Origin of the sequence: Salmonella sp. 741265116_PST, assembly GCF_046567715.1 — a bacterium.
GTDB classification, from domain to species: Bacteria; Pseudomonadota; Gammaproteobacteria; order Enterobacterales; family Enterobacteriaceae; genus Salmonella; species Salmonella enterica.
Genome location: NZ_JBKFPH010000015.1, coordinates 1 through 56,317, shown reverse-complemented (window position 1 = coordinate 56,317; position 56,317 = coordinate 1). Strand labels below are relative to the sequence as shown.

General features: G+C 52.4%; 62 protein-coding genes. 24 read left to right on the top strand and 38 right to left on the bottom strand.

Translation table 11 applies throughout. The features are described 5' to 3' along the window. The first annotated feature begins 14 nt into the window (after positions 1-14). Positions 15-539, top strand: coding sequence for a fimbrial protein (locus ACLD11_RS12510; RefSeq protein ID WP_411011651.1), 525 nt, complete (start codon positions 15-17; stop codon positions 537-539). Between the two features lie 70 nt (positions 540-609). Here the strand turns inward: ACLD11_RS12510 and fabF are convergent, their stop codons facing one another. From fabF to yceD, 8 genes are all read right to left on the bottom strand, one after another. Beyond that, complete coding sequence (gene fabF / locus ACLD11_RS12505; protein WP_411014965.1) at positions 610-1,851, bottom strand: beta-ketoacyl-ACP synthase II; 1,242 nt, start codon at positions 1,849-1,851, stop codon at positions 610-612. Between the two features lie 85 nt (positions 1,852-1,936). Continuing rightward, positions 1,937-2,173, bottom strand: coding sequence for an acyl carrier protein (acpP, locus tag ACLD11_RS12500; RefSeq protein ID WP_000103754.1), 237 nt, complete (start codon positions 2,171-2,173; stop codon positions 1,937-1,939). A 155-nt stretch (positions 2,174-2,328) separates the two neighbouring features. Further along, positions 2,329-3,063 carry a 3-oxoacyl-ACP reductase FabG gene (gene fabG, locus ACLD11_RS12495; RefSeq protein WP_224229057.1) on the bottom strand — a complete coding sequence of 245 codons (735 nt, stop codon included), beginning with the start codon at positions 3,061-3,063 and terminating at the stop codon, positions 2,329-2,331. 12 nt (positions 3,064-3,075) lie between these two features. Then, positions 3,076-4,005, bottom strand: coding sequence for an ACP S-malonyltransferase (gene fabD / locus ACLD11_RS12490; protein WP_000191343.1), 930 nt, complete (start codon positions 4,003-4,005; stop codon positions 3,076-3,078). A 15-nt stretch (positions 4,006-4,020) separates the two neighbouring features. Continuing rightward, positions 4,021-4,974: a beta-ketoacyl-ACP synthase III gene (fabH, locus tag ACLD11_RS12485; RefSeq protein ID WP_085335253.1), complete on the bottom strand. Its 954-nt coding sequence runs from the start codon at positions 4,972-4,974 to the stop codon at positions 4,021-4,023. A 79-nt stretch (positions 4,975-5,053) separates the two neighbouring features. Continuing rightward, positions 5,054-6,133 carry a phosphate acyltransferase PlsX gene (gene plsX / locus ACLD11_RS12480; RefSeq protein WP_001518286.1) on the bottom strand — a complete coding sequence of 360 codons (1,080 nt, stop codon included), beginning with the start codon at positions 6,131-6,133 and terminating at the stop codon, positions 5,054-5,056. Between the two features lie 133 nt (positions 6,134-6,266). After that, entirely contained in the window at positions 6,267-6,440 is a 174-nt protein-coding gene (gene rpmF, locus ACLD11_RS12475; RefSeq protein WP_000290727.1) for a 50S ribosomal protein L32, read from the bottom strand. Positions 6,441-6,491: 51 nt separating this feature from the next. Then, positions 6,492-7,013 (bottom strand): 23S rRNA accumulation protein YceD, encoded by a 522-nt coding sequence (gene yceD, locus ACLD11_RS12470; protein WP_001174492.1) that lies wholly within the window; start codon positions 7,011-7,013, stop codon positions 6,492-6,494. 197 nt (positions 7,014-7,210) lie between these two features. On the opposite strand from yceD, the gene ACLD11_RS12465 reads away from it, so the two are divergent. After that, positions 7,211-7,795 carry a Maf family protein gene (locus ACLD11_RS12465; RefSeq protein ID WP_001137603.1) on the top strand — a complete coding sequence of 195 codons (585 nt, stop codon included), beginning with the start codon at positions 7,211-7,213 and terminating at the stop codon, positions 7,793-7,795. Positions 7,796-7,877: 82 nt separating this feature from the next. Here ACLD11_RS12465 and rluC read toward each other — a convergent pair whose 3' ends face one another. Then, positions 7,878-8,831: a 23S rRNA pseudouridine(955/2504/2580) synthase RluC gene (gene rluC, locus ACLD11_RS12460; RefSeq protein WP_000846310.1), complete on the bottom strand. Its 954-nt coding sequence runs from the start codon at positions 8,829-8,831 to the stop codon at positions 7,878-7,880. Between the two features lie 573 nt (positions 8,832-9,404). Here rluC and rne point away from each other — a divergent pair. Then, a complete protein-coding gene (gene rne, locus ACLD11_RS12455; RefSeq protein WP_411014964.1) occupies positions 9,405-12,611 on the top strand; it encodes a ribonuclease E in 3,207 nt (1,068 codons plus the stop codon). Positions 12,612-12,862: 251 nt separating this feature from the next. Here the strand turns inward: rne and flgL are convergent, their stop codons facing one another. From flgL to flgB, 11 genes are all read right to left on the bottom strand, one after another. Beyond that, complete coding sequence (gene flgL, locus ACLD11_RS12450; protein ID WP_058331241.1) at positions 12,863-13,816, bottom strand: flagellar hook-associated protein FlgL; 954 nt, start codon at positions 13,814-13,816, stop codon at positions 12,863-12,865. Positions 13,817-13,830: 14 nt separating this feature from the next. Then, on the bottom strand, positions 13,831-15,492 hold the full coding sequence (flgK, locus tag ACLD11_RS12445; RefSeq protein WP_000096425.1) for a flagellar hook-associated protein FlgK: 1,662 nt from the start codon (positions 15,490-15,492) through the stop codon (positions 13,831-13,833). Positions 15,493-15,556: 64 nt separating this feature from the next. Continuing rightward, complete coding sequence (gene flgJ, locus ACLD11_RS12440; protein ID WP_000578685.1) at positions 15,557-16,507, bottom strand: flagellar assembly peptidoglycan hydrolase FlgJ; 951 nt, start codon at positions 16,505-16,507, stop codon at positions 15,557-15,559. Then, positions 16,507-17,604, bottom strand: a complete 1,098-nt coding sequence (locus ACLD11_RS12435) for a flagellar basal body P-ring protein FlgI (RefSeq protein ID WP_001518955.1) — start codon at positions 17,602-17,604, stop codon at positions 16,507-16,509. The genes flgJ and ACLD11_RS12435 overlap by 1 nt, the downstream gene beginning before the upstream one ends. Positions 17,605-17,615: 11 nt before the next feature. After that, positions 17,616-18,314 carry a flagellar basal body L-ring protein FlgH gene (gene flgH / locus ACLD11_RS12430; RefSeq protein ID WP_001174897.1) on the bottom strand — a complete coding sequence of 233 codons (699 nt, stop codon included), beginning with the start codon at positions 18,312-18,314 and terminating at the stop codon, positions 17,616-17,618. Between the two features lie 54 nt (positions 18,315-18,368). Then, positions 18,369-19,151, bottom strand: a complete 783-nt coding sequence (flgG, locus tag ACLD11_RS12425; RefSeq protein ID WP_000625851.1) for a flagellar basal-body rod protein FlgG — start codon at positions 19,149-19,151, stop codon at positions 18,369-18,371. A gap of 13 nt (positions 19,152-19,164) precedes the next feature. Next, positions 19,165-19,920 (bottom strand): flagellar basal body rod protein FlgF, encoded by a 756-nt coding sequence (locus ACLD11_RS12420; protein ID WP_000349278.1) that lies wholly within the window; start codon positions 19,918-19,920, stop codon positions 19,165-19,167. Between the two features lie 20 nt (positions 19,921-19,940). Beyond that, positions 19,941-21,152, bottom strand: coding sequence for a flagellar hook protein FlgE (flgE, locus tag ACLD11_RS12415; RefSeq protein WP_079981453.1), 1,212 nt, complete (start codon positions 21,150-21,152; stop codon positions 19,941-19,943). Between the two features lie 26 nt (positions 21,153-21,178). Further along, positions 21,179-21,877, bottom strand: coding sequence for a flagellar hook assembly protein FlgD (gene flgD, locus ACLD11_RS12410; protein WP_000020450.1), 699 nt, complete (start codon positions 21,875-21,877; stop codon positions 21,179-21,181). 11 nt (positions 21,878-21,888) lie between these two features. Further along, on the bottom strand, positions 21,889-22,293 hold the full coding sequence (flgC, locus tag ACLD11_RS12405; protein ID WP_411014963.1) for a flagellar basal body rod protein FlgC: 405 nt from the start codon (positions 22,291-22,293) through the stop codon (positions 21,889-21,891). 3 nt (positions 22,294-22,296) lie between these two features. Next, positions 22,297-22,713, bottom strand: a complete 417-nt coding sequence (flgB, locus tag ACLD11_RS12400; protein ID WP_000887042.1) for a flagellar basal body rod protein FlgB — start codon at positions 22,711-22,713, stop codon at positions 22,297-22,299. 156 nt (positions 22,714-22,869) lie between these two features. On the opposite strand from flgB, the gene flgA reads away from it, so the two are divergent. The 3 genes from flgA to flgN all read left to right on the top strand — a co-directional run bounded on the left by flgA (position 22,870) and on the right by flgN (position 24,341). After that, positions 22,870-23,529: a flagellar basal body P-ring formation chaperone FlgA gene (flgA, locus tag ACLD11_RS12395; protein WP_001194076.1), complete on the top strand. Its 660-nt coding sequence runs from the start codon at positions 22,870-22,872 to the stop codon at positions 23,527-23,529. Positions 23,530-23,620: 91 nt separating this feature from the next. After that, a complete protein-coding gene (flgM, locus tag ACLD11_RS12390; protein WP_000020893.1) occupies positions 23,621-23,914 on the top strand; it encodes a flagellar biosynthesis anti-sigma factor FlgM in 294 nt (97 codons plus the stop codon). A 4-nt stretch (positions 23,915-23,918) separates the two neighbouring features. Next, complete coding sequence (gene flgN, locus ACLD11_RS12385) at positions 23,919-24,341, top strand: flagella biosynthesis chaperone FlgN (RefSeq protein ID WP_000197547.1); 423 nt, start codon at positions 23,919-23,921, stop codon at positions 24,339-24,341. Between the two features lie 81 nt (positions 24,342-24,422). On the opposite strand, the gene murJ is transcribed toward flgN, so the two are convergent. The 4 genes from murJ to rimJ form a co-directional block, all read right to left on the bottom strand. Continuing rightward, entirely contained in the window at positions 24,423-25,958 is a 1,536-nt protein-coding gene (murJ, locus tag ACLD11_RS12380) for a murein biosynthesis integral membrane protein MurJ (RefSeq protein WP_001537775.1), read from the bottom strand. Positions 25,959-26,261: 303 nt separating this feature from the next. Then, the gene (locus ACLD11_RS12375) at positions 26,262-27,185 is read right to left on the bottom strand and encodes a Gfo/Idh/MocA family protein (RefSeq protein ID WP_411014962.1); all 924 of its coding nucleotides are present in this window, start codon (positions 27,183-27,185) and stop codon (positions 26,262-26,264) included. Position 27,186: 1 nt separating this feature from the next. Beyond that, positions 27,187-27,834, bottom strand: coding sequence for a YceH family protein (locus tag ACLD11_RS12370; RefSeq protein WP_183060571.1), 648 nt, complete (start codon positions 27,832-27,834; stop codon positions 27,187-27,189). 35 nt (positions 27,835-27,869) lie between these two features. After that, positions 27,870-28,454 (bottom strand): ribosomal protein S5-alanine N-acetyltransferase, encoded by a 585-nt coding sequence (gene rimJ, locus ACLD11_RS12365; protein ID WP_000468204.1) that lies wholly within the window; start codon positions 28,452-28,454, stop codon positions 27,870-27,872. Between the two features lie 236 nt (positions 28,455-28,690). Between rimJ and mdtH the strand changes: the two genes are divergently transcribed. The 10 genes from mdtH to ACLD11_RS12315 all read left to right on the top strand — a co-directional run bounded on the left by mdtH (position 28,691) and on the right by ACLD11_RS12315 (position 36,100). Then, positions 28,691-29,899, top strand: a complete 1,209-nt coding sequence (gene mdtH, locus ACLD11_RS12360; protein WP_411010632.1) for a multidrug efflux MFS transporter MdtH — start codon at positions 28,691-28,693, stop codon at positions 29,897-29,899. Positions 29,900-29,962: 63 nt separating this feature from the next. Then, on the top strand, positions 29,963-30,610 hold the full coding sequence (gene grxB, locus ACLD11_RS12355; protein ID WP_151353746.1) for a glutaredoxin 2: 648 nt from the start codon (positions 29,963-29,965) through the stop codon (positions 30,608-30,610). Positions 30,611-30,734: 124 nt separating this feature from the next. Further along, the gene (locus tag ACLD11_RS12350; RefSeq protein WP_000713054.1) at positions 30,735-31,295 is read left to right on the top strand and encodes a lipoprotein; all 561 of its coding nucleotides are present in this window, start codon (positions 30,735-30,737) and stop codon (positions 31,293-31,295) included. 103 nt (positions 31,296-31,398) lie between these two features. Beyond that, positions 31,399-32,445 carry a dihydroorotase gene (gene pyrC / locus ACLD11_RS12345; RefSeq protein WP_411011644.1) on the top strand — a complete coding sequence of 349 codons (1,047 nt, stop codon included), beginning with the start codon at positions 31,399-31,401 and terminating at the stop codon, positions 32,443-32,445. Positions 32,446-32,518: 73 nt separating this feature from the next. After that, on the top strand, positions 32,519-32,764 hold the full coding sequence (gene dinI / locus ACLD11_RS12340; protein WP_411011643.1) for a DNA damage-inducible protein I: 246 nt from the start codon (positions 32,519-32,521) through the stop codon (positions 32,762-32,764). A gap of 289 nt (positions 32,765-33,053) precedes the next feature. Further along, positions 33,054-33,308 carry a biofilm formation regulator BssS gene (bssS, locus tag ACLD11_RS12335; RefSeq protein WP_000414441.1) on the top strand — a complete coding sequence of 85 codons (255 nt, stop codon included), beginning with the start codon at positions 33,054-33,056 and terminating at the stop codon, positions 33,306-33,308. Between the two features lie 112 nt (positions 33,309-33,420). Further along, positions 33,421-34,539, top strand: coding sequence for an N-methyl-L-tryptophan oxidase (solA, locus tag ACLD11_RS12330; protein WP_411011642.1), 1,119 nt, complete (start codon positions 33,421-33,423; stop codon positions 34,537-34,539). A gap of 40 nt (positions 34,540-34,579) precedes the next feature. Continuing rightward, positions 34,580-34,693, top strand: a complete 114-nt coding sequence (locus tag ACLD11_RS12325; protein ID WP_001253282.1) for a YceO family protein — start codon at positions 34,580-34,582, stop codon at positions 34,691-34,693. A gap of 262 nt (positions 34,694-34,955) precedes the next feature. After that, complete coding sequence (locus tag ACLD11_RS12320; RefSeq protein WP_202099002.1) at positions 34,956-35,528, top strand: cytochrome b; 573 nt, start codon at positions 34,956-34,958, stop codon at positions 35,526-35,528. After that, positions 35,525-36,100: a YceI family protein gene (locus ACLD11_RS12315; RefSeq protein ID WP_000739886.1), complete on the top strand. Its 576-nt coding sequence runs from the start codon at positions 35,525-35,527 to the stop codon at positions 36,098-36,100. The genes ACLD11_RS12320 and ACLD11_RS12315 overlap by 4 nt, the downstream gene beginning before the upstream one ends. A 51-nt stretch (positions 36,101-36,151) precedes the next feature. Here the strand turns inward: ACLD11_RS12315 and ACLD11_RS12310 are convergent, their stop codons facing one another. Continuing rightward, positions 36,152-37,204: a rhodanese-related sulfurtransferase gene (locus tag ACLD11_RS12310; protein WP_411014961.1), complete on the bottom strand. Its 1,053-nt coding sequence runs from the start codon at positions 37,202-37,204 to the stop codon at positions 36,152-36,154. A 219-nt stretch (positions 37,205-37,423) separates the two neighbouring features. Between ACLD11_RS12310 and ACLD11_RS12305 the strand changes: the two genes are divergently transcribed. The 3 genes from ACLD11_RS12305 to ACLD11_RS12295 all read left to right on the top strand — a co-directional run bounded on the left by ACLD11_RS12305 (position 37,424) and on the right by ACLD11_RS12295 (position 40,169). Further along, positions 37,424-38,344 (top strand): Kdo(2)-lipid IV(A) acyltransferase, encoded by a 921-nt coding sequence (locus ACLD11_RS12305; protein WP_183060583.1) that lies wholly within the window; start codon positions 37,424-37,426, stop codon positions 38,342-38,344. Between the two features lie 154 nt (positions 38,345-38,498). Continuing rightward, the gene (gene mdtG / locus ACLD11_RS12300; RefSeq protein ID WP_000075053.1) at positions 38,499-39,713 is read left to right on the top strand and encodes a multidrug efflux MFS transporter MdtG; all 1,215 of its coding nucleotides are present in this window, start codon (positions 38,499-38,501) and stop codon (positions 39,711-39,713) included. An 81-nt stretch (positions 39,714-39,794) separates the two neighbouring features. Further along, positions 39,795-40,169 (top strand): MysB family protein, encoded by a 375-nt coding sequence (locus ACLD11_RS12295; protein ID WP_000180050.1) that lies wholly within the window; start codon positions 39,795-39,797, stop codon positions 40,167-40,169. Here ACLD11_RS12295 and ACLD11_RS12290 read toward each other — a convergent pair whose 3' ends face one another. The 3 genes from ACLD11_RS12290 to mdoG all read right to left on the bottom strand — a co-directional run bounded on the left by ACLD11_RS12290 (position 40,170) and on the right by mdoG (position 44,542). Beyond that, entirely contained in the window at positions 40,170-40,397 is a 228-nt protein-coding gene (locus ACLD11_RS12290; protein WP_001217832.1) for a YceK/YidQ family lipoprotein, read from the bottom strand. 73 nt (positions 40,398-40,470) lie between these two features. Next, positions 40,471-43,014 (bottom strand): glucans biosynthesis glucosyltransferase MdoH, encoded by a 2,544-nt coding sequence (gene mdoH, locus ACLD11_RS12285; protein WP_023246043.1) that lies wholly within the window; start codon positions 43,012-43,014, stop codon positions 40,471-40,473. Next, positions 43,007-44,542: a glucans biosynthesis protein MdoG gene (gene mdoG, locus ACLD11_RS12280; RefSeq protein ID WP_127175740.1), complete on the bottom strand. Its 1,536-nt coding sequence runs from the start codon at positions 44,540-44,542 to the stop codon at positions 43,007-43,009. The genes mdoH and mdoG overlap by 8 nt, the downstream gene beginning before the upstream one ends. Before the next feature lie 271 nt (positions 44,543-44,813). Here mdoG and mdoC point away from each other — a divergent pair, with 271 nt between their 5' ends. Beyond that, on the top strand, positions 44,814-45,968 hold the full coding sequence (mdoC, locus tag ACLD11_RS12275) for a glucans biosynthesis protein MdoC (RefSeq protein WP_411014960.1): 1,155 nt from the start codon (positions 44,814-44,816) through the stop codon (positions 45,966-45,968). Between the two features lie 16 nt (positions 45,969-45,984). On the opposite strand, the gene ACLD11_RS12270 is transcribed toward mdoC, so the two are convergent. From ACLD11_RS12270 to csgB, 6 genes are all read right to left on the bottom strand, one after another. After that, on the bottom strand, positions 45,985-47,472 hold the full coding sequence (locus ACLD11_RS12270) for a phospholipase D family protein (protein WP_220659764.1): 1,488 nt from the start codon (positions 47,470-47,472) through the stop codon (positions 45,985-45,987). Then, positions 47,408-47,947, bottom strand: a complete 540-nt coding sequence (ymdB, locus tag ACLD11_RS12265; protein WP_411014959.1) for an O-acetyl-ADP-ribose deacetylase — start codon at positions 47,945-47,947, stop codon at positions 47,408-47,410. The genes ACLD11_RS12270 and ymdB overlap by 65 nt, the downstream gene beginning before the upstream one ends. A gap of 86 nt (positions 47,948-48,033) precedes the next feature. After that, complete coding sequence (locus ACLD11_RS12260) at positions 48,034-48,354, bottom strand: type 1 fimbrial protein (protein WP_023219176.1); 321 nt, start codon at positions 48,352-48,354, stop codon at positions 48,034-48,036. Between the two features lie 131 nt (positions 48,355-48,485). After that, on the bottom strand, positions 48,486-48,812 hold the full coding sequence (gene csgC, locus ACLD11_RS12255) for a curli assembly chaperone CsgC (protein ID WP_000557256.1): 327 nt from the start codon (positions 48,810-48,812) through the stop codon (positions 48,486-48,488). A 61-nt stretch (positions 48,813-48,873) separates the two neighbouring features. Then, positions 48,874-49,329: a curli major subunit CsgA gene (gene csgA, locus ACLD11_RS12250; protein WP_000771416.1), complete on the bottom strand. Its 456-nt coding sequence runs from the start codon at positions 49,327-49,329 to the stop codon at positions 48,874-48,876. Between the two features lie 41 nt (positions 49,330-49,370). Continuing rightward, positions 49,371-49,826 carry a curli minor subunit CsgB gene (gene csgB / locus ACLD11_RS12245; protein ID WP_000791655.1) on the bottom strand — a complete coding sequence of 152 codons (456 nt, stop codon included), beginning with the start codon at positions 49,824-49,826 and terminating at the stop codon, positions 49,371-49,373. Between the two features lie 880 nt (positions 49,827-50,706). On the opposite strand from csgB, the gene csgD reads away from it, so the two are divergent. Genes csgD through csgG form a run of 4 tightly spaced genes read left to right on the top strand, consistent with a single transcriptional unit; the run spans position 50,707 to position 53,060 of the window. Continuing rightward, on the top strand, positions 50,707-51,357 hold the full coding sequence (gene csgD / locus ACLD11_RS12240) for a biofilm master transcriptional regulator CsgD (RefSeq protein ID WP_000481517.1): 651 nt from the start codon (positions 50,707-50,709) through the stop codon (positions 51,355-51,357). A gap of 4 nt (positions 51,358-51,361) precedes the next feature. Further along, a complete protein-coding gene (gene csgE / locus ACLD11_RS12235; protein ID WP_000833307.1) occupies positions 51,362-51,757 on the top strand; it encodes a curli production assembly/transport protein CsgE in 396 nt (131 codons plus the stop codon). A 26-nt stretch (positions 51,758-51,783) separates the two neighbouring features. Further along, entirely contained in the window at positions 51,784-52,200 is a 417-nt protein-coding gene (csgF, locus tag ACLD11_RS12230; protein WP_001264073.1) for a curli production assembly/transport protein CsgF, read from the top strand. A gap of 26 nt (positions 52,201-52,226) precedes the next feature. Beyond that, positions 52,227-53,060, top strand: a complete 834-nt coding sequence (gene csgG / locus ACLD11_RS12225) for a curli production assembly/transport protein CsgG (protein ID WP_001137620.1) — start codon at positions 52,227-52,229, stop codon at positions 53,058-53,060. 38 nt (positions 53,061-53,098) lie between these two features. Here the strand turns inward: csgG and ACLD11_RS12220 are convergent, their stop codons facing one another. From ACLD11_RS12220 to ghrA, 4 genes are all read right to left on the bottom strand, one after another. After that, positions 53,099-53,581: a DUF1097 domain-containing protein gene (locus tag ACLD11_RS12220; RefSeq protein ID WP_001546652.1), complete on the bottom strand. Its 483-nt coding sequence runs from the start codon at positions 53,579-53,581 to the stop codon at positions 53,099-53,101. A 100-nt stretch (positions 53,582-53,681) separates the two neighbouring features. Further along, positions 53,682-54,236: a molecular chaperone gene (locus ACLD11_RS12215; RefSeq protein ID WP_411011636.1), complete on the bottom strand. Its 555-nt coding sequence runs from the start codon at positions 54,234-54,236 to the stop codon at positions 53,682-53,684. Between the two features lie 23 nt (positions 54,237-54,259). Continuing rightward, positions 54,260-54,997 (bottom strand): phosphatase, encoded by a 738-nt coding sequence (locus tag ACLD11_RS12210; RefSeq protein WP_000283643.1) that lies wholly within the window; start codon positions 54,995-54,997, stop codon positions 54,260-54,262. Between the two features lie 84 nt (positions 54,998-55,081). Further along, positions 55,082-56,020 (bottom strand): glyoxylate/hydroxypyruvate reductase GhrA, encoded by a 939-nt coding sequence (ghrA, locus tag ACLD11_RS12205; protein WP_042949838.1) that lies wholly within the window; start codon positions 56,018-56,020, stop codon positions 55,082-55,084. Positions 56,021-56,317 lie beyond the last annotated feature (297 nt).

Here is a 56,317-nt window from a genome sequence, read left to right as displayed (position 1 = left end):
CCCAGGACGGGACAATGGCGCAACAGATAAATAAACTGCTCCCCGCGTTGGCCTGTCTATGGGCGGCAAGCAGTATTTATTCCGTGCAGGCAACCGATATTAACCTGAGCGGTACAGTAATTGCTTCTGCCTGCATCGTGGATACGGGCACAAAGGAACAGACGGTCACGTTCCAGCAGGCTCGCGCCGTTGATTACCTTAAGGTGGGCGATACCAGTGAGTGGCAGGATTTTGAACTGACCCTCTCCTCCTGCCCGCCATCAACCACTCAGGTGACTGCCCTGTTCAGCGGTGATGCCGACACTGACAATACCACCAAATTCGCTAACAGCCAGGGCAGCGCTACCGGTATGGCACTGGAAATTATGACCCGCGATCACCGGACGGAAATCTCACCGGCGGATGCGCTGACCGTGAATGTGAACGACAATGACCACCGGGCCGTTTTCCCACTCTCTGCGCGCATGTACACACCGACGGGTCGCGTAACGTCAGGGGAATTCAAGACTGTCGTCCAACTAACCTTTACGTACCAGTAGCCTTCAGATCAAGAATACGTAAAAAAGCGGAGCGCCTGACGCTCCGCTTTTTTATTCATAACAGTACTGACTAGATACGTTTGAAAATCAACGAACCGTTAGTACCGCCAAAGCCAAAGGAGTTACACAGAGCGTACTCCAGTTCGCTTACCTGGCGCGCTTCATGCGGCACGAAGTCCAGATCGCAACATTCATCCGGGTTATCCAGATTAATGGTTGGCGGAATGGCCCGATCGCGCAGCGCCAGAATAGAGAAAATAGACTCTACTGCGCCTGCGGCGCCCAACAGATGGCCGGTCATCGATTTGGTCGAGCTCACCATCACTCGGTTTGCGGCATCGCCAAAGACTGACTTAACCGCCTGCGTCTCAGCTTTGTCGCCAGCAGGCGTCGACGTGCCGTGCGCGTTAACGTAGCCAATCTGAGCAGGCTCAATCGCGGCATCACGCAACGCGTTAACCATCGCCAGCGCAGCGCCTGCGCCATTTTCCGGCGGCGACGTCATATGGTAAGCATCGCTGCTCATACCAAAGCCGACGATTTCAGCATAGATTTTCGCACCACGCGCTTTTGCATGTTCGTACTCTTCAAGCACCAACATACCGGCACCGTCGCCCAGTACAAAACCATCGCGTTCTTTATCCCACGGACGGCTCGCCGCCTGTGGGTTATCGTTGCGGGTCGACAGCGCGCGCGCTGCGCCAAAACCACCTACGCCCAGCGGCGTACTGGCTTTTTCTGCGCCACCTGCCACCATCGCGTCCGCATCACCATAGGCGATGATACGCGCGGCATGGCCGATGTTATGCACGCCTGAAGTACAGGCAGTCGCAATAGAGATGCTTGGCCCACGCAGACCATACATGATAGTCAGATGGCCTGCTACCATGTTAACAATCGTCGACGGGACGAAGAACGGGCTAATCTTACGCGGTCCGCCTTTTACCAGCGAACTGTGGTTTTCTTCGATCAGACCGAGACCACCGATACCGGAGCCGATAGCGGCGCCAATACGGCTTGCGTTCTCTTCCGTCACTTCAAGGCCAGAATCCTGCATGGCCTGTACGCCAGCGACAATTCCATATTGAATGAAGGCATCCATCTTGCGCTGTTCTTTGCGCGAGATAATGTCATCACAGTTAAAATCCTTTACTAAGCCAGCAAATTTCGTTGCATAGGCGCTAGTATCGAAATGGTCGATCAGGCTGATGCCACTCTGACCGGCAAGGAGAGCTTTCCAGGTAGACTCTACGGTATTGCCGACAGGAGACAACATGCCCAGTCCGGTCACAACTACACGACGCTTAGACACGGTTGTCCTCCAGGGAGGGAAAATGATTCTAGTGGGACAAAAAGATAAAACTCAGGCGGTCGAACGACCGCCTGGAGATGTTCACTTACGCCTGGTGGCCGTTGATGTAATCAATGGCAGCCTGAACGGTGGTGATTTTCTCAGCTTCTTCGTCCGGAATCTCAGTATCAAACTCTTCTTCCAGAGCCATTACCAGCTCAACGGTGTCAAGAGAATCTGCGCCCAGGTCTTCAACGAAAGAAGCATTGTTGGTTACTTCTTCCTGCTTAACGCCCAGCTGTTCGCCGATAATTTTCTTAACGCGTTCTTCGATAGTGCTCATACTCTTAAATTTCCTATCAAAACTCGCTTTCGCGATGGTTTTCGTAGTGTATAAAATGTTGAAAAATTTGCAACTAAATCCCGGCAGGTCTTACCACGATTTTACGTTATTTTGCGACCTTTCGCCCTAATAACGCAAATATTTTTCAATCGTGATTAAACCATGTACATTCCGCCGTTGACGTGCAGAGTCTCACCAGTGATGTAACTCGCTTCGTCAGAGGCTAAAAATACAACCGCACTGGCGATTTCCTGAGCGCCGCCGAGGCGACCCGCAGGCACCTGTGCCAGGATACCCGCACGCTGATCGTCAGACAGCGCACGCGTCATGTCCGTTTCAATAAAACCCGGAGCCACAACATTAACAGTAATACCACGGGACGCAACTTCACGCGCCAGTGATTTACTGAAACCGATCAGGCCCGCTTTCGCCGCAGCGTAGTTTGCCTGACCTGCATTTCCCATGGTACCAACCACAGAACCAATAGTGATAATGCGACCACAACGCTTTTTCATCATAGCGCGCATTACCGCTTTTGACAGGCGGAAAACGGATGATAAATTGGTTTCGATAATATCGTTCCACTCATCATCTTTCATTCGCATCAACAGATTATCACGAGTGATACCGGCATTATTAACCAGGATATCCACTTCACCAAATTCTGCACGAATATTTTCCAGAACAGATTCAATAGATGCAGGATCGGTCACATTCAACATCAAACCTTTCCCGTTAGCACCTAAATAGTCGCTAATGTTCTTCGCACCATTTTCACTGGTCGCAGTCCCGATAACTTTCGCGCCGCGGGCAACGAGAGTCTCTGCAATTGCGCGGCCTATGCCACGGCTTGCACCAGTCACCAGCGCAATCTTTCCTTCAAAGCTCATGGTTTTCCTCTTTTATTGCGTAAGTGCCGCAGACAGCGCCGCCGGCTCGTTCAGCGCCGACGCTGTCAGGGTGTCGACAATACGTTTCGTCAGACCAGTGAGGACTTTACCTGGACCCACTTCATAAAGATGTTCAACGCCCTGCGCCGCGATAAATTCCACGCTCTTCGTCCACTGTACCGGATTGTACAATTGACGAACCAGCGCATCGCGGATAGCGGCGGCATCGGTTTCACATTTCACGTCAACGTTGTTCACTACCGGCACCGTTGGCGCGCTAAAGGTAATTTTGGCTAATTCAACCGCCAGCTTATCTGCCGCTGGTTTCATCAGCGCGCAGTGCGACGGTACGCTCACCGGCAGCGGCAGCGCGCGTTTCGCGCCAGCGGCTTTACAGGCTGCGCCCGCGCGTTCTACCGCCTCTTTATGCCCAGCGATGACCACCTGTCCCGGCGAGTTAAAGTTAACCGGAGAAACAACCTGCCCTTCAGCAGATTCTTCACAGGCTTTAGCAATAGAGGCATCATCCAGCCCGATGATCGCAGACATGCCGCCAGTACCTTCCGGAACCGCTTCCTGCATGAATTTACCGCGCATTTCCACCAGACGAACGGCATCAGCAAAGTTGATGACGCCGGCGCAAACCAGCGCGGAATATTCGCCCAGGCTGTGACCTGCCATTAACGCAGGCATTTTACCGCCCTGCTGCTGCCAAACGCGCCAAAGCGCGACGGAAGCGGTTAATAACGCTGGCTGCGTCTGCCAGGTTTTATTCAGCTCTTCCGCTGGACCTTGCTGGGTGAGCGCCCACAGATCATATCCCAGAGCCGCAGAAGCTTCAGCAAACGTTTCTTCTACGATAGGGTAATTTGCCGCCATCTCGGCCAACATCCCAACGCTCTGAGAACCCTGACCGGGGAACACAAATGCAAATTGCGTCATGTTTAAATCCTTATACTAGAAACGAATCAGCGCGGAGCCCCAGGTGAATCCACCCCCGAAGGCTTCAAGCAATACCAGTTGACCGGCTTTAATTCGCCCGTCACGCACGGCTTCATCCAGCGCACACGGCACAGAAGCTGCGGAGGTATTGCCGTGCCTGTCCAGCGTGACGACGACATTGTCCATCGACATGCCGAGTTTTTTCGCTGTCGCGCTAATGATACGCAGGTTAGCCTGATGCGGCACCAGCCAATCGAGTTCTGAGCGATTCAGGTTATTAGCCGCCAGCGTCTCATCGACAATATGCGCCAGTTCAGTGACCGCCACTTTAAAGACTTCATTGCCCGCCATCGTCAGGTAAATCGGGTTATCCGGATTTACGCGATCGGCATTCGGCAGGGTCAGTAATTCACCGTAACGGCCATCGGCATGAAGATGAGTGGAGATAATACCCGGTTCTTCAGAAGCGCTCAGTACCGCCGCGCCTGCGCCATCGCCGAAAATAATGATCGTTCCGCGATCGCCAGGATCGCAAGTGCGGGCTAATACATCGGAACCGACCACCAGCGCGTGTTTAACCGCGCCGGATTTAACGTACTGGTCGGCGATGCTTAACGCGTAGGTGAAACCTGCGCACGCTGCCGCGACATCAAACGCCGGGCAACCTTTAATACCGAGCATACTTTGAATCTGACATGCCGCGCTTGGAAATGCATGCGTTGCTGATGTGGTAGCGACCACAATCAAGCCAATTTGGTCTTTATCGATCCCCGCCATCTCAATCGCGCGATTCGCAGCGGTAAAGCCCATCGTCGCGACAGTTTCATTCGGCGCCGCGATATGGCGTTCACGAATACCTGTACGAGTGACAATCCACTCGTCAGAGGTTTCAACCATTTTTTCCAGATCGGCGTTAGTCCGCACTTGTTCGGGCAGATAGCTGCCAGTACCAATAATCTTCGTATACATGTACGCTCAGTCACTTTTCGGTTATATACCGTTACCTGTAAACGTCTGGCACGCTGGCGGCGCCGGGGAGACAGCGATATTATCTGTGCGCCCGCAGGTTTACGCCTTTGCCATCGTCCAGCGGTTCAAATCCGGCTGGGTATACAGATTCCAGGCGAGCGGCAATTCGCTGAGGAACTTGTCGCTGCACCGCCTGCACTGCCTGTTCAATCGCGACTGCAAATGCTCGCTGATTGGCCGCACCATGACTTTTTATCACCGTGCCGCGCAATCCTAACAGACAGGCGCCATTATACTGGTCGGGGTTGAGGTGACTGAATCGCCTCGTCAGGCTTTTTTGTAACCAACGTTTTAATAACAGCAGCCACCACGACCGTTTTTTCCCCTCGCCCTGTGATTTCAGCAGTGAAAGGAACATCCTGACAACCCCCTCCATCGTTTTAAGTGTGACATTGCCTGTAAAGCCGTCACACACCAGTACATCGGTTTTTCCCGTCAGTAACTCATTCGCCTCAAGGTAGCCGATGTAATTGATGGTTGGGACTGTTTTTAACATTAAAGAGGCTTCGCGAATACTGTCGAGGCCTTTGGTTTCTTCTTCCCCGATATTGAGTAGCGCCACGCGGGGATTTTTGATCCCGACGACCTCTTCCGCCAAAACGGCGCCCATCACGGCAAACTGCACCAGCATGGTACTGTCGCAGTCGACGTTGGCCCCCAAATCAAGCACTACCGTTTTGCCCTTTTGCTGGTGCGGTAATACCGTCACCAACGCCGGACGCTCAATCCCCTCAAGAGGCTTGAGCAATAATTTCGCCAGCCCCATCAGCGCCCCGGTATTACCAGCGCTAACGCAAGCTTCGGCTCGGCCTTCTTTCACAAGCTCCAGGGCCACACGCATGGATGTCCCGCGACTGGCGCGGATCGCCTGCGAAGGCCGGGCATCACTGGCAATAACTGACTGTGCAGGGATAATCTGCAGACGCGAACGTTGTTCAAAGTCAGCTTTGGCAAGTAATGGCGTGATAATATCGGGATTCCCGACTAAAAGAAGAGTGAGCTGCGAATTAGCGTTCAGTGCCTGCAATGCTGCAGGCACCGTCACGGAAGGACCAAAATCGCCCCCCATGACATCTAACGCCAGGGTTAGACGTGTCAAGGTATCGTCGCTGCCTGGTTCGGTGTTCTCCGCTTACGCGGAGAAATCCTCACTAAGCTTTATCACGCTTGTACTCTTCGGCTTTTACACCACAGGCACGCCTGTGATGCAAAAGGCATCGAGTATCGCGCGATTACTTAGCGATGACCTTACGGCCGCGGTAGTAACCGTCGGCAGTGATGTGGTGACGCAGGTGTTTTTCACCAGAAGTTTTGTCTACAGACAGGCTGGTGACTGCGGTCAGAGCGTCATGGGAACGACGCATGCCACGTTTGGAACGGGTTGGTTTATTCTGTTGTACGGCCATGGACCTTACTCCTCAATTACGGTTTATCCCTGCGTCCGCGGGGAAGACCTATTACTTACGCTTTAAGCTGGCTAATACGGCAAATGGGTTTGGCTTTTGCGCTTCATCAGGCAGTTCGCCAAAGACCATGTCCGCCTCGGACACTTCACAGTGTTCAGAATCATGCACCGGAACTACCGGCAAGGCGAGGATGATTTCATCTTCAACCGTCGCCAGCAGATCGATTTCGCCGAATTCGTTTACCTCAATCGGCTCATACGCTTCCGGCAGTGCTTCAGCCTGCTCGTCGGAACGGACAGGGCTAAAACAATACGTTGTGTGAACCTGATGGGTAAACGGTTTCCCGCAACGCTGGCATTCGAGCGACACCGTAACGACCGCATCGCCGGTTAAAACGGCGAGACGCTGGTTATCGATAGCGAACGACATGGAGCATTCCACATCACTGTCCACACTGACTACAGATTCGGCGACGCGCTCAACCTGATCGGGGGTATAGATACCCTGGTAATCAAGGCGTTTTTGAGCGGTACGAACCGGATCAAGAGTCAGGGGTAATTTTACCTTTTGCATAGGGCGCGCATATTAACTTCGTAACGTCATATAGTCAAAGAAAAAGGCAGCCTGCGGTTGCCTTTTGCCAATAATTCGCACACATTGCGGGTTACAGACTTATTTTCGCTCAAGACGAGTCAGTATGACAGGCTTGAAGACCGAAGAGCATAGTTTAAGATGGCTCTCATCATTACGCTATATCTGAGGGAAAAAATATGCCCCGTCTCATTCTTGCGTCTACCTCTCCCTGGCGTCGCGCGCTGCTGGAAAAGCTGACGATTCCTTTCGAATGCGCCGCGCCGGATGTTGATGAAACCCCCATGCCGGGCGAAGCGCCGCGTCAGTTGGTGCTGCGGCTGGCGCAGGCGAAGGCGCAATCGCTCGCCGCGCGTTTCCCGAATCATTTGATTATTGGCTCCGACCAAATTTGTGTTCTGGACGGTGAAATCACCGGCAAACCGCTGACGGAAGAAAAAGCGCGTCAGCAATTAGCCAAAGCCAGCGGAAATATTGTGACGTTTTATACCGGACTGGCATTGTATAACTCCGCCTCCGGGCACTTACAAACCGAAGTGGAGCCTTTTGACGTTCATTTTCGCCATTTAAGCGAAGCGGAAATAGACGACTATGTCCGCAAAGAGCATCCGCTGCACTGCGCGGGAAGTTTTAAAAGCGAAGGTTTAGGCATTGCATTATTTGAGCGCCTGGAGGGTCGTGACCCAAATACCTTGATCGGTTTGCCGCTGATCGCGTTGTGTCAAATGCTGCGGCGGGAAGAGATGAACCCACTGAATGCCTGATTAATCTGCCTGATGGCGACGCGATGCGTCTTATCAGGCCTACGGTGCATCACACGATTGTAGGCCTGATAAGCAACGCGCATCAGGCTTTACTACGCAATACTTCAAGGCAGCGCTTCAATTGCTTATCCATCGGCGCTTCAATACGCATCACTTCACCCGTTCCCGGATGGGTAAATTTCAACGCTGCTGCATGCAGGAAAAGTCGGTTCAACCCCGTATCCGCCAGTTGCTTATCAAACTCACGGTCGCCGTAGCGATCGTCGAACGCAATTGGATGGCCGGCATACTGGGTATGCACACGAATCTGATGCGTACGTCCGGTCACCGGGCTACAGCGCACCAGCGTGGCGAAGGCATAGCGCTCTTCCACCTTGAAGCGCGTTTCTGACGGCTTACCTTCCTGGCTCACGCGAACAATGCGTTCGCCGCTTTGCAGAATGTTCTTTAATAATGGCGCCTGTACGGTTTTAACGTGCGATTGCCACTGGCCGCGCACCAGCGCCAGATAATCTTTCTGCATTCCCTTTTCGCGCAGTTGCTCATGCAGCGAACGCAGCGCGGAGCGTTTTTTCGCCACCAACAGCACGCCGGAGGTATCGCGGTCAAGACGATGCACCAGTTCCAGGAATCGCGCTTCCGGACGCAACGCCCGCAGCCCTTCGATGACGCCAAAACTTAACCCGCTCCCACCGTGTACGGCGGTGCCGGAAGGTTTATTCAGCACCAGAATATGGTCGTCTTCATACAAAATGACGTCCGCCAACGCCGCCACTTTTTGCAAATGCGGCGACACGGCCTCTTCTTCGCGTTCAGCAACGCGAACCGGCGGAATGCGGACTTCATCGCCCGCTTCCAGTTTGTATTCCGGTTTGATGCGTTTTTTATTCACCCGCACCTCGCCTTTACGCAAGATGCGATAAATCATACTTTTTGGTACCCCTTTCAGTTGGGTGCGCAAAAAGTTATCAATGCGTTGCCCCGCTTCGTCAGCGGCGATGGCAACAATTTTTACGGATGGCGTTTCTGTTTTCATGGGGGGCGATTCTAAATAGCCTGTGAGATTCGCGCCACACATTTTTCTATGCTTATAGAGACGTCTATGCCAGTGGATGAACATTTTTCACTGCGGTTTTGCTGGTTATTAAAGCGATCGGCTCATGCTGGTGAAAAAACTGTGAGTAAGCGGGTGATAAATGGTAAAAGTCATCTTGCTATAACAAGGTTAGCAGTGGAATAATGATGCGGTTTCCGCACCGAAACTTGTTAAAACAAAAAGTTTAGCGGAATAACCCATTTTGTCTGACCGATCATCAACGCAGCAATGGCGTAAGACGTATTGATTTTTCAGACAGTTAGCGGGCTGCGGGTTGCAGTCCTTACCGGTAGATAGGATCTTCTCTGGAGAGTAATGCCCAGGCTGCTTCCCTGATAATTGCGCTGTGTTTCCGTATGAAATACAGGCAACCGACACTCTGCGCCTCTTTGAGCTGACGATAACCGTGAGGTTGGCGACGCGAAATAGTCACGAGGCCATCGGTTCATGCCCGGTAAGGCGTCACCATGCCCGCAGCTTAGTCGTCAACGTAAGAATAATGAGTAAGTTACGATGAAAAGAATGTTAATCAACGCAACTCAGCAGGAAGAGTTGCGCGTCGCCCTTGTAGATGGGCAGCGTCTGTACGATCTGGATATAGAAAGCCCCGGACACGAGCAGAAAAAAGCGAACATCTATAAAGGCAAAATTACCCGTATTGAACCGAGCCTGGAAGCGGCTTTTGTTGATTACGGCGCAGAACGCCACGGTTTCCTCCCGTTAAAAGAAATTGCCCGCGAATATTTCCCCGCTAACTACAGCGCTCATGGTCGCCCGAACATTAAAGACGTGTTACGTGAAGGCCAGGAAGTCATTGTTCAAATCGATAAAGAAGAGCGCGGCAACAAAGGCGCGGCGTTAACCACCTTTATCAGTCTGGCGGGCAGCTACCTGGTACTGATGCCGAATAACCCGCGCGCGGGTGGTATTTCCCGTCGCATTGAAGGCGACGATCGTACCGAGTTAAAAGAAGCGTTGGCCAGCCTGGAACTTCCTGAAGGGATGGGGCTTATCGTGCGTACCGCGGGCGTGGGTAAATCCGCCGAAGCGTTGCAGTGGGATTTAAGCTTCCGCCTGAAACACTGGGAAGCCATTCAGAAAGCCGCTGAAAGCCGTCCCGCGCCGTTCCTGATCCATCAGGAAAGCAACGTCATCGTACGCGCGTTTCGCGACTATCTGCGTCAGGATATCGGTGAAATCCTGATCGACAATCCAAAAGTGATGGAAATGGCGCGTCAGCATATCGCCGCGTTGGGCCGTCCGGATTTCAGCAGCAAAATCAAACTGTACACCGGTGAAATTCCGCTGTTCAGCCACTACCAGATTGAATCGCAGATCGAGTCAGCGTTCCAGCGTGAAGTGCGCCTGCCCTCCGGTGGTTCTATCGTTATCGACAGCACCGAAGCGCTGACCGCCATCGACATCAACTCCGCGCGTGCAACCCGCGGCGGCGACATCGAAGAGACCGCGTTCAACACCAACCTTGAAGCGGCCGATGAGATTGCCCGCCAGTTGCGTCTGCGCGACCTGGGCGGCCTGATCGTTATCGACTTTATCGATATGACGCCGGTACGTCACCAGCGCGCGGTAGAAAACCGCCTGCGTGAAGCGGTGCGTCAGGACCGGGCGCGTATTCAGATTAGCCATATTTCCCGCTTCGGCCTGCTCGAAATGTCGCGTCAGCGTCTGAGCCCGTCGCTGGGCGAATCCAGCCATCACGTGTGTCCGCGCTGTAGCGGTACCGGCACCGTGCGCGATAACGAATCTCTGTCGCTGTCCATTCTGCGCCTGATTGAAGAAGAAGCGCTGAAAGAGAATACGCAGGAAGTCCATGCCATTGTTCCGGTGCCGATCGCCTCTTATCTGCTTAACGAAAAACGGACGGCAGTTAACGCTATTGAGACGCGTCAGGATGGCGTCCGCTGTGTCATCGTCCCGAACGATCAGATGGAAACGCCGCACTATTCCGTGCTGCGCGTACGCAAAGGGGAAGAAACGTCGACCCTGAGCTACATGCTGCCGAAGCTGCACGAAGAAGCAATGGCGCTGCCTTCTGAAGAAGAGTACGCCGAGCGTAAACGCCCGGAACAGCCTGCGCTGGCGACATTCGCTATGCCAGATGTGCCTCCGGCGCCGACGCCTGTCGAACCGGCGGTTAGCGTCGCCACGGCGAAAAAGGATAATGTTGCCGCCGCGCAGCCTGCCCAGCCGGGTCTGTTTAGCCGCTTCCTTAACGCGCTGAAACAACTGTTCAGCGGTGATGAAGAAACGAAAACCGTCGAAACAGCCGCGCCGAAAGCGGAAGAAAAAGCGGAACGTCAGCAGGATCGTCGTAAGCCACGGCAGAACAACCGTCGCGATCGTAACGAACGCCGCGACACCCGTGATAACCGTGCCGGACGTGACGGCGGCGAGAGCCGCGACGATAATCGTCGTAACCGTCGCCAGGCGCAGCAGCAAAATGCGGAAGCGCGCGATACCCGCCAGCAGGAAACGGCGGAAAAAGTGAAAACCGGCGATGAGCAGCAACAGACGCCGCGTCGCGAACGCAGCCGCCGCCGCAATGATGACAAACGCCAGGCGCAGCAGGAAGTAAAAGCGCTTAACCGCGAAGAACAGCCTGTCCAGGAGACCGAGCAGGAAGAACGCGTTCAGCAGGTTCAGCCGCGCCGCAAGCAGCGTCAGCTTAATCAGAAAGTCCGCTTTACCAACAGCGCAGTGGTTGAAACGGTTGACACGCCGGTCGTCGTCGACGAACCACGCCCGGTTGAAAACGTTGAACAGCCCGTTCCAGCACCGCGTACCGAGCTGGCGAAAGTTGATTTACCTGTCGTTGCCGATATTACGCCGGAGCAGGATGATAGCGTAGAACCTCGCGATAATACCGGTATGCCGCGTCGCTCCCGCCGTTCTCCGCGCCACCTGCGCGTAAGCGGTCAGCGTCGCCGTCGCTATCGTGACGAGCGCTACCCGACACAATCGCCGATGCCGTTAACCGTCGCCTGCGCGTCGCCAGAAATGGCGTCCGGTAAAGTCTGGATCCGCTACCCGATTGTCCGTCCTCAGGAAACGCAGGTTGTTGAAGAGCAGCGTGAAGCAGATCTGGCGCTGCCACAACCGGTTGTCGCTGAACCGCAGGTTATCGCTGCGACCGTAGCGTTAGAACCACAAGCGTCGGTACAGGCGGTAGAAAACGTTGCCGTTGAGCCGCAGACTGTCGCCGAACCACAGGCGCCGGAAGTCGTCGAGGTCGAGACAACGCATCCGGAAGTGATTGCCGCGCCAGTTGATGAACAGCCGCAACTGATTGCCGAAAGCGATACGCCGGTGGCGCAAGAGGTTATTGCTGACGCCGAACCGGTAGCAGAAACCGCCGACGCGTCCATTACGGTGGCTGAAAACGTAGCTGATGTTGTCGTTGTCGAGCCAGAAGAAGAGACAAAAGCGGAAGCGGCTGTTGTGGAGCACACGGCAGAAGAAACCGTTATCGCACCGGCCCAGGTGGTGGAAAAGCCGCAGGACGTTGTCTGCGTTGACGATCATAACCACGCCAGCGCGCCGATGACGCGTGCGCCAGCGCCAGAATATGTGCCGGAAACCCCGCACCATAGCGACTGGCAGCGCCCTTCCTTCCACTTTGAAGGTAAAGGCGCAGCAGGCGGACACAGCGCCACACGTCACGCCAGCGCCCCGGCGACACGCCCACAGCCGGTAGAATGATGTAAATGCTGATACAAAGCCGACCGCCAGGTCGGCTTTTTTATGCCCCTTACAGGGCGATGCCTCACCCCATGGCGTCTTTTAGTCACTCCAGGCGTTTATGAGATCGGGCGGGATAATGCGTATGGATGGCGTCGCTACGGGCGCGACAATATGACCACTCAATGACGACTAAAAAAATGCCCGCGCCGGGGTGGATGGCGCGGGCAGACAAAACATATCCAGTTTCGTGATATGTTTCAAAAGAGGTGTTACCGGTTCAACTGGAAAAGCGACATTCCCTGCATGTCGGTAAACGTTTTATAGGACGCCTGTAATGCCGCCTGTTGCATGACGTAGGAGGAGATGACCGAGTTCCAGTCCACATCTACCAGGTTGCTCATCTGCAGCTTCTGTCCCAGCGCACGGTCGCTTCCCAGTGAATCCAGCGTACTGAGTTCGCTCAGTTGCGTTCCCAGTTCCGCACGAACGGTCAGGACGTTATTAAGCGAATTTTTTAAGCCGCGATTGGTTTTATCAATGGCGGCAGCGGCCTTTTCTTTTTCCACGTCATTGCCTTCCACCGGGGTATTGAGCGCGGCAATTGCCGTATCGAGCATGACAAACAGATTCTTTTCGGAGTCCGAGCCATCCGGTTCCGGCACCGCATTGCTGGTGATGCTATTAAAAATTTGCGCTCCCGTATGGCCAATTACCATCGTGCGTGCGGAATCCACCTGCTGGGTAACACTTTTCTCGCCACCATGATAACCACCTGTCGCCTGGTCGAATGGCGCCGCTTCCGTTTTATATCCGGCAAAGATATAGCGACCATTGCCGTCAGTGCTGTTTGCCAGGTTCATCAGCTGATCGCGGATCCCCTGTAAATCCGTCGCCAGTGACGCGCGGTCATCGTCGCTTAATGTGCCGTTTCCGGCATAGACGATTTTTTCCTGCGCGGTTTGAATCGCCGTCGTCACCTGACTGAGTACGCTTTCTTCCAGCGACACTTTTTGGGTGGCAAACGTACGCGCCAGGGCGTACTGGCTATTCTGCGCCTGCGCCTGAGAGAGTACTACAGCCTGCGACGCGGCGATCGGATCGTCAGATGGGTTGGTAACGCGCTTACCGGTAGACATCTGCTCGCCCAGCTTCATCCATTCGGCCTGAGAATTAGTGATGCCGCTCATATTTTGTTCGTACATCATCTGGGTACTGATACGCATGTCATCCTTCTCCTTTAGCGAATATTCAGTAACGCATCAAACAGCGCATTCGCGGTCTGCAATACTTGCGCATTCGCCAGATAATACTGCTGATAACGCTGCAAATTGCCGTACTCTTCGTCGAGGTTAACGCCGGAAACCGACTGTTGCTGTTTATAAAGCTGTTTAACCACATTCGCCTGCGTGGTGCTGCTGGTTTTCAGCGTTGACGTTTTGTTACCCACATCGCTGACCAACGTGGCATAAGCATCGTTAAAGGTTTTGTTGCCGCCCACGACATTGCTGTTTTGTAAGTCCAGCAATGCCTGACCATTGCGGTTATCGCTGTCGCCGGTATCCACATCAGGATCGAGTTTTGACTCAGACGCCATCGCAATCTCGGCTTCATTTGTCACTTTAACGTTCATGTCGACGATAGCATTGCTGACCGGCTTGAGAAGAAAACTGTCGTTTTTCTGTGCGCCGGTTCCTACCGTCACTTTAAGACCGTCAATCTCCAGTTTTCCGTCAGCATCTTTTGTCGCCGTGAAGGTGGTGTTATCCGCAGTGCGAGTAACCTGCCAGTCTGTACCGTCAAAAACAATCTTATAATCCGTCGCCTGAACCTTCGTGCTGTCGACCACCTTAGCGGTTAGCGATACCGTTTTATCGGCATTATTACTGTTGCTATATACCACCGGCGAGCCAATGCTAAAGAAGTCTTTCCCTTTATTGCCGTCGGCGTCATAACCTTTGGTATGCTGCGCGTTAAACGCATCGGCAAACGCCAATGCCAACTGGCCCAGCGTATTACGAGTCTGATCCAGATCCTGAGAACGGAACGTCAGTAATCCGCCGAGCGAACCGGTGTTCAGCAACTTTTCCGGAATTTCGATGTTACCGGCGGCCTCATCGACATAAGCGACAGTCGTTCGCGTCGGGTCGGCACTGGAGGGAACCGCCGCCAACTGACGCGCCGTCGACCCCTGCACCAGCGTATAGCCATTAGCCATCGTCAGGTTATAGGTGCCGCCGTCCTGTACACTCACCTCGACGCCAACGATCTTGTTAAGCTCGCTGACCAACTGATCACGCTGATCGAGCAGGTCGTTCGGCGATGCGCCCGCGCCTACGCCCGTCATACGGGAGATTTGATCGTTCAGGTTAGCTATCTGCTTCGCGTAATTGTTGATTTGCGCCACGCTGGAGCCAATCGCGATATTGACCTGTTTATCCTGATCGCGCAGATACTGATCGGTGGTTTTGAACTGGTTTACCAGCCCTTCCGCTTTACCAATCAGCGCCTGACGCGCCGCAGGATCTTCCGCATTACTGACTAACGTTTGCAGGCTGGTAAAAAAACTCTGCAACGAACCAGACAGTGAGCTGGATTTATCGGCCAGCAGGTTATCGATTTTCGACATCTGTTCATAGCGCGTGGTCAAGCCGCTGCTCTGGTTTTGCGCGCCGCGTAGCTGATTAGTGATAAACGCATCATATTCGCGCTGTACGCCTGAAACGTAAACGCCATTACCTATCCAGCCGCCAGCCCCTAACGTACTGTTTGCCTGCGCCAGAATAGTTGTCTGCCGGGTATAACCCGCAACGTTATAATTGTTGATGTTATTACTGACCGTATTTAACGCGGCCTGCGCGGCGTTAAGTCCGCTCATGGCGTGATTAATCAAGCTGGACATGATGGTTCCTTTTAATCCTTCAATACTCGTTGTTATCGGCAGCGACTACGTGGACTTGAGCAATTTAAAAGAGATTGTCGAGATTCGCGCTGTAGGTTTTGCTGACCTTTTCACTCATCGCTTTCAACTGCTGAATCATGCTGGTCAATTTACGCGCGTAATTCGGGTCAGTGGCGTATCCGGCGTTTTGCAGGGCCACTGCGCCTTGCTCTGCCGTGGCGGCAGTGGTCACGGCAGCGTAGCGTGGGTTACGCGTTAACAGCGCGACATAATCCGATAACGCCTCCAGATACGAGCTATAGACGCGGAATTTCGCTTTCACTTTTTTCGCTTCGCCATTTTCGTATTCAGTGGTGGTGATTTCCGTCACCGGCCCTTTCCAACTGGCGGTCGCTTTCACGCCAAAAACGTTATAGCTGGGTTCGCCATTCTCCCGCAGGATTTGCCGCTGCCCCCAGCCGGACTCCAGCGCCGCCTGCGCCAGAATCAGATGATGCGGCACCCCGCTTTGTTCGCTGGCCAGTCTCGCCGGGAGCGAAAGCCGGGCCAGAAAGTCTTTACTGTCGCCGGAGAGCGGCGCATCGCTGCTGTCCGGCGTTTTCGGGATGGCTTTGCGCACCAGTTGGGTCAGCGCCTGATTTTGATAGCTGTTTACCGTCTCCAGGGAGAATTTAAGCGGTACTTGCGGCGCGTCATCCGCAGGCATCGTCTGCCCGCCCGTCATCTGTTTAACCATCATATCCGCCAGCCCCAGTCCCTTACCGGCGGTCATCTGCTGGGCGATCTGCTGGTCATACATGCTGGTATACAGACGCGTCTGATCGCTGCTGAATAAACCATCTTTGGGTAAAGCCTCGCGCATACTTTTCAGCATCATCTGCACAAACATCCCTTCCACCTGACGGGCCACAGGACGGATATTCGCCGCCGGGTCCTGGCCCGCTTTCGCTTTCAGTTCGTTCAGAGATTGCGCATCCCAGGCCGCGCTGGCCAGCAATTTACCGTCTCCGATCATCAGATGATTTCCAGTTTGGCGCGTAGACAGCCCGCGCTCTGCATGGACTGCAAAATCGACATCAGGTCCATCGGCGTCGCGCCAAGCGCATTCAGCGCGCGCACTACGCTGTTCAGATTGGCGCTGGAACGCACGCTCTGTAGCGATCCGCCGCTCTGACGCAAATCTATTTGAGTCTGTGGCGTCACCACGGTCTGCCCGCCGCCAAATGGCGTATTCGGCTGGTTGACGTTGAGCTGGCGATTGACTGTCACTGACAAATTGCCCTGCGCCACAGCGCAGCTATCCAGCGTGACTTCCCGATTCATGACCACCGAACCGGTACGCGAGTTGATCACGACTTTTGCATCCTGCGGCGTCACGTTGACTTCCATATTTTGAATGTCCGCCAGAAAACGCACCTGCGAGCTGTTGCCGCTGGGCACGCGTACCTGTACCGTTCGCGCATCAAGCGCAGTGGCGCTGCCGTAACCGCGGGCGCGGTTGATGGCGTCGGTAATTTGCTGCGCCATCGTAAAATCTTCGTCGTTCAATTGCAGATTAATGGTGTTGCCAGCGCCGAACTGAGTCGGCAACTCGCGTTCGATAATCGCGCCATTAGTGATGCGCCCGCCATTAAGCTGGTTAACCTGCACGCTACTGCCGCCTGCGGAAGCGCCCGCGCCGCCGACCAGAATATTGCCCTGCGCCAGAGCATACACCTGGCTGTCCACCCCTTTTAACGGCGTCATTAATAACGTCCCGCCACGCAGACTTTTAGCGTTCCCCATTGAGGAAACGACGACATCGATCGTTTGTCCCTGTCGCGCAAAAGGCGGATACGACGCCGTCACCATCACCGCCGCCACGTTTTTCAACTGCATGTTGGTGCCGGTGGGGACCGTAATCCCCAGTTGTGACAGCATGTTATTCAGCGTCTGGGTGGTAAATGGCGTCTGGGTCGTCTGGTCGCCCGTACCGTCCAGCCCGACCACCAGCCCGTAGCCGATCAGCGAGTTTTCCCGTACTCCCTGGACACTGGTCAGATCCCGGATACGCTCGGCGTGCGCCAAAGTGGCAACCAGTGCCAGAACGATTCCTGCAAGAGCTTTAAACACATACACCTCGCTTACATCGGCGACAAATTAAGGAAGAAACGTTGCAGCCAGCCCATATTTTGCGCTTCGTTAATATAGCCGTTCCCGACATATTCAATCCGCGCATCCGCCACCTGTGTCGAGGGAACGGAGTTGCTGCCGCTGATGGTGCGTGGATTTACCACGCCGGAGAAGCGGATGAATTCCGTTCCCTGATTAATCGCGATCTGTTTTTCCCCCACGACGTGTAAATTGCCATTGGCCAGAACCTGATCGACGGTCACGGTCAGCGTGCCGCTAAAGGTATTGCTGGCATTCGCGCCGCCTTTACCGTTAAAAGAGTTGCCGCCGGAGGCCTCCATATCCGCGCGGGAATTACCGAATAATCCCTGCAGATAACGCGGTACCGTATCAAAACCAAAGCTGGTTTTGCCGTCGCGACTGGCATTTGCCGACGAGCTTTTACTGGCGCTGACGTTTTCCTGTAACACAATCGTGAGCGTATCGCCGATATTACGCGGTCGACGATCTTCAAAAAGCGGCTGATAGCCATAATTAATCGGCTGCGCAGACTGAAATATGGAGCCATTCGCCACCGGTACCGGGCCAGGTATCGGCTGCGCCGTGGTCGCCCCCTGCACGAGCGGTTTAGCGGGTATCCAGGCGCATCCTGTCAGCGTCGCGACCATCAGGGCCATAACTGGGTAAGCGTGAAGCGCGTATTTTTGCATTACCTTCATCTTCAAAATCAGGGAGCCGGTGGCGTATCCCCCACCGGCGGCCCCTTAGAGTTGCGTCAGTTTCTGCAGCATCTGATCGGTCGTCGATACTGCTTTACTGTTAATTTCATAGGCGCGTTGAACCTGAATCATGTTCACCAGCTCTTCCGCCACGTTAACGTTCGACGTTTCGACATACCCTTGATACAACAACCCCGCGCCGTTGAGCCCCGGCGTGCTTTCGTTCGGCGCGCCGGACGATTGCGTTTCGATATAGAGGTTCTCGCCGATGCTTTCCAGCCCGGTGTCGTTCATAAAGGTGGTCAGGTTAAGCTGCCCGACCTGAACCGGCGCGGCCTGCCCCTGCTGGGTAACGCTGACCACGCCGTCGCGGCCAATCGTGATGCTTAACGCGTTGGCCGGAATGGTGATTGCCGGCTGCACCTGAAAACCGCCCGCCGTCACCAGTTGACCATTCTGATCCACCTGGAAAGAGCCGTCGCGGGTATAGGCAGACGTACCGTCCGGCAGCATGACCTGGAAAAAGCCCTGCCCTTTAATCGCCACATCTTTACTGTTGTTGGTCTGCGACAGGTTCCCCTGACTGTGCAGACGCTCCGTGGCGACCGGACGCACGCCGGTACCGATTTGCAGCCCTGAAGGCAGCGTCGTCTGCTCGGACGACTGCGCGCCCGGCTGGCGGATGGTCTGATACAACAGATCTTCAAATACCGCGCGCTGACGCTTAAAACCATTGGTGCTGACGTTTGCCAGGTTATTGGCAATCACATCCATATTGGTTTGCTGCGCGTCCAGACCGGTTTTGGCGATCCATAATGAACTGATCATAAAATGTCCTGTATTAACTCATCGACAGCAGTTGGTTAGCTCGCCCTTCGTTCTCATCTACGCTGGTGATAACCTTCATCTGCATTTCAAAACGACGTGCGTTGGCGATCATGTCGGTCATGGCCTCAACCGGCTTGACGTTACTGCCCTCCAGCACGCCCGACATAATGCGAATTGACGGGTCGGCGGCCAGTACCGCCCCGCGTTCAGCCTGTGCCTCGGCGGTAAGGCGGAATAAACCGTCATCGCTCCGCTGCACCTCATTGCCTTCCGCTTTGACCAGCTTCAGTCGCCCAACGGGCGCCACCGTGTTTGGCGGGTCGCCGGGATTGAGCGCGGAGATCGTGCCGTCTGCCGCAATGGTGATTTCCGACCCTTCAGGAACGGTAATCGGGCCGCCTTCGCCGATAACCGGATGTCCCTGAATGGTTAACTGCCCGGTCGGCCCCACCTGGATATTCCCGTTACGGGTATATCCTTCAGCGCCATCCGCCGCTTGCACCACCAGCCAGCCGTCCTGCTGCAACGCAACATCCAGCGGGCGGGACGTGTAGTCCAACTGACCCGGGGTCATATCCGCCCCGGGCGTCGACGCCGTAACCAGCGTGCGCGTTGCTAAAGAGAGGCCATCAACGGGCACCGCGCGTAGCGCGTTAAGCTGCGCGCGAAAGCCCGGCGTTGAGGCATTAGCCAGGTTGCTGGCCGTTACCGCCTGCTGGTTAAGCGTCTGGCTGGCCGCCCCCATGGCGGTATAAATTGCGTGATCCATTAAGCTATCCCGTCAGGCGCTTAGCGCAGGTTAACCAGCGTATTGAGGATCTGGTCCTGGGTTTTGATGGTCTGCGCATTTGACTGGTAGTTACGCTGCGCGACGATCATATTCACCAGCTCTTTACTCAAATCCACGTTAGAGGCTTCCAGCGCGCCGTTCGTCAGCTTACCGAAGTTGCCGGAACCGGCAGTCCCCAGCAGCGCAACCCCGGAGGCCTGCGTCGCCGCCCAGACGTTATCGCCCTGGGATGCCAGACCTTCGTTGTTGGCGAAGTTAGCCAGCACAATCTGCCCCAGCACCTGCTCCTGCTCGTTGGAGTAGTTGCCAACCACGGTGCCGTCGTTGTTAATCTGGTAGCTCACCAGGTCGCCTGGCTTATAGCCGTTCTGATTGGTGGCGACGATGTTGTTAGCCCCGGTGTTCTGCTGCATAGAGTTAAGGAAACTGAGGGAGAAGGTGGCCTTAGTCGCGCCATTAATTTCACCAGTTTCGACGTCAACCGTACCACCAGACTCCAGAATCCCGTTTTCATTGAATTTCAGCGTAGTGGACGCCGTCGTTGGCGCTGTGGCTGTAGGATCGCTGCTGTCATGGGTGTACACGGCCCATTCATTATCTTTGGTTTTCACAAAATAGACGTTCATGTCATGGGCATTACCCTGGCTGTCATAAACGGTGACGGTGCCTTTTTTGTTATACGAATCCGCATCACTCACGCTAAAGGGCGTTTTAGACGGTAAAGGATCCGTCGAGTTCAGGTTGATCTGCATTGACGCGGTGGTGGTCGATTTCGCCGCCATCAGCGTGTTCGGAATGGTGATCGGCGCAGGATTCGCCCCCTGCTGAATGGTCGGCGGCGTACCGGTGGCCGGATAGCCGGTCAACTGCATCCCCTGCATATTGACCAGGTTACGGTTCTCGTCCAGTTTGAACTGGCCGTTGCGGCTATAGAACACGGAACCGTTGCTGTCTACCAGGCGGAAAAAACCGTTCTGGCTAATCGCAACATCCAGCCCGCGCCCGGTGTTCGTTGTCGTACCGTCGGTAAAATCCTGGGTAATCCCCGCCACTTTTACGCCCAGCCCCACTTTAGAACCGGCGAACATATCGGCAAATGATGCCGTACCGGACTTAAAGCCATAGGTGGCGGAGTTGGCGATGTTATTACCGATAACATCAAGGTTGGTGGCCGCAGCGTTCAGGCCGCTAACCGCTTGAGAAAAAGACATGACTGACTCCTGATAAGTGTAAGGGCTTAGATTATTTGCCGAACTTCGTCGAGTGTGGTGGTGCCGTAGGTACCCAGATCCAACAGGTTGCCGTTACTGCCCTTCGTCACGCCCTGTACCAGAGCGAATTGCAGCGGCTGCGCCACCAGTTGCGTCCCGCCATTGCTGGCGGTAATCGCAATGTTGTAAGAACCATTCGGTACCGTTGTTCCGTCCGTTTGCTTACCATCCCAGGTAAAGGTGTGTACCCCGGCTCGCAACTCACCGATCTCCAGCGTCCGTACCACCCGGCCATCTTTATCGGTAATGGTTGCCGTCACTTTGTCCGCAGGCTGTTGCAATTCCACGCCAAACGGCGTCGTGGACGTCACGGCCCCTTCTTCCGCACCTTTACCCGCCAGAATTGTGGTGCCAGGCACCATAACGCCATGTCCAATCAGCGTGGTCGCCTGTAGGGACTGACTATTATCGATTTGCCCGGAAATAGCCCCCAGCGTCGTATTCAGTTTTTCAATGCCGCTCACGGTACTGATTTGCGCCAACTGTGTCGTTAACTCATTATTTTGTAATGGGTTAGTCGGGTCCTGGTTCTTCAATTGCGCGACCAGTAAGGTCAGGAAACTGCTTTGCAGATCGGCAGCGTTGCTTCCGGTCATCGACCCGCTGCCGGTCGTCGTTTTGACGCCCGTGTTGGTCGGGTCATTCATATTTACGGCAATAGACATACGCGCCTCCTTTACTGGCCTAATGTCAGCGTTTTAAGCATCATGCTTTTTACGGTATTCAGGACTTCGATATTTGCCTGATAGCTGCGCGAGGCTGACATCGTGTTGACCATTTCGCCGACCACATCGACGTTGGGCATTTTGACGTAACCATTAGCGTCCGCCAGCGGATTGCCTGGCTCATAAACCAGCTTTTCCGGTGCCTGACTTTCAATCACGCTGGCGACCTTTACCCCGCCAGTGGCTTGCCCCGGCGCGGCGTCCACCTGAAAAACCACCTGTTTGGCGCGATAAGGCTGTCCGTCCGGGCCGGTGACGCTATCCGCATTCGCCAGGTTACTGGCCGCAACGTTCAACCGCTTGGACTGTGCGGCAAGCGCCGATCCGACAATATCAAAAATGTTTAACAGCGCCACGAATTAGTTTCCTCCCTGTAGCACATTCATCATGCCTTTGAGTTGGCTACCCAGAACGGTAAGCCCCATCTGATATTTGAGACTGTTATCCGCAAACTGCGTACGTTCCCTGTCCATATCTACGGTGTTACCATCCAAAGAAGGCTGATCGGGTACGCGGTAAAGCAGATCCACTGCGGGAGAAGAGACCGCCTGGGCGGGAATATGGCGAGAGGAAGTCAACGACAACGCGACGCCGCCGGTTTCTTCCCGCCCGCGCACCATCACTTTTTTTAACTCACTGGCAAAATCAATATCGCGCGCCTGATACCCCGGCGTATCGGCATTGGCGATATTCGCCGCTAATATTTCCTGACGTTGCGCGCGCAGATTTAGCGCTTCCTGCTGAAATCGTAAGGCGGCATCGAGCCTGTCGAGCATATCTCCTCCGCAAATGGCAAAATTCAGCCGACAGCTTAAATGCCTTCACGCGCGCGTTATCGCCGGAATAAACGCAAAATGCGTCGCTATTTATTGCGTTGATGCTTGCTTCACACGGGTAGAATCCTGTCATGACATCAACCAGGGGGAAGTACCATGCAAACGTTAAAACGAGGATTCGCCGTGGCGGCTTTGCTGTTCAGCCCCCTGACAATGGCGCAGGACATCAACGCCCAACTGACCACGTGGTTTTCCCAGCGTCTGGCTGGCTTCAGCGATGAGGTGGTTGTCACGCTCCGCTCACCGCCCAATCTGCTGCCGAGCTGCGAGCAGCCAGCCTTCAGCATGACGGGCAGCGCGAAGCTGTGGGGCAACGTCAATGTGGTGGCGCGCTGCGCCAATGAAAAACGTTATTTGCAGGTGAATGTGCAAGCGACCGGCAATTATGTCGCCGTTGCCGCGCCCGTCGCGCGCGGCGGAAAATTGACGCCAGCCAACGTCACGCTAAAACGTGGCAGGCTGGATCAGTTACCGCCGCGGACGGTACTGGATATCCGTCAGATTCAGGATGCCGTCAGTTTGCGCGATCTCGCTCCCGGGCAGCCGGTACAGCTTACGATGATACGTCAGGCCTGGCGCGTCAAAGCGGGGCAACGAGTACAGGTCATCGCCAATGGCGAGGGGTTTAGCGTCAATGCGGAAGGTCAGGCGATGAATAATGCCGCCGTCGCGCAAAATGCGCGCGTGCGCATGACATCGGGTCAAATCGTGAGTGGAACCGTCGATTCTGATGGGAATATTCTTATTAACCTATAATTGTGTAAAGATTTTGTCGCGGCTGCCGATGAGATATTCAACCATGATGGTAGCTGGCCGCTACAACGTAACCCTCGATGAGGATAAATAAATGAGCATTGACCGTACCTCACCTTTGAAACCCGTTAGCACTGTCCAGACGCGCGAAACCAGCGACACGCCGGTACAAAAAACGCGTCAGGAAAAAACGTCCGCCGCGACGAGCGCCAGCGTAACGTTAAGCGACGCGCAAGCGAAGCTCATGCAGCCAGGCGTCAGCGACATTAATATGGAACGCGTCGAAGCATTAAAAACGGCTATCCGTAACGGTGAGTTAAAAATGGATACGGGAAAAATAGCAGACTCGCTCATTCGCGAGGCGCAGAGCTACTTACAGAGTAAATAAGCGTATGACTCGTTTGTCAGAAATACTTGACCAGATGACCACCGTCCTGAATGACCTGAAGACGGTGATGGACGCCGAGCAACAACAGCTTTCCGTAGGCCAGATTAACGGCAGCCAGCTACAGCGTATTACAGAAGAAAAAAGCTCGTTGCTGGCGACGCTGGATTATCTGGAACAACAGCGCCGTCTGGAGCAGAATGCGCAGCGTAGCGCAAACGATGACATTGCAGAGCGCTGGCAGGCGATTACCGAAAAAACGCAGCATCTTCGCGACCTCAACCAGCACAACGGCTGGCTGCTGGAAGGGCAAATCGAGCGTAATCAACAGGCGCTGGAGGTGCTGAAACCTCACCAGGAGCCGACCTTGTACGGGGCTGACGGTCAGACTTCCGTCTCTCACCGCGGCGGTAAAAAAATTTCTATCTAATCATTGCCGGATGGCGACGTTGCGCCTTTCCGGCCTGAATGCCTTGTAGGCCTGATAGCACAGCGCTATCAGGCACTGAATTTACGCCGTCCGGCGAACAAACTCTTTCACTTTAAAGCCCAACACGGCAAGCGCGGCGAAATAGGCCGCGATACCTGCAATCACTACCGCCATCAAACGTAGCAAACGCCATAACATCGACCCTTGCGACCACTCCGGCATAATATGCAACACGCCGAACAATACGGCAGCCATCACCAGTACGGAAATGATCAGACGCATCAGGAACCACATCCAGCCCGGTTGTGGCGTAAAGATATTCTGTTTGCGCAGTTGCCAGTACAGCAGCGACGCATTGAGACATGCCGCCAGACCAATAGAGAGCGACAGCCCGGCGTGTTTCAGCGGTCCAATAAACGCCAGGTTCATTAACTGCGTCATGATTAACGTCACGATGGCGATTTTCACCGGCGTTTTAATATCCTGGCGAGAATAGAAGCCCGGAGCCAGCACTTTTACGACGATCAAGCCAATCAGCCCCACCGAATAGGCGATTAACGCCCGCTGCGTCATTGCCGCATCAAAGGCGGTGAATTTACCGTACTGAAACAGCGAGACCGTCAGCGGCTTCGCCAGAATGCCTAACGCTACCGCGCTCGGCAACGCCAGTAAAAAGCACAAACGCAGCCCCCAGTCCATCAGGCGGCAGTACTCATCATGATTGCCGCTGGCAAAGCTTTTCGACAATGACGGCAACAGGATGGTCCCCAACGCCACGCCCAGCACGCCGGACGGGAACTCCATCAACCGATCGGCATAGTACATCCATGAAACCGAGCCAGAGGCCAGAAACGAGGCGAAAATGGTATTGATGATAAGGGAGATCTGACTGACGGAAACGCCCAAAATCGCCGGCCCCATCTGTTTGACCACCCGCATCGCCCCGGTGTCGCGAAAGTTAATGCGCGGCAGCACCAGCATACCGATCTTTTTCAAATACGGAAGTTGATACACCAGTTGCAGCACGCCGCCGACAGTGACTGCCCAGGCTAACGCCAGCACCGGCGGATTAAAGTATGGCGCGGCGAATAATGCAAAACCGATCATGCTGATATTAAGAAATGTCGGCGCAAAAGCGGGAATAGAGAAGCGATTCCAGGTGTTGAGAATGGCGCCAACCAGTGAAGCCAGCGAGATCAGCAGAATATAGGGAAACGTAATCCGCAGCAGTTGCGTCGTCAGCGCGAATTTATCCGCAGTATCGGCAAAACCCGGCGCGGTTACCATAATCACCCACGGGGCGGCCAGCATACCGGCCACCGTCACGACGGCCAATGCCAGCGTCAACAGGCCGGAAACGTAAGCGACAAAGATCCGCGTCGCTTCTTCACCCTGCTTGCTCTTATATTCCGCCAGGATAGGCACAAAGGCCTGAGAAAAAGCGCCTTCGGCAAAGATCCGGCGTAGTAAATTAGGGAGTTTAAACGCCACAAAAAAGGCGTCGGTCGCCATCCCTGCGCCAAAAATTCTGGCGACAATCGCATCACGGGCAAAACCCAACACGCGTGAAAACATAGTCATCGAGCTGACGGCAGCCAGCGATTTCAATAAATTCATTTCTTTTGTATTCCAGACCCTGGCGTAAAACTCCTGCATGGCTGATCCATCGACCGGATAACGCAACTTCTGCCGTATCCGGCTGTATCACCGCGCCTGACGACGACGTTAAAACGTCTTATCAGGCCTTACAGACTCCCCACGGTTTGCCATTATTCACTGTGAAAAGAGGTATTATGTAGAGTGGGCATATATACCCGCCATACTTCGAGCTGCATGTGCGTTGGCTTTTCTGCAACTCGAATTATTGAGGGTATAGTACCTGGATTACGATGAATTACTACCGCCAGATGTTACAGAGGATTATTCGCTGATGGCGTCCCGCCACAGCGCCTCCACGACGCGCTGGGCCAAAATCGCCTGCTCCCCCGCCGTTTCCGGAACCGTCTGATTTTGTACGCAGTCAATGAAATGCCGCGCGCATCCGACAAAACCACGCTGTTCAAGCGTCGTTTGCCAACCCGGAATGGGTTTGATGAAAATACCCTGCCCGCGCTCTTCGCGCCATTCACGCATATCCGTCACGTCATACAGCCCGCCGTCGGTGACGGCCTGGACCGATTCACGCTGACTTCCGGCGCGCCGGTGCATACTGGTGGTAATTTGTAGTTTGTCGGCGGAAAAATGATGTTCCGCATAGCACATTTCGCCGAACTCGCTGGTGAGCAACGTGCCGCTGGCAAGGCGCGCCTCGCCGCCCGCCAGCCACAGAGCGGTATCCACGACATGCAGATAGTCATCGAGCAAAGTAAAACGTAAGTCGTGCGGCCCGACGCTATCGGTACGATGTTTATCCATACGCAGTGACGCCGCAGTGCCGAGGCGCGTCTTCAGTTCGCGGTACAGCGGCGCGAAACGGCGATTAAAGCCAACCATCAGCGTCAATTTTTTTTGCGCCGCCAGCGCCACCAGCCGTTCGGCATCACGTAGATTTTCCGCCAGCGGTTTATCCACGCAGACATGGACGCCGGCATTGAGAAGTTCGCTGACCACGGCATAATGGCTTGCGGTACTGGAGTGGACGAAGACCGCATCGCAGCCGGACGCTAAATTCGCCAGCGAATCCACATACGGTATGCGCCAGCTTTCGCAGATACGTAAGGCTTTATCCCGCGAAGGAGACCAGGCGCCCTGTAGCGTCCATCCGGCGGTGTTGGTTAATACCGGCAGCCAGGCCTTCTGCGCAATACCGCCTAATCCGACAATGCCAATCCGTAATGTTCTCACATTACTCTCCCAGGTGAGCTAACAAAGAATCCAGCCGCTGCTTTAACTCCGCCACTTCGCTTTCCAGCGCTTCGACGCGCGACTGAAGATCGCCCGACGCACTTTCCGGCGCAGACGTCTGGAGAGACAGGTCATCGACGTCGCCGCAAAAAAGGTGCATATAGCGGCTTTCGCGCTTACCCGGTTCACGCGCCAGACGGACGACATACGGGCCATCCTCACGGCTGGCAAGCCGTTCCAGCGTGGATTCAACTTCCGCCATATCGCTGAATTCATGCATCCGCGACGCCCGGCTACGCAACTCGCCGGGCGTTTGCGCGCCGCGCAGCAGCAGCGTAGTGACGAGCGCCACTTCCGCCGCGCTAAGTTTCAGATCGCCAAATTCGGAATTACAGAAGCGCTGTTCATATTTGGTGACGCGGTTGCCAAACCCGCTGACCGTGCGTAAGAAATGGCGTTTCACCAGGTTATCGAGCTGTTCTTGTACCTCTTGTTCCGTCAGATTCATCACCGGTTCACGGTTGGTTTTCTGATTACAGGCTGTCACCACCCCGTTGACGGAAAGCGGATACTGTTCCGGCGTTGTCACCTGCTTTTCCAGCAGACAGCCAATCACTCGCGCTTCAGTGGCGGTTAATTCATATTTCATCGTTTTCTCCCTTTGCCTCTCATTCCGTAAGCCGCTCAACGCCCCGGCGTCCATAACGGCGTGGTTAACGCCGTCAGGACATGGTCGCGCCATTGTCCATCGATCAACAGGTAATCTTTCGCATAGCCTTCTTTTTCAAAACCAAGCCGCGCCAGCAACGCGCCGCTACGTTTGTTGTGCGGCATATAATTCGCCATGATACGGTGGATATGCTGAGTGCGCTGCATATAGCGAATCGCAGCGGTTAGGGCTTCAAACATCAGCCCTTGCCCCTGCCACTTTTGCGCAATGGAATAGCCCAGATAACAGGCATGAAAAGAACCGCGCACCACATTGGAAAAATTCGCCACGCCGATAATTTCTTTTTCTTCCGGATCAAGCAGCGCGAAATAGAAGGCGGAGCCCTGTTTGTGAAATTCACCGATCATTCCCAGACGCGCCTGCCATCCTGAAGGATAACAATGACTTTCATCACGGACCGGTTCCCAGGGTTTTAAAAAATGACGATTTTCCGCGTAATAATCGGCCAGACGCCAGGCATCACGCTCATGCACTAAACGTACCACCAGACGATCGGTGGTTAAGCGCACTTTTGGCACGTTACTACGATAGCCAAACATTCTATACCTACTCCTTCCTGTAACGTCTTCAGCACGCCAGTAACATTACTATACCTGCGCAACCAGGCTCTGTGAAAAGCGCAAATCGTCATTTTTTGAATTGCTGCCACATTTTGATGAAAACTCTCGATTAAAAAGGACTTTTGATAAAAAAATATTGTCCCGCTAACGGTAGGAAAAAACGAAACGCCGCCGCAGAATAGAAGACGCTCATCTTTTATTTCCCGGGAGGGGAAATGTCGCGCGTCTCGCAGGCGAGGAACCTGGGTAAATATTTTCTTCTCATCGATAACATGTTAGTGGTGCTGGGTTTTTTCGTCGTCTTCCCGCTCATCTCTATTCGCTTTGTCGATCAAATGGGGTGGGCTGCCGTAATGGTAGGGATCGCGCTCGGCCTGCGTCAGTTTATTCAACAAGGTCTGGGCATTTTTGGCGGCGCCATCGCCGATCGCTTTGGCGCGAAACCGATGATTGTCACCGGTATGCTGATGCGCGCCGCAGGCTTTGCCACCATGGGTATCGCGCATGAGCCCTGGCTCTTGTGGTTTTCCTGCTTTCTTTCCGGTCTCGGCGGTACGCTTTTTGACCCGCCGCGCTCAGCGCTGGTGGTCAAATTAATTCGTCCGGAGCAACGGGGCCGCTTCTTCTCTCTGTTGATGATGCAGGACAGCGCGGGCGCGGTGATTGGCGCGCTGCTGGGAAGCTGGTTGCTACAATACGATTTTCGCCTGGTCTGCGCGACGGGCGCTATTTTGTTCATATTATGCGCCCTTTTCAACGCATGGCTGCTTCCGGCCTGGAAGCTATCAACGGTCAGAACGCCGGTACGTGAAGGAATGCGCCGCGTCATGAGCGATAAAAGGTTTGTCACCTACGTGCTGACGCTGGCGGGCTACTATATGCTGGCGGTACAGGTCATGTTAATGCTGCCGATTATGGTAAACGATATCGCCGGTTCGCCTGCTGCCGTGAAATGGATGTACGCTATAGAGGCGTGTCTCTCGCTGACGTTGCTCTACCCGATTGCCCGCTGGAGCGAAAAGCGTTTTCGGCTAGAGCATCGGCTGATGGCCGGTTTGCTCGTCATGTCGCTGAGCATGATCCCCATCGGGATGGTGGGCAATTTACAGCAGCTTTTTACGCTTATTTGCGCTTTCTACATCGGCTCGGTTATCGCCGAACCGGCGCGCGAAACGCTCAGCGCGTCGCTCGCGGACGCGAGGGCGCGGGGAAGCTATATGGGCTTTAGCCGTCTGGGATTAGCCATTGGCGGCGCGATTGGTTATATCGGCGGCGGCTGGTTGTTTGATATGGGTAAAGCGCTTGCGCAGCCTGAACTACCGTGGATGATGCTCGGTATTGTCGGCTTTATCACCTTTTTGGCTTTAGGCTGGCAGTTTAGTCATAAACGCACGCCGCGCCGGATGCTGGAACCCGACGCCTGATTTGATACCTGTCGCTATCTCCTCCATACTGGTCAGGAACCGACAGTCAAATGGAGGAGAAACGTGAAGCTTTATATTTACGATCATTGCCCTTTCTGCGTTAAAGCCCGCATGATTTTCGGCCTGAAGAACATCCCCGTTGAACTTAACGTGTTACAAAATGACGACGAGGCGACGCCCACCCGGATGATTGGTCAAAAGATGGTGCCCATCCTGCAAAAAGATGATAGTCGCTACCTTCCTGAAAGTATGGATATTGTACATTATGTCGACAACCTCGACGGCAAACCGCTGTTAACCGGGAAACGCAATCCAGCCATTGAAGAGTGGTTGCGCAAAGTTAACGGTTACGTTAATCAGCTACTGCTGCCGCGATTTGCAAAATCCGCTTTCGATGAATTTTCTACCCCTGCGGCGCGCCAGTATTTTATCCGCAAAAAAGAGGCCTCATCTGGCAGTTTTGACAACCATCTCGCGCACTCAGCCGGACTGATTAAAAAGATCGGCGATGATTTACGTTTGTTGGATAAACTCATCGTACAGCCTAACGCCGTCAACGGCGAATTATCGGAAGATGATATTCATCTGTTTCCGCTTCTGCGTAATCTGACCCTGGTCGCCAGTATCCACTGGCCGACAAAAGTCGCGGACTATCGCGATAATATGGCAAAGCAGACGCAAATTAATTTACTCTCCTCAATGGCTATCTAACGCCCGCCAGGCGGCAACCCTTTCTTGCCGCCTTTTTCAGCTTTTTCTAGTGGCGTTATGTCCGCTGGTGCGACATGCTGCTTTGTGTCAAGATTAGGGCACAGGCAACATGCTAAGGAACGCCATGAAAAAGTTTTTTTTTGCCGCTGCGCTGGTAGTTAGCGGCCTGTTAGTGGGTTGTAATCAACTTACGCAATACACCATTAGCGAACAAGAAATCAATCAAGCGCTTGAAAAACGGAATAATTTCTCAAAAGATATTGGTCTGCCCGGCATTGCCGACGCGCATATCGTATTGACTAACCTTGCCAGCCAGATTGGTCGGGAAGAGCCTAATAAAGTCACCCTTACTGGCGATGCCAGGCTGGATATGAATTCCCTGTTTGGCAGTCAAAAAGCGACGATGAAACTCAAGCTAAAAGCCCTGCCGGTCTTTGATAAAGAAAAAGGCGCCATCTATCTTCAGGAAATGGAAGTAGTAGACGCCACCGTGACGCCGGAGAAAATGCAATCGGTGCTACAAACGCTCCTGCCCTATTTAAATCAGTCTTTACGTAGCTACTTTAACCAGCGGCCCGCTTACGTGTTGCGTGAGGACAGTAGTAAAGGCGAAGCGTTAGCGAAGAAACTCGCGAAAGGCATTGAAGTTAAACCTGGTGAAATCGTTATTCCTTTCACCAATTGATATCGGAGGGCGCGCTCGCGCCCTTTTTTTACGTGCAAACGAAAACGTTTCCGCTTATCCTTTGTTTCCGGCAAAAAGACTATTCCTCAGCCGGAGTTTATTAATGACTGCACCATCCCAGGTTTTAAAGATCCGCCGCCCGGACGACTGGCACGTTCACCTTCGCGATGGCGACATGTTAAAAACGGTCGTACCCTATACCAGCGAAATTTATGGTCGCGCTATCGTGATGCCGAACCTGGCGTCCCCCATCACGACCGTTGATGCAGCGATCGCCTACCGTCAGCGTATTCTCGATGCGGTGCCCGCCGGGCATGATTTCACGCCGTTAATGACCTGCTATTTAACGGATTCGCTCGATGCCGATGAACTGGAGCGTGGTTTCCATGAAGGCGTGTTTACTGCGGCTAAGCTTTACCCGGCCAATGCCACCACTAACTCCAGCCATGGCGTAACGTCAGTCGACGCTATCATGCCAGTACTGGAGCGGATGGAAAAACTCGGAATGCCATTGCTGGTCCACGGTGAGGTGACCCATGCGGAGGTTGATATCTTCGATCGTGAAGCGCGTTTTATCGACACCGTAATGGAACCGCTACGCCAGCGTCTGACCGCGCTTAAAATGGTCTTTGAACACATCACAACCAAAGATGCCGCGCAGTATGTACGTGACGGCAACGACAACCTGGCGGCTACCATTACGCCTCAACATTTAATGTTTAACCGTAATGATATGCTGGTCGGCGGCATTCGACCTCACCTGTACTGTCTGCCGATTCTGAAACGCAATATTCACCAGCAGGCGTTACGCGACCTGGTCGCCAGTGGTTTTACGCGCGCCTTCCTGGGGACGGATTCAGCGCCGCATTCACGTCATCGTAAAGAGACCAGTTGTGGCTGCGCCGGTTGTTTCAACGCCCCCTCCGCCCTTGGCAGTTATGCCGCCGTGTTTGAGGAAATGAACGCGCTGGCGCACTTTGAGGCGTTCTGTTCACTGAATGGCCCGCAATTCTATGGCCTGCCGGTGAATACGGGGTGGGTGGAACTGGTTCGCGATGAACAACAGATACCGGAAAATATCGCGCTGGCTGATGATTCGCTGGTGCCTTTTTTAGCGGGTGAAACAGTACGCTGGTCAGTAAAAAAATAAAAAATGCGCTTACCTGTTGCTATATATTGGATTTAACTGTATATATATCCAGTATATTCAACAGGGGGCCATTATGCGTATTGAAGTCACTATAGCCAAAACGTCACCTCTGCCTGCCGGTGCGATTGATGCGCTGGCGGGCGAACTCTCCCGCCGTATTAGCCATCATTTTCCGGAGAATTTGGGTAACGTCACCGTGCGTTACGCTACCGCCAACAACTTGTCCGTCATGGGCGCATCAAAAGAGGACAAAGAACGCATTAGCGAGATTCTCCAGGAGACCTGGGAGAGCGCTGATGACTGGTTCATCAATGAATAAAAAATGATATGCAGTGATGTATGTTTGCCGGGTCGCCCCGGCTTTTTTATTTGCGCAACTGATGATTATTTCGCCTGACCCTCAAAATAATTGCACAACATCCTAAAAAAATATGAATGAACTGCCGCTTTATTGTTCATATAATTCTTAAAAAGAGAAATTTATCCTCCGGTCTCTTTAAAAACACAGTGAATAGCCTTATTAATTGGTATACTGAAGTTGCTTCAGAAGAAAAACACGCATTGAACCTCGAGAACCGTTGTCTTATAACACGTACCAGGGGGGCATGATGGAAAAGAATAATGAAGTCATTCAGACCCATCCGCTTGTAGGATGGGACATCAGCACCGTCGATAGCTATGATGCGCTGATGCTGCGTTTACATTACCAGACCCCAAATCGTCCGGAACCGGAAGGGACTGAAGTTGGTCAAACGCTCTGGTTAACGACAGATGTAGCCAGGCAATTTATTTCAATATTAGAAGCCGGCATCGCCAAAATAGAATCAGGTGATTACCAGGAAAACGAGTATCGTCGCCATTAGCGTGACGCGCTCCCCCTCTCTCAGGCACCGTAAGGTGCCTCACTTATTTCTGGCTTGTATATCTCAGCGCAGTTATTTACCCTGAAATCATCGCGATAGCAGAGAGAAGCTGATGAAATACGACCTTATTATTATCGGCAGCGGTTCGGTTGGCGCCGCCGCTGGTTATTACGCCACCCGCGCCGGGCTAAAGGTCCTGATGACCGATGCGCATATGCCGCCTCATCAACAGGGCAGCCATCACGGCGATACCCGACTTATCCGCCACGCTTATGGTGAAGGCGAAAAATATGTCCCGCTGGTGCTTCGCGCCCAGGCGCTTTGGGATGAACTCTCCACACACAATGAAGAGCCTATTTTTGTCCGCTCCGGCGTCGTTAACCTCGGCCCGGCCGATTCCGCTTTCTTAGCCAACGTCGCACGAAGCGCGCAACAGTGGCAATTGAACGTCGAGCGCCTGGACGCGACGGCCCTCATGACGCGCTGGCCGGAAATTCGCGTGCCCGATAATTATATCGGGCTGTTTGAAGCTGACTCCGGTTTCCTGCGCAGCGAATTAGCCATTACCACATGGCTTCGTCTGGCCCGAGAGGCAGGCTGCGCACAGCTATTCAACAGCCCGGTAAGCCATATTCACCATGATGATAACGGTGTGACGATAGAGACGAGTGAAGGCAGCTACCACGCCAGCAAGGCGCTGATTAGCGCGGGCACCTGGGTCAAAGCGCTGATACCGGAGCTGCCCGTTCAGCCCGTACGTAAAGTCTTTGCCTGGTTTAAGGCGGATGGACGTTACAGCACTAAAAACCGCTTTCCGGCCTTTACCGGCGAAATGCCCAACGGCGATCAATATTACGGCTTCCCGGCGGAGAACGACGAGTTAAAAATCGGCAAACACAATGGCGGACAGCGAATACAGACTCAGGAAGAGCGCAAGCCCTTTGCCGCCGTTGCCAGCGATGGCGCGGAAGCATTTCCTTTCCTGCGTAACGTACTGCCGGGTATCGGCGGTTGTTTACATGGGGCGGCATGTACCTATGATAATTCGCCGGACGAGGATTTTATTATCGATACGCTGCCTGGCCATGAGAATACGCTTGTCATCACTGGACTCAGCGGACATGGTTTTAAATTCGCCCCGGTGTTAGGAGAAATCGCTGCGGATTTTGCGTTGGAAAAAACGCCCTCCTTTGATCTGACGCCGTTCCGGCTTTCCCGTTTTAGCCAATAATTTGTCGGCCCCGTAAAGGGGCTGTTTATTAAGGTAAGCTATGCGTCGTCTCTTTCATTTTCTGATGAATAATATTCGCGAACATTTCATGCTTTACGTTATTCTTTGGTCGCTGCTGGCGGTGATGGATATTGTTTATCTCCTTTTCTTCTGATTGCTTTTCATTGACGTTAACTGACACTTCCTGAAAGTTCCTCACTTTTTATTTCATAACGTTGAAGCACGGCAATAATGCCAGTTCCTGCCGTTGCGCGGTTAGCAGGGGGAAATATCTCGAAACTTCTGAAGCTGAACCGCAAACAACATCAAAATTATTGAAATAAAAATAAATATCATTCAAATTCTTATTTATAAGTTGCATTCGGCGCTTTTCCACGCCATTTTCATTCTCTCGTGAAATATTCATTGGTGTGTTTATGCAATTTAAAAATACTCCACAGCGTTATGGCGTGGTTTCCGCCGCGCTCCACTGGCTGACCGCCCTGGTGGTCTATGGCATGTTTGCGTTGGGTTTATGGATGGTCACGCTCAGTTATTACGACGGCTGGTATCACCAGGCACCGGAAATACATAAAAGTATTGGCATATTACTGATGATGGCGCTGATCGTGCGTATTATCTGGCGGCTTTATTCGCCACCGCCCGTTGCGCTGGCCAGCTATTCCCGTTTAACGCGCGCTGGCGCCGCCGCGGGCCATCTCCTCCTGTATCTCCTGCTCTTTGCGATAATCATTAGCGGCTACCTGATTTCCACCGCCGATGGTAAACCGATTAGCGTCTTTGGCTGGTTTGAGATTCCGGCCACGCTTACGGACGCGGGTGCGCAGGCTGACATCGCCGGAACGCTGCATCTGTGGTTTGCCTGGTCGCTGGTCATTATCTCGCTCTCGCATGGGGTTATGGCGCTAAAACACCATTTCATCGATAAAGACGACACACTGAAACGTATGACAGGAATGTCGTCATCTGACTATGGAGCTCAAAAATGAAAAAAAACCTGCTGGGATTCACCCTCGCATCCTTGTTATTCACGACCGGTTCCGCCGTGGCGGCGGAGTATAAAATTGATAAAGAAGGCCAACATGCGTTCGTCAATTTCCGCATCCAGCATCTGGGCTACAGCTGGCTGTACGGCACCTTTAAAGATTTCGACGGCACGTTCACTTTTGACGAAAAAAATCCGTCGGCAGACAAAGTGAATGTGACCATCAACACCAATAGCGTCGACACTAACCATGCAGAACGTGACAAACACCTGCGTAGCGCGGAATTTCTTAATGTTGCGAAATTCCCGCAGGCAACCTTCACCTCTACCAGCGTGAAAAAAGAGGGCGATGAACTGGATATTACCGGCAATCTGACGCTCAATGGCGTGACTAAACCGGTGACGCTGGAAGCGAAGCTGATGGGTCAGGGCGACGATCCGTGGGGCGGTAAGCGCGCGGGCTTTGAGGCCGAAGGAAAAATTAAGCTGAAGGATTTCAATATAACTACCGATCTCGGCCCGGCATCACAAGAGGTTGAGCTTATAATCTCAGTAGAAGGCGTTCAGCAGAAGTAACGCCTGGCGAAATGCCGGATAGCGGCCTTTACGCCGCTATCCGGCAAAATATTACTCAGCTGGATCGGGAATGCTCAGTTTGCTATTAAGCCGACCACGCGATTTATTAAAAATTTTGTTGCCGTTTTCGCGACCCGCGCGACGTCGGCGCTGTTCTTCCTCCGGCAAGGCCAACTCTTCACAGCATTGTTCACTACAGCAGCCGTTAAATTTACTGGCGCACTGCGGACACTGGATAAACAGCAGATGGCAACCGTCGTTTTTGCAGTTGGTATGGCTATCGCAGGGCGCGCCGCACTGATGGCAATGCGCGATAACCTCATCCGAGATTCGTTCGCCCATTCGCTCATCAAATACAAAGTTTTTGCCGATAAAGCGAACGGGAAGCCCCTGCTCGCGCGCGCGACGGGCGTACTCAATGATGCCACCCTCAATATGCCAGACTTTATTGAAACCGTTGTGTTTCATCCAGGCGCTGGCTTTCTCACAACGAATACCGCCGGTACAGTACATCACTATCTTTTTATCTGCATGTTCCCGCAGCATTTTAACCGCTTTTGGTAACTGTTCACGAAACGTATCCGCCGGGATTTCCAGAGCATTTTCGAAATGGCCAACTTCATACTCATAGTGGTTGCGCATATCAATAAAGACCGCGTCAGGATCGTCCAGCATCGCATTCACATCTGCCGCCTTCAGATAATCGCCGACATTACTGGCGTCAAAAGTCGGATCATCAATACCGTCAGCAACGATACGGTCGCGAACTTTCATACGCAGCACCCAAAATGACTTTCCGTCATCCTCCAGCGCAATATTTAAACGCAGCCCGTCCAGCGCGGGGTCGAACGTATAAAGCTGTTGACGAAACGTCTCGAGCTTGCTTTGCGGCACGCTGATTTGCGCATTGATGCCTTCATGCGCCAGGTAAACGCGACCAAAAACGTCCAACGCCGTAAACACCTGATACAACGCGTCCCGCGTCTTTTGCGGCGAGGCGATAGTGAAATATTTATAAAAAGAAATTGTCGTACGTGGCTCGCTTTCCGCCAGCATTTTGGCTTTCAGCTCGTCATTAGAGATGCGGTTGTGTAACACTGGCATGGTGTACGTATCCTGCAATCAGCAAAAAATAAAGTGGGCAGGCATGATAAGGCAAGTCTCGCCAATTTACATCCACATATTTTGCGCTACATTTCCTGCTTTACACTAAACAATTAACAACAATTGTCGATTTAATCGCCACTCTCCTGCTACATATTTTTGCTCAACGCAAAAAGATGCGAGAATACGGGGAATTGTTCGTTGAAAGACAGGATAGAAATGACGAAGTTGCCTAAGTTCTCCGTGGCCTTACTGCACCCGCGCTATTGGTTAACCTGGTTGGGTATAGGTGCGCTTTGGTTGGTCGTGCAACTCCCCTACCCGGTCATCTATAAATTGGGTTGCGCATTGGGCCACCTGGCGCGACGCGTAATGAAACGCCGCGCGAAAATCGCCTATCGCAACCTTGAATTATGCTTTCCGGAAATGAGCGCGCAGGAACGCCACACCATGGTGGTCAAAAACTTTGAATCCGTCGGTATGGGCGTGATGGAAACTGGCATGGCCTGGTTCTGGTCCGACCGGCGAGTGAACCGCTGGATGGAAGCGAGCGGTCTGGAGCATATCCGTGAAGTTAAGGCGCAGGGGTTGGGGTTCATTCTGGTAGGAATACATTTCCTTACCCTTGAGTTTGGCGCCCGCATGTTTGGTATGCATAACCCGGGTATCGGAGTTTATCGCCCGAATGATAATCCGTTGCTCGACTGGTTACAGACCTGGGGGCGCTTACGCTCCAATAAATCGATGTTGGATCGCAAAGATCTGAAAGGCATGGTTAAGGCATTGAAAAGCGGCGAATTGATCTGGTATGCGCCGGATCACGATTATGGTCCGCGCGCCAGCGTTTTTGTACCATTATTCGCCGTCGACCAGGCCGCCACGACCTCCGGTACCTGGATGCTCGCGCGCATGTCTAAAGCCTGTATTATCCCCTTCGTGCCTCGCCGTAAACCCGATGGGAAAGGCTACGAACTGATCATTCTTCCTGCGGAATATTCGCCTCCGCTGGAGAGCGCAGAAGCGACTGCCGCGTGGATGAATAAGATTGTTGAGCAGTGCATTATGATGGCGCCAGAGCAGTATATGTGGCTGCATCGCCGCTTTAAAACTCGCCCTGAAGGCGTACCGTCGCGCTATTGACAGGATTGCAGCCGTCAGGCTGCAATTTTTCCCCTCTTTTAGCTTTAAAAGCTCCCCACATTGCGAGGCTGGTAAGGTCGGCGCATAATTATAATTAGTACGCTCATAATTAAATTGATGATAGCGCAAACCGCGCATCATACTGTGGAACGCTATGTCACCCTCTGATGTCCCCATAAACTGGAAACGCAATCTAACCGTTACCTGGCTGGGCTGTTTTTTAACCGGCGCGGCATTCAGTCTGGTCATGCCTTTTCTCCCTCTCTACGTTGAGCAACTCGGCGTAACAGGCCATAGCGCGCTCAACATGTGGTCCGGGCTGGTCTTTAGTATTACGTTCCTCTTTTCAGCTATCGCTTCCCCTTTTTGGGGCGGTCTGGCGGATCGTAAAGGGCGTAAGATCATGCTGTTGCGTTCCGCTCTCGGCATGGCCATTGTGATGCTGTTAATGGGCATGGCGCAAAATATCTGGCAATTTCTGATCCTCCGCGCGTTATTAGGCCTGCTGGGCGGATTTATTCCCAACGCCAATGCGCTCATCGCCACTCAGGTGCCGCGCCACAAAAGCGGCTGGGCGTTAGGGACGCTCTCTACTGGCGGCGTCAGCGGCGCTCTGCTTGGCCCACTTGCGGGCGGTCTGCTCGCCGACCATTACGGCCTTCGCCCGGTCTTTTTTATTACCGCCAGCGTTTTGTTTATCTGTTTTCTGCTCACCTTCTTTTTTATTCGCGAGAATTTCCTGCCGGTGAGCAAAAAAGAGATGCTTCACGTTCGGGAAGTGGTCGCCTCGTTAAAAAATCCCCGCCTGGTGTTAAGCCTGTTTGTCACCACGCTGATTATTCAGGTGGCGACGGGGTCTATTGCGCCCATCCTGACGCTCTATGTGCGCGAACTCGCGGGAAATGTCAGTAATATTGCGTTCATTAGCGGGATGATAGCGTCCGTTCCCGGCGTGGCGGCATTACTTAGCGCCCCCCGGCTCGGCAAGCTTGGCGACAGAATTGGCCCGGAAAAGATCCTTATCGTCGCGCTGATTATTTCCGTACTGCTGCTGATTCCAATGTCTTTTGTGCAAACGCCGTGGCAGCTCGCGCTATTGCGGTTTCTGCTTGGCGCGGCGGATGGCGCGCTGCTGCCAGCCGTTCAAACTCTGCTGGTTTACAACTCTACCAACCAGATAGCCGGGCGCATATTCAGTTACAACCAATCTTTCCGCGATATCGGCAACGTCACCGGCCCTCTCATGGGCGCCGCAATTTCCGCGAGCTATGGCTTCCGCGCCGTATTCTGCGTCACGGCAGGCGTGGTGTTGTTCAATGCTATCTATTCATGGAACAGCTTACGACGGCGCAGACTGGCAATAGAATGATTTTTGCGCTTTCATACTTGCAATATCACAGAATCAGCTATTCTTTCCCTAAATACCTCGTCAAATCAAAGGGAGACACTGATGACCATGTATGCCACGCTGGAAGAAGCTATCGATGCAGCCCGGGAAGAATTTCTGGCTGACCATCCAGGCCTCGAACAAGATGAAGCGAATGTGCAGCAGTTCAACGTTCAGAAATATGTACTGCAGGATGGGGACATCATGTGGCAGGTCGAATTTTTCGCCGATGAAGGTGAAGATGGCGAATGTTTGCCGATGCTGAGTGGTGAAGCCGCGCAGAGCGTGTTTGACGGCGATTATGATGAGATAGAGATCCGCCAGGAGTGGCAGGAAGAGAATACCTTGCATGAATGGGATGAAGGGGAATTCCAGCTTGAACCCCCGCTTGATACCGAGGAAGGCCGTACTGCGGCAGACGAATGGGATGAGCGTTAATTACTCATAAGGCCCGTGGTGAATATCGAGCGGCAGTAGCAGTGTATCGAAGATCAGTGAGAAGGGCAGATCGAGGATAGTGATATAGCGCCATGCGGAATCACGCATATCCCACTGCACGCCAGGGTAATACTGGTTGCCGTGTCCTTGTCCGGGGATCGTTCTGCTGATAATACTGCCGCAGCCGCTCAGGGTAATTACCATTATGCTCACCGCGAATATACGCACCTGATACCTCATTTCACTATAAAAATACCGGCATCACGCCGGTATTTTTCACCTCACTCCAGACCTGAAGACCTTATCCCGCTGACGATGTTCGTCCCTGTAACGCCTGCGGATTCAGGACGAGAGACTGATAATGGTTTACCCAGGAAGAGTATCTCTCTGGCGCATTCCAGACCCGATAGTGTAAACGCGCCATCGTCACCGGATCGCTGAGCAAAACCAGACGCCGATCGCGGTTCAGTTTCTCCGGCGTTTCGTTTAGCGCCTGCTCCACATGACGATCGCGGGCTATTTCCAGCACCTTACTGGCACGGTGACGCGCGGTGGCCATCGCGGTCGCCAGCGCATTCAGCGACGGGTTAAATACCGCATGCATAAAGCCATCGTCCAGAATACGGCGGCGATTCATCTCCAGATATTTATCGGTATCGACCAACACCTGAGGCGGCGAATACTCTTCCGGGATCAGGAACAGCTTCCAGCGTTTGGTGCGTAATCCTACCGTTGAACGACTGGAGATCACCGAAACAAATGGCGACAGAATCAGCGAAAAGACAATCGGCGCCAGCCAGAACAGAAAGCGTAAATCCAGCCACGCCATACCCACCGCCCAGACCAGCCCCAGCAGCAGTTGAGAGCCGTGACGCATAAAGGCTTCTCCCCACGGCGTAGAATCATCGTCGCGTTGCGGTGAGTTCCAGACCACTTCCCAGCCGAGAAACGCGCTGACCACAAACACGGTATGAAACAGCATACGCACCGGCGCCAGCAACACGGAGAACAGCACTTCCAGCAACAGCGACAGCGTAACGCGCCAGAAACCGCCATACTCTTTGGTGCCTTTACACCAGATCAGCATAATACTGAGCAGCTTCGGCAGGAACAGCAGCACCATCGTTGACGCAAACAGCGCGATTGCCAGTTCCGGACGCCACTGCGGCCAGACCGGAAAAAGCTGGCGCGGCTGAAGGAAATATTGCGGCTCCGTTAACGCATGAACGACCTGCAGCGCGGTAGAAAGCGCGAGGAACATAAACCATAACGGCGCGGACAGATATGACATTACCCCCGTCAGAAACACGGCGCGATGTACCGGGTGCATTCCTTTCACCAGGAACAGACGAAAGTTCATCAGGTTGCCGTGACACCAGCGGCGGTCGCGTTTAAGCTCATCCAGCAGGTTTGGCGGCAGCTCTTCATAGGAGCCGGGGAGATCGTAGGCAATCCAGACGCCCCACCCTGCCCGACGCATCAGCGCCGCCTCCACAAAGTCGTGGGAAAGAATCGATCCGGCGAACGAACCTTCTCCCGGCAGCGGCGCCAGAGCGCAGTGCTCGATAAACGGCTTCACGCGGATAATGGCATTGTGCCCCCAGTAGTGCGACTCCCCCAACTGCCAGAAGTGCAGCCCGGCGGTAAACAGCGGCCCATAAACACGGGTCGCGAACTGTTGGCAGCGGGCATACAGAGTATCCATCCCCGACGCTTTCGGCGAAGACTGGATAATCCCGGCGTTTGGATTCGCTTCCATCAGGCGCACCAGCCCGCTCAGACACTCGCCGCTCATCACTGAGTCCGCGTCCAGCACCACCATATAGCTGTACTGATTGCCCCAGCGGCGGCAAAAATCGTCAATATTGCCGCTTTTGCGTTTCATACGGCGGCGGCGGCGACGGTAAAAAATTTGGCCTTCGCCCTGCACTTCCGCGATAAGCTCCATCCACGCCTTTTGCTCCGCCACGCAGATATCCGGGTTATAACTGTCGCTAAGGATATAGACGTCGAAATGCGCGGCGTTGCCTGTGGCTTTAACGGACTCCCAGGTCGCGCGCAGACCGGCGAAAACGCGGCTAACGTCTTCATTACAGATAGGCATGATCAGCGCCGTCCGGTGTTCCGGATTGAGGGGCTCATCGCCAACCGTAGACGCGGAGATGCTGTACTTATCGCGCCCGATAAGCAGTTGCAGGAAGCCCATCAGCGCCGTCCAGAATCCGGCTGACACCCAGCAGAACAGCACGGCAAACAAAATCAGGATACCGGTTTGCAGCACGTAGGGCAGGAGCTGCATAAAGGAGACCCAAATATCCTGCCCCACCATATCCATAGGATTGATAAGCGCCCATCCCTGATAAGGCAGAATGGTCTTCATATACCAGGTCGCGACGACGGTTTGCGCCAGAGTCAAAATTAACAAAATATAGCGGCGTATAGTGCCGACGGTACGCCATTTTTGCTCGCTCGCCTGCTCTTCTTTTGTCAGACGAGAAACATAGCGCGGCGTTACATCCCGCCCACGCAGGCGATCCCAGAAACGGCCAACCGGGTTGGTTCGCCAGGGATCGGGAAACATCGAAGAGCGCGTCGCTTTTGGCATAGCCTGCAACTGATCGCGCCCTTCATCATCTTTAATTAACTGCCCCTGCGCCAATGAATCCGGCCAGGCGTGTTCAAGGCGGGCTTTTACGGAACCCTGCGGTGAATCGTCTTCTCGCGAGTAAGTCCGATGCTCGGCATCCAGCGCCTGATGTACGGCGCGGATGTCAGTTTTCGGCAATGCCGCTTTCTCACGTTCAGAAAGCAACAGTGCGTCAATATACTCAGTTGTTTTATTCATTGGCAGGTAACTGGTAGCTCCAGGTTTCACTTAGCGTCTGATCGGCATTTACCAATGCGGCACGCATTTCCGTGGTTTTCTTCGCGTCTTTGACTTTCACGCGCAGCATTAAACGCCAGCCTTTAGTGACTGGGTTATAGCGTACATTACTGTCAACGATTTCACCGTTATCGCCAATGCTGGTTTGCGCAGCGACAGGCGTATCCGGCGGCAGTTTTTTCATGTCGGCACCAACGAAATCCACCACAAAGGCAATAGTGCCGTCGGGCTGACGAATCAGATTCGACTGTTTAACGTCGCCCGTTGAGCGGCGTGTTTGCAGCACCCAGGCATTATCCGGCGCATGAAGTTCATCTTCATCGCGGCTGAAGGTCAGAGTGTACTTGAAGTTCATCTCTTTACCCGGTTCCGGCAGTTGATCCGGAGTCCAGTAAGCGACGATGTTATCGTTGGTTTCATCATTAGTCGGAATTTCAACCAGTTCAACCTTGCCTTTGCCCCAGTCACCTTTCGGGGTAATCCAGGCGCTTGGACGCAGGTCGTAGCGATCGTCTAAATCTTCAAAGCGCGAGAACTCGCGACCACGCTGCAACAGGCCGAATCCCTGAGGGTTTTCCATCGCATAGCTGCTCACAGCGAGGTGTTTTGGATTGTTCAGCGGACGCCAAATCCACTCGCCATTACCCGCATGAATGGATAAGCCGTTCGAGTCATGCAGTTCCGGACGATAGTTGGTCGTCGGCGACGGCTGGTTTGGCCCAAACAGGAACATACTGGTTAATGGCGCAACGCCCAGCTTGCCCACTTTATCGCGCAGATAGACTTTTGACTGCACGTCCACCACGGTATCGCGGCCAGGAATGATCACAAAACGGTAAGCGCCGGTCGCGCGCGGAGAATCCAGTAATGCATAGACAGTCAAACGCTTATCGGTGGGTTTTGGACGCTCAATCCAGAACTCGCGAAAGCGGGGAAACTCTTCACCAGATGGTAAGGCGGTATCAATCGCCAGGCCACGCGCAGATAAGCCATACACCTGGCCTGCGCCGATAACGCGGAAATAGCTGGCGCCAAGCATACTGACGATTTCGTCGTTCTTATCTTTACTGTTGATGGGGTACAGGACTTTGAACCCGGCAAAGCCTAAATCTTTTACCGTGTCTTTATCGTGCTGAACATTGCCAAAATTGAAGTAATCCGGGCTGTATTTGATTCTTTTGACCGTCGTCGCCGTCACTTCGTTAATCTTGACAGGCGTATCGAAGTACATCCCCTGATGGTAAAATTCGAGCTTAAAAGGGGTCTTTAAGTTGTTCCAGTAGGCTTTATCGCTGTTAAACTGGATCTGCTGATAATCCGCATATTTCATGTCGCGGAAAACGGAGGGCAAGTTGCTTTTAGGCGCCTCATAGCCTTTCCCGGCTAAAGATTGAGCTTGTTTTGCCACGTCATCAATACTGAACGCCCAGCTCGATGATGCGTAGAGCGTTAACATAATAGCTGCGCCCAACCAACGCATTTTCATCATTTGTTGTTTATGTTTCATAATAAGTAAGCACTTCCCCCTTTGTGTGCTTATATCGATCCGATCCATTTTAATGGATAATCAGGCATTACGACAACTGAATCCAGGCTTTGTTCAGCGCACTGGCTCATCGATTAAGCATCTCCCACACCTGTTTTCACTTTGCGTGCTTATCCTGGAGACAGGTTGTCGGAGTTGGTGTAGGGTTGCTACCGAATGTAACTATAATTCGCCTTATGGATAAGGTGAAAAATCTGAGAATACGTGACCTTATATGAGCTCTGTACCCGCGCCGCGTGAATATTTTCTTGACTCTATCCGCGCATGGCTGATGTTGTTAGGGATTCCCTTTCATATCTCGTTGATCTATTCCACTCACAGTTGGCATGTCAATAGTGCCGCGCCATCATGGTGGCTAACCCTGTTTAACGATTTTATCCACGCTTTTCGTATGCAGGTGTTTTTTGTTATTTCTGGTTATTTTTCGTACATGTTGTTTTTACGTTATCCGTTAAAACGCTGGTGGAAAGTACGGGTAGAACGTGTGGGTATTCCCATGCTTACCGCAATCCCTTTGCTTACCTTGCCGCAATTTATCCTGTTGCAATATGTCAAAGAGAAAACAGAGAACTGGCCTACACTCTCTGCCTATGAAAAATATAATACGTTAGCGTGGGAACTCATTTCACATCTGTGGTTTTTACTGGTGCTGGTGATATTAACCACCGTCAGCATCGGGATTTTTACCTGGTTCCAAAAAAGGCAGGAAACAAGCAAGCCTCGTCCCGCCGCTATTTCACTGGCCAAACTTTCGCTTATTTTTTTCCTGCTGGGGATGGCTTACGCCGCTATCAGGCGCATTATTTTCATCGTATATCCGGCAATCCTCAGTGACGGCATGTTCAATTTTATTGTGATGCAAACGCTATTTTATGTGCCTTTTTTTATTCTCGGCGCGCTGGCTTTCATTCACCCCGATCTGAAAGCGCGCTTCACCACGCCCTCACGCGGATGCACTTTAGGCGCTGCCGTTGCTTTTATCGCGTATCTGCTGAATCAACGTTATGGGAGCGGTGATGCCTGGATGTACGAAACCGAATCTGTGATTACGATGGTTATGGGGCTGTGGATGGTGAACGTAGTATTTTCACTGGGGCATCGCTTGTTAAACTTCCAGTCCGCGCGTGTCACCTATTTCGTGAATGCTTCGCTGTTTATCTATCTGGTGCATCATCCCTTAACGCTTTTCTTTGGCGCGTATATTACGCCGCATATCTCCTCCAACCTGATCGGGTTCTTGTGCGGGCTGATATTTGTCATGGGTATTGCGTTAATTCTGTATGAAATTCATTTACGCATCCCGCTCCTGAAATTTCTCTTTTCAGGTAAACCGCCGGTAAAACAAGAAAGCCGCGCCGCGATCGGGTAGTTTTCCGCGCGCGGGTTCACAGCAACCATTCCACAGGCAAAATTGCCGCCAACCGTACCAGAACTCGCTGCCAGAAACGCGTAGCGGGTTCTTTCTTTAACACCTTTTCCTCTTCTTGCTGACGATCGATCCAGTTAATTCGTCCCCAGCGATCCAGCCGCAGTTGCCAGGCCGCATCGCGTTGGCTCTGCGTAAAACGCTTATGAATAAGCGTCGCCAGCGTTTCACTTTCAATGACAAAGCCCATTTCAGTATTTAAAAGCGTTGAACGGGGATCAAAATTAAGCGACCCGATAAACACCTTACTACCATCAATACTGAACGTTTTAGCATGTAAGCTGGAACCTGAGTTCCCGGTGAGTCCGCGATCATGTACGGCGGTTTCATGTTCGCGGGTCGGTTTCAGTTCGTAGAGCTCCACGCCATAGCGCAGTAATTTCTTTCGCCAGCGCGCGTACCCTGCGTGAACGACCGCCACATCGTTGGCCGCCAGAGAGTTAGTTAAGATGGCGATCTTCACGCCTTTCCTGACCAGATGAAGCAACTGCGCCACGCCTGCGCGCGTAGGGACAAAGTAAGCGGAAATAATGTCGATACGCTCCGTCGGCGACCCCATCACGTCAAATAATCGCTGCGGAAGAAGCGAATGGCGCTGCGCCTTCCCCTCGCCTTTAGAAGGGTCATCGCTAAGCAAGCGTGTTTTTGCCCAAATCAGCGGCAACGTTCCGCGATCGAGATCCGCCATAAACTGGCTGGTTTCCAGCTTATGCAGATAACGGCGGGTGATCTCATCGTTATACCAGGATTCGGGAAGTTCGATACGCTGCGTCAGTTCCTGCTCAGAAAGGGATAATACTTGCTGCAATGTCGACACTGAACTACAGCGCCAGTAACGTTCAAAATCATTGGCGACATCATTGACCACCGGGCCAATGGCCATCACGTCCAGATCGGAAAATAGCGGCTCCTCGCCAGCACCGAAATAGGCATCGCCGATGTTGCGCCCACCGACCAGCGTCACTACGCCGTCGGCAGTGTAACTTTTATTGTGCATCCGCCGATTCAGCCGCGCAAAATCCGTCAAATACCCCAGCGCGCGTAGCGTACGAAAAGAGAAAGGATTAAACAGACGAACTTCGATATTAGGATGACTATCCAGCAAGTGCAACGTATCATCCAGACCGGGCGTATTGTTATCATCCAGCAACAGACGAACATGAACGCCGCGCTTCGCCGCCGACAGCAGTACCGAAAAGAGCAGCCGCCCGGACATATCGTCTTCCCAAATATAATACTGCACATCCAGCGTCCTCGCCGCCATTTCGGCCAGGCGGTAGCGGGCGGCAAAAGCGTCCAGACTGTTATCCAGCGCCAGAATGCCGCACTCTCCGGGATGGCGCGCGCATAGCGGTTCAACGGCACGCTCAAGGCGTGTTTTATCAGGCAGGGTCGTCGCCTTGCTGAGTAAGTAATCTTGCGTAAAGCCGGGCAGTTTCTTCATCATAACAGACAAAGTATACCTGTTCAGGCAGAGCGTAACGGGTAATAAAATCTGAAACCGCCCTGACGGCGACTTCAGCAGCCTGGGCGCGTGGATAACCATAAACGCCGGTACTGATTGCCGGAAAAGCGATGGAACGAAAGTGATTCGCCTCGGCAAGCAGCAAACAATTCCGGTATGCCTCTTCGAGTAGCTCAGCTTCCTGGTGTTCGCCGCCTCGCCAGACGGGCCCCACTGTGTGAATAACCGCCTTTGCCGAAAGCTTGCCAGCAGGCGTGATAACCGCATGTCCCGTCTGACATTCGCCCTGTTGCTGGCGGATGAGTTTACAGGCGTCCAGCAATGCCGGCCCCGCCGCGCGATGAATCGCGCCGTCTACGCCGCCGCCGCCCATTAATGATGCGTTAGCGGCATTCACTATCGCATCGACGCTAAGTTGAGTGATATCACCCTGTATGACCTGAAGACGTGATGTCATAACCCCCCCCTTTGTCTCACCTTATCTGCAAAGTGTACAGCAGGGCTTTCAACAGAGTCGCTCTTTTTATATCTATGACACCGCCGTTAACGGTACTCAATATTCATCACCGCCAGGCTTTTTTGCGCATCGAGATAATGCAGCCGAACCGTCGCAATGGACTGAATATCCTGCGGTAATCCAGATGCCTGCCGAAGGTCAATCCGGTGCATTTGCTTTTTACCTTCGTGCAGGCAGGTTAAATCAATATTTTCGGCGTGAGTAGAAATATCGCACAGTGGCTCAACAATCGCGCCGCGAAAATGGATAACGCCGCCCTGTACCGTTTGTTGCCCTACCGCAGAATGGATAAAAAAAGCGCAGATACACAGGCCTATGGCAGGGATATTTTTCTTGATTACGGACATGTTAACTCCTCAATGATTAGTCATCCTCGAGGGTTCGGCGTTACCTTTTAGCGACATGCCGAGACGATGAGACGCTTTTATCGCCTCTTTAATACCCAGGTCAGCCAATCCATTTCCGCCACCATCAAAAACTACTGTGCAGAAGGCGGCCATTGTTGTGATAAATGCAGTGATTGTCCGTCCGAAACAGTAACAATAATTTTAACCGAGTCCTCTGAAGATATATTTACACTAAGACGAGACAACTCAATCGGTTGATTAGCAGGTAAAGATAGCGTTTGTTTTTGCTGTGTATGGCTTTGTCCCCCGACACCGTCGCGCACAGAGAGAATTTGCACCTGACAGACGCAGGGTTCGTTTAATGTTACCTGAGGGATCACCGTGTAAATATCGCCTTGCTGAGTTGTGGTAAACGTAATCTGATTTGAAAGTGCGGCAAGGAGCAATAAAGTATGCATAATTTCCTCCCGAAAAAAAACAGGGCTTACGCCCTGTTTTTTTATTAGCGCAGACGCTAAATTAATACTGGTTAGCCGTGGCGTTGTTGCCAAAACCAACCTGACGCACCATTACACTGGAATCAGATGCGGTCTGATTAACCAGCGCGGCGTTATTACCGCCGTATTGACCGACAGTAATATCGGAGTTTTTAGCGTTCCACTGGTCGATGGTGGCATTGTTTCTGAAACCATTCTGAGTCAGTTCAATAGTACTATTATCCGCACCCTGGCCTACATCGGCGCCGTTACCATAACCGCTCTGGGTAATAGTCGTTTCAGATTTACGGGCATCGCTTTGCAGAGCAAGCGCAGCGTTAGCGGAACCGTACTGATAAATGCTCAACGTGGAATCCGGGCCGGAACTATTGCCGCCGCCGTTATGATTACCGCCGCCGCCCCATTGTGGAACGACGCCAGCCAGAGCACTGCCAGAAACTACGATTGCTGCGAATGCTGCCACTTTTAAAAGTTTCATGGTAAAACCCCCATCGGATTGATTTAAAAGTCGTAACGGTATTAGCGTTGGGTGACGCGAATAGCCATATGCGACTGTTTCTGCACTACAACTGCTGTTTTCTGCGTACCGTACTGGGTAATATTGGCCTTATTTCCAGAACCTTTCTGGATAATAGCCGCACTATTACCGTAAGCGCTTTGCGATATACTGGCATCGTTGGCATTGCCCGTTTGCTCAATATACGCAAAGTTATAATTCCCTGCCTGGTCGACTTTCGCCCGATTATTTCCTCCTTCTTGTGAAATAACGGACAATAGTTTTGATCCTTCCTGGCGTACTCTGGCACTATTATCCGTGCCGACTTGACCAATAATGGCCGCCTGATTAAATGAAGACTTGCTTAATTCATTTACCGCAAAATTATACTCTGAACGAGCCAGATCATAATTTGTCGCGGTTGCAATCCCAGGCGCACCCAGTATTGTCAACATCATAAATAACAATTTGTTTTTCATGCTGTCACCCTGGACCTGGTCGTACATAGCGAAAACTATCTATTACCTTGTTAGCGACATGCGTTTTTTGTTAACGCGTCGTTACGATGAAGAGTATGTCCGTGGAAACATTTTTAATAACTCACCCACGCGTGGTATTTTGTTATTTAAGCTCATACCAAAGTGCTAATAAAACGATAGCCATGTGATTTTTTATATACCCTTCATACTTCAAGTTGCTTATGTGTTGGCTACGCTCGTTCACCCCAGTCACATAGTTATCTATGCTCCTGGGGACTCACTCCCTTGCCGCCTTTAAGCAACTCGAATTATTTTGGGTATAATTGATTTTTGGCCACAGAAGATAGTATATCGCGAACCCAAAAAATGAAGGGTTGGTGTGTGTTATGCCGCCATCGGGATGTTCTTATGCTTCCCATGGGGGGGCAATACGCACAAGACGTGACACACTTCGTTTTTTTTGTCTTTGTGCTGTCCAGGTTAATACCGCGTCTCGAATTTTAAGAAAAAATAAAATCAAAACATGACATATAATAATTAAAATAATTAAAAATCAATGAATTGTTATAATTTGTATGATTTTTTAAATCTATGCAATAACAGCGAAATGTACAACTTTACTATCAAATCTAAACTTCAAAAAAACCCAAAAACAACATTTTAATATATATTTTTACATTTTGTTACAAGTTTAACACTTGCTTTAAGATTTGTAATGGCTAGATTGAAAACAGTTAAAAGTATTTTCGTAAATATTTTTCTCTTTCTGGATAATGGGCTATTTCAACCCACAGCAGTGCAACATCTGTCAGTACTTCTGGTGCCTTTATTTTATGGGGGCAGCTGTCAGATGTGCGATTAAAAAAAGTGGAGTTTCATCATGTTTAATGAAGTCCATAGTAGTCATGGTCACACACTATTGTTGATCACAAAGCCATCTCTGCAAGCTACGGCATTATTGCAACATTTAAAGCAATCGCTGGCCATAACCGGAAAACTGCATAATATTCAACGTTCTCTGGAAGATATCTCAGCCGGTTGCATTGTTTTAATGGATATGATGGAAGCGGATAAGAAGCTTATCCACTATTGGCAGGATAATTTAAGCCGCAAAAACAATAATATAAAAACATTATTGTTAAATACCCCTGACGATTATCCCTACCGTGAAATTGAAAACTGGCCTCATATTAACGGCGTGTTTTACGCCACTGAAGACCAGGAACACGTGGTCAGCGGATTACAGGGTATTCTGCGCGGCGAATGCTATTTTTCACAAAAATTAGCCAGTTACCTGATTACACACTCAGGAAATTACCGCTACAACAGCACCGAGTCCGCATTACTCACTCATCGCGAAAAAGAGATCCTCAATAAGTTACGTATTGGTGCCTCTAATAATGAAATCGCCAGGTCGCTATTTATCAGCGAGAATACGGTTAAGACACATCTTTATAATCTTTTCAAAAAGATAGCTGTCAAAAATCGCACCCAGGCAGTTTCATGGGCAAACGATAATCTCAGGCGGTAAGGCCATGAAACGCTATCTGACCTGGATTGTAGCAGCAGAGTTACTGTTCGCTACCGGAAACCTGCATGCCAATGAAGTTGAAGTCGAGGTTCCCGGATTGTTAACCGACCATACCGTCTCTTCGATAGGACATGAATTCTATCGTGCATTCAGCGACAAATGGGAAAGCGAATACACCGGCAATCTGACCATTAATGAAAGACCCAGTGCGCGTTGGGGAAGCTGGATCACCATAACGGTAAATCAGGACGTTATTTTCCAGACCTTTTTATTTCCAATGAAAAGAGACTTCGAGAAAACCGTCGTCTTCGCATTAGCGCAAACAGAGGAAGCATTAAATCGCCGACAAATAGATCAAACGCTATTAAGTACGAGTGATTTAGCGCGTGATGAATTCTAAAACATGATTTTTATCCGGAGGCTGTCATGCGTGTTAAACATGCAGTAGTGCTGCTCATGCTTTTTTCGCCATTAACCTGGGCTGGAAATATGACGTTCCAGTTCCGTAATCCTAACTTTGGTGGAAACCCCAATAACGGTTCCTTTTTATTGAATAGCGCCCAGGCGCAAAATTCATATAAAGACCCCGCTTATGATAACGATTTTGGTATCGAAACCCCCTCAGCGTTGGATAACTTTACGCAGGCTATTCAATCGCAAATTCTGGGCGGCTTGTTGACCAATATTAATACCGGGAAACCAGGACGTATGGTGACCAACGATTTTATTATCGATATCGCTAATCGCGACGGACAGCTCCAGCTCAACGTCACGGACAGAAAAACGGGAAGAACCTCGACCATCGAAGTGTCAGGTTTACAAACTCAGTCAACCGATTTTTAAGCTACAGTCACTAAAGGATATAAATCATGCCGCGCTTACTTATTTTGGTTGCCGTTTTATTGTTGAGCGGATGCTTAACTGCCCCGCCGAAACAAGCTGCGAAACCGACATTAATGCCCCGCGCACAAAGTTACAAAGATTTGACGCACTTACCTGCTCCCACCGGTAAGATCTTTGTTTCGGTATATAACATTCAGGATGAAACGGGCCAATTTAAACCTTACCCGGCAAGTAACTTTTCCACGGCTGTGCCACAGAGCGCCACCGCTATGTTGGTCACCGCGCTGAAAGATTCGCGCTGGTTTATCCCACTGGAACGACAAGGCTTACAGAATCTTTTGAATGAACGGAAAATTATTCGCGCAGCCCAGGAAAACGGCACCGTGGCGATGAATAACCGTATCCCGCTTCAGTCGCTGACGGCGGCAAATATTATGGTGGAAGGTTCTATTATTGGTTATGAAAGTAACGTCAAATCCGGCGGGGTCGGCGCAAGATATTTCGGTATTGGCGCCGATACGCAGTATCAGCTGGATCAGATTGCTGTCAACCTGCGCGTGGTTAACGTCAGTACGGGCGAGATCCTTTCTTCGGTGAACACCAGTAAAACCATCCTTTCCTATGAAGTACAGGCAGGCGTGTTCCGTTTTATTGATTACCAGCGCTTACTGGAAGGCGAAATCGGCTATACCTCGAACGAACCGGTGATGCTGTGTCTGATGTCAGCCATTGAAACCGGTGTTATCTTCCTCATTAATGATGGTATCGATCGTGGACTGTGGGATTTGCAGAATAAAGCGGACAGGCAAAATGATATTCTGGTGAAATACCGTGAGCTGTCAGTACCGCCAGAATCCTGATCAATACGACAAAGCGTGGGGAAGAACCCCACGCTTTTTTATTTTGTGACCGCCGTATTCGCTGAATGTTGCTCGCGGCGTGATGCCAGCCATAGCCCACTATTTTTCATGGCATAGCCAAAGATTAGCCCCAGCGCCAGCGACGGTAATACCAACCGCCAGTCACCCTGCCCTGCAAATGTCGCACAGGCGCCGATAAATGTTCCCGGGACAAAAGAAAGCAATAGCTGCTTTGCCTGGATACACATCAGGAATGCCACGATCCCCGTCAACACGTAACTGACAATTTCCAGATGCGGCGCCAACGCGCTACCGTGAATAATGACCAGCGCCCACACCATACCGCTTAACAGCGTACAGGCGGAAATCAACAATCCCTTAAAGCCGCCCTGCGGACAAGCGAAATAAGCCGTACAGCCTAAAAAACCGGCCCAGCTTAGTAACCCCAGGGAGACGGCCACCCATCCCCATATTCCAGAAAGGATGCCCGTCGTGATAGCAATAGAAAGAAGTATGTTCATGGCGCGCATCATAACAGAAAAGCGGCACATTAATGAGATCACGCACACATTTTATGCAATGATGTAAAACCCGTTGCAGTTAAGGGTGATTTACATCACATTATTCTTCATCTTCTTCCTGAAGTTCATCCCACATGGCTCCTATCGCATCACGCGTTAGCGGCGCCAGAGTGCGCCAGAATGGCGTAACGGCATGGGCTTCAACTTTACCGAGGAAGGTATTGCACCAGGGAAGCAGATAATCGGCAAATAAGGTTTCCAGCGCTTCACTTTCATCTTCGGTAGACTGATCTTCCAGCCAGGAGGCCGCGAGCAATAAAGTGCCAATGTGATCGGCAGGCGTATCGGCCAGCGGCATCCCTCGCGACGTTAAAAAAGCGCGCACCTCAGACTCTTCCGCGCCTTCGACCCACGCACTGCGGTATGGTGCTACCGCGCACTCTTCCCCAACAAATAACGCATTATAATCAGTGGAAATCTGCGTGATATCGCAGCTTTTCTGTAAACGCGCCAGCATGTCATCCTGCTCCAGCGGCCAGTTTGCCGCCAGTTTACCTTCACGGATTAACGTAAACAGCGGAACCAGTAAAGGATCTTGCGGTTGGCGGTAATACAACGATCCCAGCACTCGGCACAGGATTGAAAACTCATTCATTGATATCTTCCCGTAAATAACGATTAAAGTTCGGCAAATTCCGGTACAGGCGCCATACCGCGTGATTCGAGAAAGGCCAGTAAGCGCTGCGGCGAGACGTTCAGGATTCGATCTTCCGGGAAATTCACCGCATCCAGAATTTTCCGGCATTCGGTGAAATCGCCAAGCGTAAAGGCCGTATGGGAATCAGATCCTAACGCTACCCAGCCTCCTGCATCACGTACGGCGGCAGCGACCGCACGGCAATTATCTTCACTTCCTTTACGCGAATGCAAAAAAGAAGAGTTGTTGATTTCCAGCGCTACATGGTGTTTCGCCGCCGCCTGCGCGATGGCTTTAACCTCCACTGGATACTTTGGATTTCCGGGGTGACTAATTATATGCACCTTGCCGCTGGCGATGGTCGCGATCATCGCCTGGGTATTGGTTTCTTTATCATGCGGCGCAAAAACGGGCTCATGAAAGCCTGCGATAATCAGATCCAGCGAGTCGAACATCTTTCCGGAGCAATCAATTTCACCGTTAATGTTCTTGATATTCGCCTCAATGCCACGCAGTATCCCCACGCCGTCAACCAGACGCGGCCAGATGCGCATGTTAATAAAATGCCAGTGATGCGGCGCATCTTCCATGTCCGGACCATGATCGGTAATCGCAAAAAGTTTAATGCCTTTGCGTTTGGCTTCCGCGATATAATCGCTCAGAGTACTGTAGGCATGAGTGCTGGCGACGGTATGCATATGCAGGTCAACGGGATACATTGCTCTCTCCTGTAGTCATTTCCGACAAGGATAGCAGGTATCGCCAGCGTTTTTTAGCGAAACCCGGCCCGCGCCGGGTTGATGTCAATATCCTCTCGCCCGATCCACCTGCCCCGTCACCGGCTCTCCCTTCTCCAGCTGGGTAATGGTGCGGCTAATATAATCGATGGCTTCCGCCGGACGGGTGACTGCCGCAATGTGCGGCGTCATGGCGACTCGCGGATGGTGCCATAATGGGCTTTCCTGCGGTAACGGTTCCTGGCTAAAGACATCCAACATCGCACCTTTTAGCTTACCGCTATCAAGCGCAGCCAGCAGATCCGCCTCCTGAACATGAACGCCGCGCGCGAGATTCAGCACGTAAGCGCCATCCGGCAATTGATCCAACAATTCGCTATTAATAATTCCTACCGTTTGGGCCGTATTCGGCAGCAGATTAATCAGCACCCGCGTCTGGTTCAGGAAAGCGCGCAGCTCTTCACGCCCCACATAACTTTCCACGCCAGGCCAGGATTTGCGGCTACGACTCCAGCAACGTAACGGGAACCCCCACGCCTGTAGACTTTCTGCCACTTTTGCGCCCAGTACCCCTGCGCCCATGATACCGACGCTAAATTCTTCGCGGGTATATTCCGGCAACGGCTTCCATAGCGCCTGATTTTTCAGCGCCTGATAATCATCGAAACGACGGAACCAGTGTAATACCTGGCTGACGGCATATTCCTGCATTTGCAGGCCCATTCCGGTATCTTCCAGACGGAATAGAGGAATGGAGGCGTCCAGCATTTCCGGATGCGCATTTAATTTACTCAGAATTGCATCCACCCCCGCGCCCAGCGCAAAGACGGCTTTTAAGCGTCTTCCGGCCAGCATTTCAACCGGGGGCTGCCATACAAGCGCATAGTCTGCGGGGTTGTTATCACCGACCTTCCATTCACGAACGCGCGCATGTGGGAGAGCCTTCTCCAGTGCATTTACCCACCAGGCGGCGTTAAATGTCGGGTGATAAAAAATTATCTCCATGTTATCTCCTGAGCAGTATTGTGCGGAATGTGATTGCGCCTGTTATCAGCGTTTTCAACGGGATGTGCAGCATAGCAAATTTCCTGACGCGGGCAAAAAAAGCAGTTTTCGCTTATTAAAGCCACAGATTGGTGGAAGTTTGTATAAACGCGCTTTTTTTTAAAAAAGTTGATTGACGTAGAAAGGATATTTCCCTACATTAGCGCCCGTTCCAGTAATGCTGGAACGACAATTTGGTGAGGTGTCCGAGTGGCTGAAGGAGCACGCCTGGAAAGTGTGTATACGGCAACGTATCGG

Coding starts and splice junctions, on each gene's coding strand:
- ACLD11_RS12510 (WP_411011651.1), top strand. CDS start 15: ATGGCGCAACAGATAAATAAACTGCTCCCCGCGTTGGCCTGTCTATGG.
- acpP (WP_000103754.1), bottom strand. CDS start 2,173: ATGAGCACTATCGAAGAACGCGTTAAGAAAATTATCGGCGAACAGCTG.
- fabG (WP_224229057.1), bottom strand. CDS start 3,063: ATGAGCTTTGAAGGAAAGATTGCGCTGGTGACTGGTGCAAGCCGTGGC.
- fabD (WP_000191343.1), bottom strand. CDS start 4,005: ATGACGCAATTTGCATTTGTGTTCCCCGGTCAGGGTTCTCAGAGCGTT.
- fabH (WP_085335253.1), bottom strand. CDS start 4,974: ATGTATACGAAGATTATTGGTACTGGCAGCTATCTGCCCGAACAAGTG.
- rpmF (WP_000290727.1), bottom strand. CDS start 6,440: ATGGCCGTACAACAGAATAAACCAACCCGTTCCAAACGTGGCATGCGT.
- yceD (WP_001174492.1), bottom strand. CDS start 7,013: ATGCAAAAGGTAAAATTACCCCTGACTCTTGATCCGGTTCGTACCGCT.
- ACLD11_RS12465 (WP_001137603.1), top strand. CDS start 7,211: ATGCCCCGTCTCATTCTTGCGTCTACCTCTCCCTGGCGTCGCGCGCTG.
- rluC (WP_000846310.1), bottom strand. CDS start 8,831: ATGAAAACAGAAACGCCATCCGTAAAAATTGTTGCCATCGCCGCTGAC.
- rne (WP_411014964.1), top strand. CDS start 9,405: ATGAAAAGAATGTTAATCAACGCAACTCAGCAGGAAGAGTTGCGCGTC.
- flgL (WP_058331241.1), bottom strand. CDS start 13,816: ATGCGTATCAGTACCCAGATGATGTACGAACAAAATATGAGCGGCATC.
- flgK (WP_000096425.1), bottom strand. CDS start 15,492: ATGTCCAGCTTGATTAATCACGCCATGAGCGGACTTAACGCCGCGCAG.
- flgJ (WP_000578685.1), bottom strand. CDS start 16,507: ATGATCGGAGACGGTAAATTGCTGGCCAGCGCGGCCTGGGATGCGCAA.
- flgH (WP_001174897.1), bottom strand. CDS start 18,314: ATGCAAAAATACGCGCTTCACGCTTACCCAGTTATGGCCCTGATGGTC.
- flgG (WP_000625851.1), bottom strand. CDS start 19,151: ATGATCAGTTCATTATGGATCGCCAAAACCGGTCTGGACGCGCAGCAA.
- ACLD11_RS12420 (WP_000349278.1), bottom strand. CDS start 19,920: ATGGATCACGCAATTTATACCGCCATGGGGGCGGCCAGCCAGACGCTT.
- flgE (WP_079981453.1), bottom strand. CDS start 21,152: ATGTCTTTTTCTCAAGCGGTTAGCGGCCTGAACGCTGCGGCCACCAAC.
- flgD (WP_000020450.1), bottom strand. CDS start 21,877: ATGTCTATTGCCGTAAATATGAATGACCCGACCAACACGGGCGTCAAA.
- flgB (WP_000887042.1), bottom strand. CDS start 22,713: ATGCTCGACAGGCTCGATGCCGCCTTACGATTTCAGCAGGAAGCGCTA.
- flgA (WP_001194076.1), top strand. CDS start 22,870: ATGCAAACGTTAAAACGAGGATTCGCCGTGGCGGCTTTGCTGTTCAGC.
- flgM (WP_000020893.1), top strand. CDS start 23,621: ATGAGCATTGACCGTACCTCACCTTTGAAACCCGTTAGCACTGTCCAG.
- flgN (WP_000197547.1), top strand. CDS start 23,919: ATGACTCGTTTGTCAGAAATACTTGACCAGATGACCACCGTCCTGAAT.
- murJ (WP_001537775.1), bottom strand. CDS start 25,958: ATGAATTTATTGAAATCGCTGGCTGCCGTCAGCTCGATGACTATGTTT.
- ACLD11_RS12370 (WP_183060571.1), bottom strand. CDS start 27,834: ATGAAATATGAATTAACCGCCACTGAAGCGCGAGTGATTGGCTGTCTG.
- rimJ (WP_000468204.1), bottom strand. CDS start 28,454: ATGTTTGGCTATCGTAGTAACGTGCCAAAAGTGCGCTTAACCACCGAT.
- mdtH (WP_411010632.1), top strand. CDS start 28,691: ATGTCGCGCGTCTCGCAGGCGAGGAACCTGGGTAAATATTTTCTTCTC.
- ACLD11_RS12350 (WP_000713054.1), top strand. CDS start 30,735: ATGAAAAAGTTTTTTTTTGCCGCTGCGCTGGTAGTTAGCGGCCTGTTA.
- pyrC (WP_411011644.1), top strand. CDS start 31,399: ATGACTGCACCATCCCAGGTTTTAAAGATCCGCCGCCCGGACGACTGG.
- dinI (WP_411011643.1), top strand. CDS start 32,519: ATGCGTATTGAAGTCACTATAGCCAAAACGTCACCTCTGCCTGCCGGT.
- bssS (WP_000414441.1), top strand. CDS start 33,054: ATGGAAAAGAATAATGAAGTCATTCAGACCCATCCGCTTGTAGGATGG.
- solA (WP_411011642.1), top strand. CDS start 33,421: ATGAAATACGACCTTATTATTATCGGCAGCGGTTCGGTTGGCGCCGCC.
- ACLD11_RS12325 (WP_001253282.1), top strand. CDS start 34,580: ATGCGTCGTCTCTTTCATTTTCTGATGAATAATATTCGCGAACATTTC.
- ACLD11_RS12320 (WP_202099002.1), top strand. CDS start 34,956: ATGCAATTTAAAAATACTCCACAGCGTTATGGCGTGGTTTCCGCCGCG.
- ACLD11_RS12315 (WP_000739886.1), top strand. CDS start 35,525: ATGAAAAAAAACCTGCTGGGATTCACCCTCGCATCCTTGTTATTCACG.
- ACLD11_RS12310 (WP_411014961.1), bottom strand. CDS start 37,204: ATGCCAGTGTTACACAACCGCATCTCTAATGACGAGCTGAAAGCCAAA.
- ACLD11_RS12305 (WP_183060583.1), top strand. CDS start 37,424: ATGACGAAGTTGCCTAAGTTCTCCGTGGCCTTACTGCACCCGCGCTAT.
- mdtG (WP_000075053.1), top strand. CDS start 38,499: ATGTCACCCTCTGATGTCCCCATAAACTGGAAACGCAATCTAACCGTT.
- ACLD11_RS12295 (WP_000180050.1), top strand. CDS start 39,795: ATGACCATGTATGCCACGCTGGAAGAAGCTATCGATGCAGCCCGGGAA.
- mdoH (WP_023246043.1), bottom strand. CDS start 43,014: ATGAATAAAACAACTGAGTATATTGACGCACTGTTGCTTTCTGAACGT.
- mdoG (WP_127175740.1), bottom strand. CDS start 44,542: ATGATGAAAATGCGTTGGTTGGGCGCAGCTATTATGTTAACGCTCTAC.
- mdoC (WP_411014960.1), top strand. CDS start 44,814: ATGAGCTCTGTACCCGCGCCGCGTGAATATTTTCTTGACTCTATCCGC.
- ACLD11_RS12270 (WP_220659764.1), bottom strand. CDS start 47,472: ATGATGAAGAAACTGCCCGGCTTTACGCAAGATTACTTACTCAGCAAG.
- ymdB (WP_411014959.1), bottom strand. CDS start 47,947: ATGACATCACGTCTTCAGGTCATACAGGGTGATATCACTCAACTTAGC.
- ACLD11_RS12260 (WP_023219176.1), bottom strand. CDS start 48,354: ATGTCCGTAATCAAGAAAAATATCCCTGCCATAGGCCTGTGTATCTGC.
- csgC (WP_000557256.1), bottom strand. CDS start 48,812: ATGCATACTTTATTGCTCCTTGCCGCACTTTCAAATCAGATTACGTTT.
- csgA (WP_000771416.1), bottom strand. CDS start 49,329: ATGAAACTTTTAAAAGTGGCAGCATTCGCAGCAATCGTAGTTTCTGGC.
- csgB (WP_000791655.1), bottom strand. CDS start 49,826: ATGAAAAACAAATTGTTATTTATGATGTTGACAATACTGGGTGCGCCT.
- csgD (WP_000481517.1), top strand. CDS start 50,707: ATGTTTAATGAAGTCCATAGTAGTCATGGTCACACACTATTGTTGATC.
- csgE (WP_000833307.1), top strand. CDS start 51,362: ATGAAACGCTATCTGACCTGGATTGTAGCAGCAGAGTTACTGTTCGCT.
- csgF (WP_001264073.1), top strand. CDS start 51,784: ATGCGTGTTAAACATGCAGTAGTGCTGCTCATGCTTTTTTCGCCATTA.
- csgG (WP_001137620.1), top strand. CDS start 52,227: ATGCCGCGCTTACTTATTTTGGTTGCCGTTTTATTGTTGAGCGGATGC.
- ACLD11_RS12220 (WP_001546652.1), bottom strand. CDS start 53,581: ATGAACATACTTCTTTCTATTGCTATCACGACGGGCATCCTTTCTGGA.
- ACLD11_RS12215 (WP_411011636.1), bottom strand. CDS start 54,236: ATGAATGAGTTTTCAATCCTGTGCCGAGTGCTGGGATCGTTGTATTAC.
- ACLD11_RS12210 (WP_000283643.1), bottom strand. CDS start 54,997: ATGTATCCCGTTGACCTGCATATGCATACCGTCGCCAGCACTCATGCC.
- ghrA (WP_042949838.1), bottom strand. CDS start 56,020: ATGGAGATAATTTTTTATCACCCGACATTTAACGCCGCCTGGTGGGTA.